The organism is Candidatus Hydrogenedentota bacterium (assembly GCA_016791475.1).
In the GTDB taxonomy this organism is placed as follows: domain Bacteria; phylum Hydrogenedentota; class Hydrogenedentia; order Hydrogenedentales; family JAEUWI01; genus JAEUWI01.
On record JAEUWI010000015.1, the window covers coordinates 57,672 to 115,342 of the forward strand.

General features: G+C 60.8%; 43 protein-coding genes (1 of these 43 only partly in view). 22 read left to right on the plus strand and 21 right to left on the minus strand.

Features of this window, described 5'->3' with window-relative positions; all coding sequences use genetic code 11:
* From rplT to JNK74_10130, 4 genes are all read right to left on the minus strand, one after another.
* Window positions 1-83, minus strand: partial view of a 50S ribosomal protein L20 gene (gene rplT / locus JNK74_10115; GenBank protein ID MBL7646530.1) — the 5' portion only. The gene continues 283 nt to the left of window position 1, outside the view; 83 of the gene's 366 nt are visible here — the first part of the coding sequence; its start codon is at window positions 81-83; the stop codon falls past the left edge of the window.
* Between the two features lie 146 nt (window positions 84-229).
* Window positions 230-427 carry a 50S ribosomal protein L35 gene (rpmI, locus tag JNK74_10120; GenBank protein ID MBL7646531.1) on the minus strand — a complete coding sequence of 66 codons (198 nt, stop codon included), beginning with the start codon at window positions 425-427 and terminating at the stop codon, window positions 230-232.
* 179 nt (window positions 428-606) lie between these two features.
* A complete protein-coding gene (locus JNK74_10125) occupies window positions 607-1,290 on the minus strand; it encodes a translation initiation factor IF-3 (GenBank protein MBL7646532.1) in 684 nt (227 codons plus the stop codon).
* Window positions 1,291-1,453: 163 nt separating this feature from the next.
* Complete coding sequence (locus JNK74_10130; GenBank protein ID MBL7646533.1) at window positions 1,454-2,842, minus strand: hypothetical protein; 1,389 nt, start codon at window positions 2,840-2,842, stop codon at window positions 1,454-1,456.
* Between the two features lie 419 nt (window positions 2,843-3,261).
* Between JNK74_10130 and JNK74_10135 the strand changes: the two genes are divergently transcribed.
* Window positions 3,262-4,221 (plus strand): tRNA glutamyl-Q(34) synthetase GluQRS, encoded by a 960-nt coding sequence (locus JNK74_10135; GenBank protein ID MBL7646534.1) that lies wholly within the window; start codon window positions 3,262-3,264, stop codon window positions 4,219-4,221.
* Window positions 4,222-4,224: 3 nt separating this feature from the next.
* Complete coding sequence (locus JNK74_10140) at window positions 4,225-4,701, plus strand: ribosomal protein L7/L12 (GenBank protein ID MBL7646535.1); 477 nt, start codon at window positions 4,225-4,227, stop codon at window positions 4,699-4,701.
* 495 nt (window positions 4,702-5,196) lie between these two features.
* On the opposite strand, the gene JNK74_10145 is transcribed toward JNK74_10140, so the two are convergent.
* Both JNK74_10145 and JNK74_10150 read right to left on the minus strand, forming a co-directional pair.
* A complete protein-coding gene (locus tag JNK74_10145; protein MBL7646536.1) occupies window positions 5,197-7,836 on the minus strand; it encodes a von Willebrand factor type A domain-containing protein in 2,640 nt (879 codons plus the stop codon).
* Between the two features lie 12 nt (window positions 7,837-7,848).
* Window positions 7,849-8,382: a sigma-70 family RNA polymerase sigma factor gene (locus JNK74_10150; protein MBL7646537.1), complete on the minus strand. Its 534-nt coding sequence runs from the start codon at window positions 8,380-8,382 to the stop codon at window positions 7,849-7,851.
* 467 nt (window positions 8,383-8,849) lie between these two features.
* Between JNK74_10150 and JNK74_10155 the strand changes: the two genes are divergently transcribed.
* The 5 genes from JNK74_10155 to JNK74_10175 all read left to right on the plus strand — a co-directional run bounded on the left by JNK74_10155 (window position 8,850) and on the right by JNK74_10175 (window position 17,871).
* Window positions 8,850-11,174: a metallophosphoesterase family protein gene (locus JNK74_10155; protein ID MBL7646538.1), complete on the plus strand. Its 2,325-nt coding sequence runs from the start codon at window positions 8,850-8,852 to the stop codon at window positions 11,172-11,174.
* 179 nt (window positions 11,175-11,353) lie between these two features.
* Window positions 11,354-12,304, plus strand: a complete 951-nt coding sequence (locus JNK74_10160) for a carbohydrate kinase family protein (protein ID MBL7646539.1) — start codon at window positions 11,354-11,356, stop codon at window positions 12,302-12,304.
* Entirely contained in the window at window positions 12,286-12,654 is a 369-nt protein-coding gene (locus JNK74_10165; protein ID MBL7646540.1) for a hypothetical protein, read from the plus strand. Before JNK74_10160 ends, JNK74_10165 begins: the two co-directional genes overlap by 19 nt.
* Window positions 12,655-12,658: 4 nt before the next feature.
* Window positions 12,659-16,324 (plus strand): hypothetical protein, encoded by a 3,666-nt coding sequence (locus JNK74_10170; protein MBL7646541.1) that lies wholly within the window; start codon window positions 12,659-12,661, stop codon window positions 16,322-16,324.
* Window positions 16,325-16,686: 362 nt separating this feature from the next.
* Complete coding sequence (locus JNK74_10175; protein ID MBL7646542.1) at window positions 16,687-17,871, plus strand: amidohydrolase; 1,185 nt, start codon at window positions 16,687-16,689, stop codon at window positions 17,869-17,871.
* A 312-nt stretch (window positions 17,872-18,183) separates the two neighbouring features.
* Here the strand turns inward: JNK74_10175 and JNK74_10180 are convergent, their stop codons facing one another.
* The 3 genes from JNK74_10180 to JNK74_10190 form a co-directional block, all read right to left on the minus strand.
* A complete protein-coding gene (locus JNK74_10180; protein ID MBL7646543.1) occupies window positions 18,184-19,536 on the minus strand; it encodes a hypothetical protein in 1,353 nt (450 codons plus the stop codon).
* A gap of 62 nt (window positions 19,537-19,598) precedes the next feature.
* Complete coding sequence (locus JNK74_10185) at window positions 19,599-20,222, minus strand: hypothetical protein (protein ID MBL7646544.1); 624 nt, start codon at window positions 20,220-20,222, stop codon at window positions 19,599-19,601.
* Window positions 20,223-20,404: 182 nt separating this feature from the next.
* Window positions 20,405-21,514: a hypothetical protein gene (locus JNK74_10190; GenBank protein ID MBL7646545.1), complete on the minus strand. Its 1,110-nt coding sequence runs from the start codon at window positions 21,512-21,514 to the stop codon at window positions 20,405-20,407.
* Window positions 21,515-21,885: 371 nt separating this feature from the next.
* On the opposite strand from JNK74_10190, the gene JNK74_10195 reads away from it, so the two are divergent.
* Both JNK74_10195 and JNK74_10200 read left to right on the plus strand, forming a co-directional pair.
* The gene (locus JNK74_10195; GenBank protein MBL7646546.1) at window positions 21,886-22,827 is read left to right on the plus strand and encodes a hypothetical protein; all 942 of its coding nucleotides are present in this window, start codon (window positions 21,886-21,888) and stop codon (window positions 22,825-22,827) included.
* Window positions 22,817-23,497, plus strand: coding sequence for a class II aldolase/adducin family protein (locus JNK74_10200; protein MBL7646547.1), 681 nt, complete (start codon window positions 22,817-22,819; stop codon window positions 23,495-23,497). Before JNK74_10195 ends, JNK74_10200 begins: the two co-directional genes overlap by 11 nt.
* A 4-nt stretch (window positions 23,498-23,501) precedes the next feature.
* Here JNK74_10200 and JNK74_10205 read toward each other — a convergent pair whose 3' ends face one another.
* From JNK74_10205 to JNK74_10215, 3 genes are all read right to left on the minus strand, one after another.
* A complete protein-coding gene (locus tag JNK74_10205; protein MBL7646548.1) occupies window positions 23,502-23,786 on the minus strand; it encodes a hypothetical protein in 285 nt (94 codons plus the stop codon).
* A 27-nt stretch (window positions 23,787-23,813) separates the two neighbouring features.
* Entirely contained in the window at window positions 23,814-24,743 is a 930-nt protein-coding gene (locus JNK74_10210) for a branched-chain amino acid transaminase (GenBank protein ID MBL7646549.1), read from the minus strand.
* Window positions 24,744-25,166: 423 nt separating this feature from the next.
* Window positions 25,167-25,658, minus strand: a complete 492-nt coding sequence (locus JNK74_10215) for a CBS domain-containing protein (protein ID MBL7646550.1) — start codon at window positions 25,656-25,658, stop codon at window positions 25,167-25,169.
* Between the two features lie 218 nt (window positions 25,659-25,876).
* Here JNK74_10215 and JNK74_10220 point away from each other — a divergent pair, with 218 nt between their 5' ends.
* From JNK74_10220 to JNK74_10240, 5 genes are all read left to right on the plus strand, one after another.
* Window positions 25,877-27,013, plus strand: a complete 1,137-nt coding sequence (locus tag JNK74_10220; GenBank protein ID MBL7646551.1) for a DegT/DnrJ/EryC1/StrS family aminotransferase — start codon at window positions 25,877-25,879, stop codon at window positions 27,011-27,013.
* Between the two features lie 167 nt (window positions 27,014-27,180).
* A complete protein-coding gene (locus JNK74_10225; protein MBL7646552.1) occupies window positions 27,181-28,278 on the plus strand; it encodes a type IV pilus twitching motility protein PilT in 1,098 nt (365 codons plus the stop codon).
* Window positions 28,279-28,524: 246 nt separating this feature from the next.
* A complete protein-coding gene (locus JNK74_10230) occupies window positions 28,525-31,533 on the plus strand; it encodes a YncE family protein (protein MBL7646553.1) in 3,009 nt (1,002 codons plus the stop codon).
* Between the two features lie 501 nt (window positions 31,534-32,034).
* Entirely contained in the window at window positions 32,035-32,670 is a 636-nt protein-coding gene (locus JNK74_10235; GenBank protein ID MBL7646554.1) for a hypothetical protein, read from the plus strand.
* Entirely contained in the window at window positions 32,667-33,530 is an 864-nt protein-coding gene (locus tag JNK74_10240) for a nucleotidyl transferase AbiEii/AbiGii toxin family protein (protein ID MBL7646555.1), read from the plus strand. Before JNK74_10235 ends, JNK74_10240 begins: the two co-directional genes overlap by 4 nt.
* A gap of 32 nt (window positions 33,531-33,562) precedes the next feature.
* On the opposite strand, the gene JNK74_10245 is transcribed toward JNK74_10240, so the two are convergent.
* The 3 genes from JNK74_10245 to JNK74_10255 form a co-directional block, all read right to left on the minus strand.
* On the minus strand, window positions 33,563-34,180 hold the full coding sequence (locus tag JNK74_10245) for a PH domain-containing protein (protein MBL7646556.1): 618 nt from the start codon (window positions 34,178-34,180) through the stop codon (window positions 33,563-33,565).
* Window positions 34,167-34,649 (minus strand): LURP-one-related family protein, encoded by a 483-nt coding sequence (locus JNK74_10250; GenBank protein ID MBL7646557.1) that lies wholly within the window; start codon window positions 34,647-34,649, stop codon window positions 34,167-34,169. Before JNK74_10250 ends, JNK74_10245 begins: the two co-directional genes overlap by 14 nt.
* 190 nt (window positions 34,650-34,839) lie before the next feature.
* Window positions 34,840-38,067 carry a PD40 domain-containing protein gene (locus tag JNK74_10255; GenBank protein MBL7646558.1) on the minus strand — a complete coding sequence of 1,076 codons (3,228 nt, stop codon included), beginning with the start codon at window positions 38,065-38,067 and terminating at the stop codon, window positions 34,840-34,842.
* A gap of 480 nt (window positions 38,068-38,547) precedes the next feature.
* On the opposite strand from JNK74_10255, the gene JNK74_10260 reads away from it, so the two are divergent.
* A complete protein-coding gene (locus JNK74_10260) occupies window positions 38,548-41,493 on the plus strand; it encodes a PSD1 domain-containing protein (GenBank protein ID MBL7646559.1) in 2,946 nt (981 codons plus the stop codon).
* Between the two features lie 32 nt (window positions 41,494-41,525).
* The gene (locus JNK74_10265) at window positions 41,526-42,962 is read left to right on the plus strand and encodes a DUF1501 domain-containing protein (protein ID MBL7646560.1); all 1,437 of its coding nucleotides are present in this window, start codon (window positions 41,526-41,528) and stop codon (window positions 42,960-42,962) included.
* A 283-nt stretch (window positions 42,963-43,245) separates the two neighbouring features.
* On the opposite strand, the gene JNK74_10270 is transcribed toward JNK74_10265, so the two are convergent.
* Window positions 43,246-43,434: a hypothetical protein gene (locus JNK74_10270; GenBank protein MBL7646561.1), complete on the minus strand. Its 189-nt coding sequence runs from the start codon at window positions 43,432-43,434 to the stop codon at window positions 43,246-43,248.
* Between the two features lie 218 nt (window positions 43,435-43,652).
* Complete coding sequence (rsgA, locus tag JNK74_10275) at window positions 43,653-44,759, minus strand: ribosome small subunit-dependent GTPase A (protein ID MBL7646562.1); 1,107 nt, start codon at window positions 44,757-44,759, stop codon at window positions 43,653-43,655.
* Window positions 44,760-45,081: 322 nt separating this feature from the next.
* Here rsgA and JNK74_10280 point away from each other — a divergent pair, with 322 nt between their 5' ends.
* Window positions 45,082-45,597 carry a hypothetical protein gene (locus tag JNK74_10280; GenBank protein MBL7646563.1) on the plus strand — a complete coding sequence of 172 codons (516 nt, stop codon included), beginning with the start codon at window positions 45,082-45,084 and terminating at the stop codon, window positions 45,595-45,597.
* Between the two features lie 39 nt (window positions 45,598-45,636).
* Here the strand turns inward: JNK74_10280 and JNK74_10285 are convergent, their stop codons facing one another.
* Window positions 45,637-45,849, minus strand: coding sequence for a hypothetical protein (locus tag JNK74_10285; protein ID MBL7646564.1), 213 nt, complete (start codon window positions 45,847-45,849; stop codon window positions 45,637-45,639).
* A 110-nt stretch (window positions 45,850-45,959) separates the two neighbouring features.
* Window positions 45,960-47,258: a glycine--tRNA ligase gene (locus JNK74_10290; protein ID MBL7646565.1), complete on the minus strand. Its 1,299-nt coding sequence runs from the start codon at window positions 47,256-47,258 to the stop codon at window positions 45,960-45,962.
* Between the two features lie 198 nt (window positions 47,259-47,456).
* Here JNK74_10290 and JNK74_10295 point away from each other — a divergent pair, with 198 nt between their 5' ends.
* Window positions 47,457-48,272, plus strand: coding sequence for a hypothetical protein (locus tag JNK74_10295; GenBank protein MBL7646566.1), 816 nt, complete (start codon window positions 47,457-47,459; stop codon window positions 48,270-48,272).
* A gap of 97 nt (window positions 48,273-48,369) precedes the next feature.
* Window positions 48,370-49,467, plus strand: a complete 1,098-nt coding sequence (locus tag JNK74_10300; GenBank protein ID MBL7646567.1) for an AI-2E family transporter — start codon at window positions 48,370-48,372, stop codon at window positions 49,465-49,467.
* Between the two features lie 16 nt (window positions 49,468-49,483).
* On the opposite strand, the gene JNK74_10305 is transcribed toward JNK74_10300, so the two are convergent.
* Together JNK74_10305 and JNK74_10310 are read right to left on the minus strand one after the other, a co-directional pair.
* Complete coding sequence (locus tag JNK74_10305) at window positions 49,484-50,518, minus strand: hypothetical protein (protein MBL7646568.1); 1,035 nt, start codon at window positions 50,516-50,518, stop codon at window positions 49,484-49,486.
* Window positions 50,487-51,932, minus strand: a complete 1,446-nt coding sequence (locus JNK74_10310; GenBank protein ID MBL7646569.1) for an MBOAT family protein — start codon at window positions 51,930-51,932, stop codon at window positions 50,487-50,489. The genes JNK74_10305 and JNK74_10310 overlap by 32 nt, the downstream gene beginning before the upstream one ends.
* A 274-nt stretch (window positions 51,933-52,206) precedes the next feature.
* Between JNK74_10310 and JNK74_10315 the strand changes: the two genes are divergently transcribed.
* The 3 genes from JNK74_10315 to JNK74_10325 all read left to right on the plus strand — a co-directional run bounded on the left by JNK74_10315 (window position 52,207) and on the right by JNK74_10325 (window position 57,498).
* Entirely contained in the window at window positions 52,207-52,551 is a 345-nt protein-coding gene (locus JNK74_10315; GenBank protein MBL7646570.1) for a DUF805 domain-containing protein, read from the plus strand.
* A gap of 277 nt (window positions 52,552-52,828) precedes the next feature.
* Window positions 52,829-55,831 carry a DUF1549 domain-containing protein gene (locus JNK74_10320; protein MBL7646571.1) on the plus strand — a complete coding sequence of 1,001 codons (3,003 nt, stop codon included), beginning with the start codon at window positions 52,829-52,831 and terminating at the stop codon, window positions 55,829-55,831.
* 197 nt (window positions 55,832-56,028) lie between these two features.
* A complete protein-coding gene (locus JNK74_10325; GenBank protein MBL7646572.1) occupies window positions 56,029-57,498 on the plus strand; it encodes a DUF1501 domain-containing protein in 1,470 nt (489 codons plus the stop codon).
* The last annotated feature ends 173 nt before the right edge of the window (window positions 57,499-57,671 follow it).

Below are 57,671 nucleotides of genomic sequence, written 5' to 3' on the forward strand. Positions count from 1 at the left end.
TGACTTCCGCGGTAGCCGGAGGCTTCCTGTAATACTTTCTTGCGGCGCTGGCGGGATGCGGGACCGTTTGTAGATCTTGGCATGGTAAGTTCCTTTCTCTAAACACGCGCCCGGCGCATAGCGGAAGGGGCATGTTTTTCAATCTTTTGGCTCGACCCGCACGCACGGAGGCGTTCTATCGCGGCGGCGCGGTTCTGGGTGACGACTGATTCTGGCCTGCAATCCCTGCTTAGAGGTAGGGGAGCATCGCCTTGACGCGCTTCAATTCGGTGGAAGCGACCTCGGTGATCTTCCGCAGCGCGCGGCGAACCTTGGCGGACTTCCCGTTCATCAGGTGACGCGCGCCCTGCTTGTGGGATACAATCTTGCCGTTCTTCGTCTTCTTGAAACGCTTGGCGGCGGCGCGGTTGGTCTTAATCTTGGGCATTGACTTTCCCTCCATAAGGGGTAACGAAAAAGTTGATACTCACAGCCGATGCCGGGGTTGAATCACACCGACATCCTGCTTTCGGGCGCCTCGGGGCCGCCTGAACAAAACAAGGGAAACGCGCCATCCGGAGAAATACTTCCCAGGACTTCGCCTGTTCCCAAAACCACGCTTCCCGTCTACTTCGCAGCCTTGGAGGGCTGCAGCACGATGCTCATGTTGCGCCCCTCGAGGCGGGTTGCCGCCGGGTTGTATTCCCCGGTGCACAAATCCGCCGTCTCTTCCACGACCTTGACGAGAATTTCACGGCCAAACTCGGGGTGGGCCATCTCGCGTCCGCGAAACATCACCGTGATCTTCACTTTGTTCCCCTCTTCGAGGAACTCGCGCACGTGCTGTTTCTTGTACTCAAAATCGTGCTTGTCGATTTTGGGCCGGAACTTGATTTCCTTCACCGTGACCGTGTGCTGGTTCTTGCGTGATTCGCGCGCGCGCCGCTTCTGCTCGTACCGGAACTTACCGTAGTCCATAATCCGGCAAACGGGCGGCACCGCGAGCGGGGCGACTTCCACCAGATCCAGTTCCCTGGTCACGGCCTCCCGAAGCGCGTCCGGCGACGACATGATGCCGAGCTGGTTGCCTTCGTCGTCCACCACGCGCACCTGGCGGGCGCGAATCTGTTCATTAATGCGGACCTTATCTTCTTCTCGCTTGATTGGCGGCCTGGCTATGAGTATAACCTCCTCTGGGACGTGCCCCGGGTTACGTTGGGCCTGAATCCGGCATCGGACCCCGGCTCCGGGGGCCACACAATAAAAAATCGGCAAAGGAGCCAGTCCTTTGCCGATTTGGAACGTACCCATTTCGGGCAGCATCAATTCTTGCTGCATACTAACCCGGCTGGCTGGCATACGCCGCCGCGAGGTGAGGGACCGGCGTCCCTACTTGGATAACCCGTACACCGGGTTACAACAGCCGGTAGTGTAGCAGATGCGCGGCGGCCAGTCAAACCGACCACCGCCCTTTTCAGAGCGGAATCTCGTCGTCCGGCGCATGATGCGCGGCCGTCCCCACCAGCAGCACCGTGGCGGCGATACCGATGAGCATGCCGACCCACGGATTGAAGATTGCCAGCGCCACGGCGGTAAACAACACCACCCCCCGCTCTATGGTCGTCCGGGGTATCGCCATGGCCACAAAGGCACAGGCAAAACCGGTCAACACCAGGGTCAGCGACAGGGCCACACCCATCAACGGTTTCAATGCGGTCACCATGGGCAGAAAAAACCAGAGAATCGGCACGCCAAAGACGTAGTAGGAGTGAATGCCGCTGAAAATGGAGTCCATGGACTTGCGGCCATCGGCCCAGCGCTGAACGATAACCACCTGCACCCCCGTCCACAGGGCACCCTGATACGGGAAGAAGGGCGCGGTAAGCGACTGGAGGGCGTTGCGAATGGCGATGGAGATATGGCTGCGGTTCGTGTTGATGTCGATCTTCTCGTCCGGCCGGGCCTTCTCCGCCGCAAGAATGATCTCCGTGCCGGTTATAATATCGCCAAACAAAATCACGTAGCTCATCAGGGCCAGGGGCAGCGCCTGAAGAAACACCGCGGGCTCGGGAAAACCGATGGAGAAGGGCGACATCTTCGCAAACATATCTCCAAAGGGCAGCGCGAGAAAGCCCCACTGGATATCGTAAACAATTTCCGCCGGACCCTCCGGAAACAAACCCGTCAGCGGCCCGATGATGGCCGCCGTCAGGAAGCCGGGAAGCAGCCCCAGACTCGCCAGCAGGGCCACCCAGCGAAATTTCTTCTTGTAGCCCTGGAGTGGCTCCGAAAAAATCAGCAGCATACAGACCACCAGCGCGGCAATGGTGGTGACCGGTTGCACGAAGAGATACTTCTCGGCGTCGTCCAGAAACACGCGCTTGAGCGCGGCGATGGCCGCACCTAGAATAATGCCGCCCTTCAGGGCATCCGGAATCCACGCGATAAAGCGGCTCCCCAGCCCCGTGATACCCAGGACAAACAGGATCACCGAAAGGTTCATCGCCGCCGCCGTCATGAAATGAATACGCTGCTCCGGCGTCATGTCGGGGCTGCCGATGGCCAGCAGCATCAAGGGCAGTGCCGGCGTGATCATGCCCGGCGCGTAGGGCTCGCCAAACAAAATCGGCGCGGTGCAAAGGAGCAGCGACTGAATAAACATGCACGCGACCGCCTCCTCAAAGGTCAGCCCCATGAAATTCGTCAGGATCGGCACCGTGGCCAGGCCCGTCGCTCCGGCGACAAAGATTCCCTGAAGGAGATCGGGCCACTCCACGCGCGTGTGGATAAACGGAATCCGCGCCGTGAAGGGCCCCCATTGAATACCCGGATGTACCGCTCCCGCTTCCCGAATGCTCGCCATACACAACTCTCCCATCTTGGACCCACCACGTGCCGGGTCTCGACCTCTTGCCTCCGCGCCGAAGCGCGCCACTGCGCTCACACAAGCCCCTAACAATACCAGTACCGGTCACGAATTGCCACCGCTTGCGGCGGAGGAGAAAGCGCTGTAGAGTAGAGGGGGCAGATTGACCTCCCAAAGGAACATCGGCCCACTGAATTACAAAGGAATCGCGCAAGTTGGGAGCGCTGGCATCCCCGCCGGCAATGGGCCGTAGGTGCGATTTAGACTGGCGGGCATCAAAAAAGTGCCCCATAGCGCGACTGGAGCCAAGGCAGCTTGAAAACTTGGATACAAAATGCCGGCAGGGATGCCGACGCTCCCAGCCTGCGCGTGCCCTTTCAATCAGCGGTCGTGTGCCCCATTCAGAAAGCGAGTGAGTGACACGATATTTGCCAGATCACAATGAAGCTCCTGCCCCGTGGGTCACGCGCTTCGCCCCGAGCCCGACGGGATACCTTCACCTCGGCCATCTGGTCAACGCCATCTATGTCTGGGGCCTTGCTCGCGCCCTGGACGGTCGCGTTATCCTCCGCCTGGAGGACCACGACCGGGGACGCTGCCGACCCGCCTATGAAGCCGCCATCCACGACGATCTCGCCTGGCTGGGCCTCACGCCGGATGGTGATAGCCTCGATTCGCTACAGCGACGCCCCTCGTCCTATCGCCAGTCGGATAACGTCGCACGCTACCAGACCGCCCTCGAGTCACTCGCGGCCCGAGGCCTGGTTTACACCTGTACCTGCTCCCGCGCGGCCATCCTCGCACGCACCGGCCCCCAGGGGGCCGAGCTATGCTACGATGGACATTGCCGCGACGCCGGATACCGACCGGATGTGGAGGGTGGAACACGTCTGCGGCTGGACGATGAAACCGTCGTCGTAGAGGATGTCCGCATGGGCGCCCTGCGACAGACGCCGTCCCGCCAGTGCGGCGATCTACTCTTGAAAGATCGCCATGGCTGCTGGACCTATCACTTTGCGGTGGTGGTTGACGATTTGGAGCACGGCGTCAATCTGGTGATCCGCGGCGAAGACCTGCTCGACTCCACGGGGCGTCAGGTGCTGCTGGGCGGATTGCTGGGCCGTGAGGCGCCGCCGGCATTTCTGCACCACCCCCTCATCACCGCGCCCGACGGAGCCAAGCTGAGCAAGCGGGACTTCGCGAAAGGCCTTCGAGACTATCGCGCCGAAGGCCGAAGCGCCGCCAGTGTGCTCGGCGAAGCCGCCTGGCGCGTGGGCCTGCTGCCGGAAGGCGAAACGCTGAGCGCGGACAGGATTCCCGCGCTGTTTGAAGATGATAGGATGGTGCAGACATTGCTCAAACGTGAACGGAGTTAACCGATGAACGAACTATCGCATGAAGAGACCGGCAGGTTGACGGACCTGATTCTCGCGGGGCAAAAAATCGAGGCGATCAAACACTACAAAGAAATCACAGGCATGGGGCTCAGGGAATCAAAAGAGTTCATCGACGACCTGGAAGCGCAATTGCGTCGGGATTATCCAGACTTCCCCCAGAATCCCGCCACTTCCCCAAAGTCACACCGGCCATCAATGGGCAATATGCCCGAGGAAGACGCGAAGAAGATGACGGATTTCATCTTCGCCGGGCAAAAGATTGCGGCGATCAAGATGTATAAGGAAGCGACGGGGCTGGGGCTGAAGGAGTCGAAGGACGTCATCGACGCGCTGGAAAAGCAGTTGCGCGAGGAATGCCCGGAAGAATTCGCGCACGCGGCGAAGACGGGGTGCAGTGTAGTGTTGGTGGGCGGGATTCTTGCATTTGCGGCGGCGACTGGGATTCTTGGCTGGGCGTGACGTGGGGACGTACCGCCGCAAGGGCCCCAAACAGTCGCGCCAAAAGCCCGACGACATCCTCACCACCCAACCGACCGAAGCCCACACCAACGCGGCGGCATGTCCCTGGGGAACCTGGAATCGCGACAGGATGCAGCATCGGATCACCCCACACATCCCCTGGGACAGGCACGCGCGTTAGCAATTCCGTCGCGACGGTGAGTGGAGTGATGCGACTTTATGGGACTTATGGGACTTATGAGTCGTATGAGTCGTATGAGTCGTATGAGTCGTATGAGTCGTATGAATCCGCCCAGTGCACCGCCGACATATCCTTGGCCCCATAAGACCCATAAGACCCATAAGACCCATAAGACCCATAAGACCCATAAGACCCATAAGACCCATAAGCCCCATAAGACCCATGGTCCCATCCCCGCCCCCCCCCCCCACACACAATCAAAAATCCGGCGGGCGCTTTCGCACCCGCCGGAATGCCCCCTCCCCGCCGCAGCCTTATTGATTCTGCGTGCTCAACGTCTTCGCCGTGATAACCAAATCCACAAAAGCCTCTCGATCCGCGTCGCCGTTGGCCGCGCCGCGCGCCAGCTCGATGATCCGGTCGAAGTTCGTGCTGTGTCGGTAGCCGCTGTTGCGCAATACCTGACCGAAGGCCGCCACGGCGGAGGCGAAGCGGAAGTCCGCATCGACCTCGCGCAGGTCGCCGTTCATGGCGAGGAGGGGCACATCGATCTTCGTGCTTTCGTTGCCATCGGGCTGCTTATAGCGCATTTTCACCGTGAGCCATTCTCCCGCGGGTACCGGGATGGGAACGGGCATCGGCTCCGGCGCGAAGCGCTCTTCACCGCCAAATCCTGGCTTGGCAGGCTCCACCACATCGGTGCCGGGCGCGGGAACGCCGGTCTGATATTTCAGCGCATCGACACTGGGTACCCCCGGCTGTACTTCCACCGGTGCACTCGGCTCGGTGCTCTGGTATTTCAGCGCGTCCACACCGGTCATCGGCCGGACACCCGCCGGGATGATCTCGTAGAGCGCCGTCACGGTATGGCCCGCGCCGATCTCGCCCGCGTCCTTCGTGTCATCGTTAAAGTCCTGATTCGCCAGAGCGCGGTTTTCATAGCCCAGCAGGCGGTAGTGGGACACCTTCGCGGGGTTGAATTCCACCTGGATCTTCACGTCCTTCGCGATGGTCTGGAGGGTGCCCGAGAGCTGGTCGACCAGAGCCTTCCGCGCCTCGGCGTGGTTGTCGATGTAGGCATAGTTGCCGTTACCGCGATTGGCCAGTTGCTCCAGCGTGGAGTCCTTCAGGTTGCCCATCCCGAAACCGAGGGTCGTCAGGAACACCCCCGACTTCGCCCGCGATTCGATGAGGCCCATGAGGTCGCCATGCTCCGTCGTGCCCACATTGAAGTCGCCGTCCGTCGCCATGACAACGCGGTTGATGCCTTCCTTGATGAAGTTGCTCTGGGCCAGGTCATAGGCCATCTGGATGCCACCGCCGCCGTTGGTGCTGCCGCCGGAGTTGAGGCTTTCGATGGCCTGCGTGATCGCCGCGCCTTCGCTGCACGGCGTCGAGCCGAGCACCTGCCGCGCATCGCCCGCATAGGTCACGATGCCCACGCGATCCTGAGGCCGAAGCTGGCTGAGGAGCGTCTTCATGGACTCCTTCACCAGGGGCAGCTTGTTCGCGTCACCCATGGAGCCGGAGACATCCAGCAGGAAGACCAGGTTCGCCGGGGGCCGCTCGCTGGCGGGCACTTCCTTGCCCTTCACGCCGATGCGCACCAATTGCCGCTCCGGTGCCCAGGGCGCGGGCGCGCCATGGACCGCCACCGCGAAGGGACGTCCGTCCGTCGGCTGGGGATAGCTGTAGGCGAAGTAGTTGATCATTTCCTCGATGCGCACCGCGTCCGCCGGGGGCAACTGGCCCTGGCTCAGAAAGCGCCGCACATTACTGTAGGCCGCCGTGTCCACGTCGATGCTGAAGGTGGACAGGGGTTCGTCCTTCACCGCCACAAAGGGCTTCACACCCGCGACCTTGACGTAGGTCTCCGTGCCGGGACCACTCACGATTTCCGTGGGCTTGTCGGTGGGGGTGTTCCACTGCCAGAGATTGTCGTTTTGCGGCTCGCGAATCTTAAACTCGAGCGCTTCTTCGTGATTCGAGGCCACGATGGTTGGGAGCTCGGACTGGCCCGTCAGGTTGCCGACGTTGTACTCGGCCCATTGTTCTTCTGGGGCTAGCTCTTTGGGCTTTGGCTCCTCTCTAGGCTTCTCTTTGGATTTGCTATCTGCGCCTGTCGGATTGGGTGCGTATTGATCCGTGCGATCCGAACTATTTTCATAGCTTAGGCTCAAGCCATCCTGCAGATTGGCTTTCATTTTGAGACGGTTTCGGGCCTCGACGATGGCGGGGTCCTCAGGGGTGCTGCCCTCAGACTCAGAAAGTCGACCATACCCATAATATTCATCCTTGGATGGCTGAGTTTCAAGCCCGGTGCGCGGGTCGAAACCACCGCTGCCCGGCGTGCCCAAGGGGTCGCCGCCGATGTCGGTCATTACTACGTTGGGTTCCTGTGGAGGAATGGGTTCAGCTTCGTATGTGCTGTAGGAACGGGTCAGGTCGTGTACTTCCACACCAGCTCGAATTGGCCTGGGCTCCTGTTTCTTCTCCGGTTCCGGGCTTAGTGCGATGCCTTCGGGCTCAGCCAATCTAGCGAGCTGACTCTCAATGCGGTCGGCCTCCGCGCCTGCCGCAGATTCGTGGACTCGTAACGCCAAGGGCTTAGGGTGCATCCCATACGTCGGAACGGCAACCCGCACCAGGAAGCCCAAAAACACGAGAGCGGCAACGCCCGCAAGTATTTTGAGCACTCGCTTGCGAAATGGCACCACCTCCCCCACCGTCCCCACAATCGCGGCGCGTTGCTCATCGCTCAGCGCCACGCCCGCATCCTCCTCGTGCAGGATTCGCCGCGTCATTTCGGTGACGCCGCGCAGTTCTTCCACGAGTTCGCGGGCTTCCTTGTTTTCTTCTTGTTCCAGTGCGGCGGCCACCGTGAGGGCTTCGCCGTCTTCCAATTCGCCGAGGACGTAGTCCATCAGGCGAGGATCATCGAGTTCGAGTCGCATTTGGGGACTCCTTTACTGGCCCACGGCCGGGTTGAGGCGGCCCTGGAGTTGTTGGCGGAGGGTCTTGAGGGTCGTGTGGATCACGTAGCGGATGTTGTTCAGGTCGTGCCCGGTGACCTCGCTGATTTCCTGATAGGAGAGTTCATTCTGAAATTTGAGGCGGAATATCTCCTGGTTTTTCGCCGGGAGTCCCGCCAGCACGGCGTGGACCAGGGCCTCGGTCTCGTGACCCTCGGCCACGGCGCCGGGGGCCGGTTTGGTATCGGGGCGGGATTCCGCCTGTCCTTCTGCCAGGGCTTGCATGCGGTTTTCCTTCTTGAGGACATCGAGGGCGCGATTGCGGCAGACCCGGTAGAGCCACGGGGCGAGGTAGGCTTCGATTTGATCCCACTCCGCCGTACACAGCTTTAAAAAGGTGTCCTGCACGATGTCCCGCGCCAGCTCGCTGTTGCCGGTTAGGCGCGTTGCGTAACGCAATAAGGGGGCCTCGTATCGATCCAGGGCCTCCCGCACGCGGTCCGCGCGGCGTTGCTCTTCCTTGCTCATCCACTCTGCTCCGGAACCTGGGTTAAACCGTCCGTGGCGCGGCGAGTGTTACTCAGGCAAACCCCGCGATGGCTAAGGACTTAAGGGACTGAAAAGACTTGAAGGACCCATGGCCTCAATACCACCGACTCCGCCGCTGTCCTTTAAGTCCTTTCCGTCCTTTAGGTCCTTCCTCCCTGCCGGGCATCCTCGAACAACTACCTGCCTTGCTATTGCTTATAACGCCCACGGAGGAAATGTGTTTGAAGTAATTTCACGCTCATGCTACAGGGTATGAACCCGAAAAGGGGAATAGGTTCGGAAAGACGGGAGCACGGGTTTTCTTACCCGTGTACGCGCCGACGGCGCACGCGCGGGTAGGAATACCCGCGCTCCCGCTACACGGGTAGGAAAACCCGTGCTCCCGTCTATATACTACCCCCGGCTCCACCGAGCCCCGACGCTTAGCCCCCCAAGGAGTACCCCCCGTGAAGCGCCTTTCCCTGCTCTTGACCTTGGCCACCTTTTCCGTTTTCCACGCCCGTGCCGAATGGGATTTCGATTCCACCGTCCAGCTTCTGGTCCAGGACTGGCGCTATGTCGCCACGAAGACAGTCTTTCCGGCGCCGCCCGAGGTCTCCCCGAAGGAACTACCCATCGTCACCTTGCCGTGGGCTGTCGAGCGTCCACGGGCCGGGGCCTGGTTCACGGCGGAAGTGACCATCCCCGAGGCATGGGGCGAAAAGCAGGTGGTGCTGACGCTGGAGGCCGAAGGCCCCGTGACGGTCATGGCCAACGGCAAGCTCGTGCGGGACATCCCCGGCACAGGCACAAATGAACTTTCCTTGCTGCTTCCGCCCGATATCCAGGGTGGCGATCACCTCGTGCTCGCGCTGGGCATGCGCCATGGCGATAAACCCGCGCAATTGACCAAAGTGAAGCTCCAGGGCGAACCCCGGGGACTCACGGGGGCCATGAGCGCCGCCAATGCCGCCTTTGACGGCCTGAAGGATTATGCGGAGCCGCTGGGACCGTGGAAACGCATGGTGAAAGGGCCCGACGACAGCGCCTTCAAGCCCGAATTCGACGACACAACGTGGGAAGTGGTGAAGGTGAATGATCCCTGGGAAGGCGATCAGGTCCCCGCGTGGTACCGCGCCCGCTTAACGGTGCCCACGACCATTGCGGGCATGAACACGGTCCAATTTGCGCCATTGCTCGCGCTGGACTTCGACGATCCGGGCGAGTGCTACCTGAATGGCGTGAAGATCGAGCCGGTAAGCAAAGACACGCGCGGCAGTATCTTCGCCATGCCCGAAGGCGTGAAGCCGGGCGACGAAATCTTTGTCGCGGCGCGGATCCTGAACCGCTGGGGCTCGGGCAAGCTGCGCCAGGCCGCGTGGCGCGTTGCGGATATCGACGCGGGCTATCAGATCAAACTGGAAATACAGGAAGAGCTCAACCGCCTCGCCACGTGGATCCGAAGCAACGACCAGCCGCGCACGGAATGGGTGGCGGCGATCGAGGCCCTGACGGCCCCCCTGACGACCGCCAACGCGGACATGACAAAGTTCACCGGGACCTTGCAAAGCGCCCAGACTGCCGTAGCGGCGCTGAAGGCCGAGGTGCAGTCCGATCCCGTCCTGTTGCTCCAGCCCTATCTCCAGGATCTTCGGCCCGACCAGATTACGGTGGTTTTTGAGACCAGCGCGCCCCTCCCATCCACCGTGCGCTATGGCGTGGACACGTTGAACAAACAGGTTACCGAGGGAAGCAGCGTCAGCACGATCCACAAGGTCGTGCTCAGCGATCTGAAGCCCGCCACGACGTATCAATATCAGGTGGTAGCCGGACGTCAGGAGACGAAGACCTATAGCTTCACCACGGCCCCCGACGGCCCCGCGCCCTTCAATTTCATCGTGTGGGCCGATCATCAGGGGGGCTACCGCATGACCGAGCGCGTGGCCCGTGCCATCGGTCGCGACTCGGCCAGCTTCGTCATCAGCGTGGGCGACGTGGTGAATCGGGGCATCAACTGGGACGAGTGGTCCTACCAGTACCTCATCCCCGCGCGCTACTTCCAGCACAAGTTCCCCAGCTACATCGCCATGGGCAACCACGAGTACGGTGGCTTCGACGGCAACCCGGATATCCCCGCCTTCGACCACTACTTCAAGCACCCGGACACCTCGGAGGGCAGCACGAACTATTACTATTCCTTCGCCCACGCCAACGCCCACTTCATCATCCTGGAGCCCCTGAAGATCAAGCAACGCCTCCACGCGGACCCGGCGCTGGGCAACACAGTCGATCCGAGCGACCCGCAGATGGTCTGGCTGGAAAAAGAACTGAAAGACAATCAGGGTCAATACGACTGGACCTTCGTGTTCTTTCACGAGCCCGCCTTCTCCGAGACCTGGAGCGGCGGCTACTATGACGGCGAAGATTTCATCCGCAACGGCATCACGCCCATGCTGGAACAGTACGACGTGGACTTCACCTTCAGCGGCCACACCCACGCCTACGAGCGCGGCTTCCCCCATCCCGCCGACGGCCCGAACAACGTGATCCACATTATCAACGGCGGCGGTGGCGGCAGCCTGGATAACCACAAGTACAAAGAGTGGGATCAGGTCGACCTGCCCGATCACCCCGCCCGCCCCGATAGCGACGAACCCGACGAAGGGGCCTATTACCGCCACCACTACCTCAAGATCGCCATCGACGGAAAGAAGCTCGACTTCAAGGCCCAGGAAGTATTGCCCAACGGGCGATTGGGCGACCTGATGGACGATTTCCGGCTGGAGAAGTAACGTCGAATCTACAATGCTGACCAATCAGACGGATTAGACTGATCTAATCGATTTAACCCCGATCCGTCTGATCCGTCTGATCAGTCCGATTGCCCGCCCGCAACATTGCGCCCCGATCCTCAACTTGCTATACTCCAAGTGCTGCAAAACAAACCATTTTCTATTGAAGGGCGCATTGCATGGCGTTTGATCTTGTTACCATCGGTTGTGTATGTGCCGATGTGAAAGCACAACCCGTAGACCAGCTCCCCGCACGGGGCACCCTCGGCCTCATTCCCTCGCTGGAAATGACCATGGGAGGCCTCGCCGGCGTCACCGCCGCCGTTTTTAGTCGCCTCGGCGGCAAGGCGGCCTTTGCCGGTTGCCTCGGCAGCGATCCCTTCGGGAATTTCCTCATCGAAGCCTTCCAGGAAGCCGGGGTAAACACCCAGGGCATCCGCCGGGTGGACGACTGCGGGTCGGCCGCAACAGTCGTGCTTATCGGCAGCGATGGCGAGCGCACCTTCCTTCACCATGTCGGTACCGTTGGCATCCTGTCGGAGGACGATATCGATTTCGACATGTGCCAGCGCACGAAGGTCTTCCATTGGGGCGGTCCCGGCCTGACCCCGAAGCTCCATGGCGAGCCCATCGGGCGGGTCTTTAAGCGCATCCAGTCTTTTGGCGTCCGTACCTCCATCGACACCTGCTTCGACGGTTCCGGCACCTGGCTGCCCTTGATGGAAGCGGCCCTGCCCCACACGAATATCCTCTGCACGAGCATGAGCGAAGCCCCCCACTATTCCGGTAAGACCGAGCCTGGCGAAATCTTGGATTTCTTCGCGGGTTTCGGCATCGAGCACATCCTGCTGAAAATGGGAGGCGACGGACTGCTGGTGCGCGACAACAACGAGACCATCGCGTTCAAAGCCCACGACGTCAAGGTGGTGGATGGCACGGGTGCGGGCGATGCGGCCTGCGCCGGCTTCATCTATGGCCTGACGAAAAAATGGCCCCTGGCGCGCTGCGGCGCCCTGGCCAATGCCATCGGCGCATTGACCGTGCAAACCACGGGCAGCGCAGGCCCCAACATCAATCTGGATGCCGCCACCCATCTGATGGAGAAGCAACCATGTCAAGTTACTTCCTAGCCGCGATGATCGCCGGTGTGGCTCTGATTCACGGTGCCGAGCCGGCCGCCGATGCTCCGGTCACGCAGGAAGCCGCCCCGGTGGAAACGCCTGCGCCGCCTGCCGCCGAGCCCGGCGCGCTGCCCAACATCGATCTGCCCGCGCAAACGACCCAGGGCGAGCCCGCCCCTCCCCAAACCCTGGGGGAGCCAAAGGCGGAAACACCCACCGGAACGACGCCAACCACCACCACGGTCAGCGAAGTACCCGCGACCGAAGCGCCCCTCGAAGAATTGGTTCGCCCCACGGAAAAGAAGGATCGGAGCGGCAAGAAAGTTGCCGCGTTCTGGTTCATCACAACGGGAAAGTAAATCTGTGACACTGCGCAAACGCGTTTTAACCGCCCTGGCGGCCGCCACGTTCGCCCTCCTCGCAGGGGCTCCCCTGTCCTTCGGCCAGTCCACCCCGGAGCCGCTCAAGGCTCAGGGGCAATTCCGCGACGCCGCCGTCAACCCGGCACGAGGCCAGTTGTTCCTTTCTGTCTATGATCGCGACGCGGTCTGGACGATCAATCCGGCCACCGGTGATATCGCCGCCCGGATCACAGTGGGCGACGGTCCCGGCGCCCTCGCTCTGGATGGCGAGTACCTCGCCGTGGCCAACCGGCTGGGCAATTCGGTAACCCTCATCCGGCTGGACACGCTGGAAGTCAGCGGCACGCTGTCCACCGGCGAAAGCCCCAGCGCGATCGTGTCGCTGGGCGGCGGACGTTTCGTCACGGCGAACACCTTTTCCGACTCCCTTTCGGTAATCAACGCCTCGACCAACAGCGTGGAAACCATCACCGATTGCCCCAGCGTACCCGTCGATCTGGCCGTAGCCGGCCAGCATCTGGCCGTGGTCGGTCGCGCCGAAGCCCGCGCACAACTCTATGATCGCGATTCCCTCGCGCCGGGCAGTTCCGTCACCCTGAGCGCCATGGCCACCCGCGTCGTGGCCCACACGGGCGACACCTTCGTCCTGGCAAGCACCGACAAGCTCTTCGTCGTCGATCCGACAAGTGCCGCCGTCTCCGCAACCCGAAATATGGCCGTGGACGACCTGAGCAGTGACGATGGAATGCTCTATACGCTTAAGTCGGGCACCGTCGAGACGCTTGATGCCGGACTTCAGACCACCAACACAACAAGCCTCTCGCTGCCGGCCAGCGCCATCGCGGCGGGCGGCGGCGTCGTCGCATTTCTCGATCCCAAGTCGTCCCGTGCGCAAGCCGAGAATTTGAGCAGCCTTGCGCGTGCCGTCCCGGTTCAGGTTGCGGCGCAGCCCGAGGCCCCGCTGCCTGCCCCCGAACCCGAGCGGAAAGGGAAGCGACAAAAAGACGGAGACCTGGTCATTGTCGAGGCCGCACCGGTCGAAACCGCCAACGTTTCGGAACCCGCGCCAGCGCCGGTAATCGAGCCCACACCGGATGCAACACCCGCCCCCGAAGTAACAACCGAGGCGCAACCGGAGCCCAGACCCGAGGCGGAAGTCACGCCGGCACCCGAAGCCTCACCCACGGTGGAAGCCACGCCCGCGCAGGAACCCGTCAAGGTGGCCGCTGAACCCGTGTCCGAACCCTCCCCGGTGGCGAAACGCCCCTCAGGCGCCACGCCGCCCTCGTCCGCCTCGGTGCGCCGCAACCCCATCGTCACGGAGAGCGTCCGCGCGCCTTCCACCGGACGGCCGTCGGCGTCTCCCATGCAGCAGCTTGATCGCAGGACCATCACCGACGCGCTGGTCCAGCCGACCGAGTTCGGCTCCACCACGGGCGGTTTCCAGGCCCCCGACCTGAGCAAGGATCTGGAGAACGTAACCGCGACCAGCATTTCCAGTGCGGGCCGCGGCGCGCCCACGATTTTCAACGGCTTCCGCGCCGAATTGGGGGATATGACCATGTCGGCGGACGAGCTTACACACGTCCAGGAGCCGGTCGATCTCCATGCCAAAGGCAATGTGGAGATCACCCAGCAGTCCTCCACCATTACGGCCGACGAAATCCACTTCCGACTGGATCCCGAAGACGAAACAACCCCCGAAACCCCCAAAGTCATCCAAGGTGCGGAAGAGGAAGGCCCCTCTCTCGACAAGGGCCACCTGACACTCCACAACGCCCACGTGGTTGAGCCGACCCGCGAAATGACCGCGGATTACATGGACTACGACTTCAAGTCGGGCCAGGGCGAGCTCAATAACGCAACCGGTCAGGCCGGAATCTACTATTTCTCCGCCGAAAAGCTCCACCTCCACGGCCCCCAGACCCTGAGCGGCGAAAACGTGTGGGTCACCACCTGCGACCGGCCCCACCCCCACTACAAGATTCGCCTGAGCGAGCTCGAGATGGTGGACGGCCAGCCCGTCGCGGGCTCCAATGCCCGCCTCCAGTTGGGCAAAGCCGACACGCCCCTCTATCTCCCCCGCTGGCGTCGCGGCAGCGTGGGTGGTTCGCCCTGGACCCTCGACTTTGACAGCGGGCGGCAGGCCGATATCGGCTACTTCGTCAATGTGGGGCAGGCCTATGAAATCAATCCCGATGTAACCCTCGGGCCGAGGCTTTTTGTAACCGAGAAGGAAGGGGTGGGCTTTGGCGCCGACCTCACCTACGACTTCATGGACAACCCGGCTTCCCGCTTCTATCGCACCCAGGGTGAGGCCCACGCCCTGTACACGACCGAGGACCGGGGCTACGTTCACTGGTACCACCGCTACGAGTACAGCAATGACCTCGTAGTCCGCGCCCAGGTGGAGCATTGGGGCGATGAGGAGTTCTACAAGGACTTCTACTACGATATGTTCCGCAGCCGCTCGCAACCGCGGACCTTTGCCAACATCACCTACCGCCAGCCGAATTACATCGCCACGGGCACGGTTCGGGCCCAGACCCACAGTTGGTTCAGCGAGACGGAGCAGACGCCCGAAGCGACCTTCCACTACCTGGAACGGCCCCTCGTGGAGAATCTGTATTTCAGCTTTGACACGGCGAACGGCTACTACAACCGCGAGCCCTACGGCGTGGATGGCGCCCGCACGGCCAACACCGCGCGTCTGACCTATAGCTGGGATCCCATGCCCGGCCTCGCCATCACGCCCTTCGTGGAAGCGGACGGCTACTTCTACTCCCGCGAGCGCCAGAGCGACACATCGGCCGGTCTCTTGTCCACCAACGTCGGGGTAACCGCCCAGACCCGGCTGCACCGCACCTATGCCGGACGCTGGGGCTTCTCCGCTTTCAAGCACATGATCGTGCCCTCCATTACCTATTCCTATCGGCCCGACACCAGCGTGGATCCCCTGGAGATTCCCCAGTACGACCCGCTGGACAGCATCTTCGGTCGCAGCCGCATTGAGACCAAGCTCTCGAATGTATTCTATGGCCGCGACGCCGAAACCGGCGAAGTGTGGCAGGTGGGTCGCCTCACCCTCTATCAAGGCAACGACCTTCGCAATGAACGGAGCAAGACGGAAGACTACGAAGTCGAGCTGGACGTGCGCCCCCGCCCCTGGTGGGGACTCCAAGTCGTGGGCGAGCGCCAGAAGACCTCCGACGAGGATCAGGGCCTCAGCCGCGATACCATCGCCCGCAATTTCCCACGCTTCTATCAGGAGGTCCTCGGCGAGGCCTTCGGTTTCGATGATGCCCAGGACTACAGCGGGCGTTTCGGCGATTACAATCGCATGCTCGCCCAGTTGTACTACGACGGTGAGCCCCGGGGTGAAAAGGTCAGCGGGCGCGTCGGCTTCGCCTACACCAAGACCCAGGATGAAGTGTTCAACCGCGAAGCCCTCTACGGCCTTGGCTACAAGTTCAGCGACAAGTGGGGCTTCGGCTTCGAGCATACCTATGACTTCGAAGAACACGACCTCCGTTCGCAGACCTATGAACTCCGGCGCAGCCTCCACTGCTGGGAAACGGCCATCCGATTCCGGGATCGCGAATCGGGCTTCGACATCAACCTCGAATTCAACATCAAAGCATTCCCAGGCAGCCGCCTGAAACTGTAACAGCGCCGAAGCATCGGCCGTGGAAAGAATAAGAAGTTTAACCACGAATGGACACGAATCCACACGAATAAGACGAACTAGAACTTGCTTTCAACCCTATGCCGCATTGGCGATGTGGAAGGGCAAGCTGAATTCATTCCATCCGTGCCCATCCTTGTAATCCGTGGTCAGAAAAAAAGAGCATTGGCCACGGATTACACGGATGGGCACGGATAAGTTCTACCGAAGACACGGACTTAAAAAATTGGATGGGAGTTTGGACATTCTTCAGGCCCTTCCAGTTCTTATTCGTGTAAATTCGTGTGCATTCGTGGTTGGCATCTTTGGGTCAAATGGCTGAAGTATTACCAATACAGGAAATTATGTCTGTCACGCGTTCCGAGATTAACAAGCTTGTACCGACAATCACCGAACTTCGACATGAACTGCATCAGCAGCCCGAAATCCGATTCGAAGAGCGATGGACCTCGGATCGCATCGCGCGCTTCCTGAGCGAATCCGGAATTCCCTTCACCCGGGGCCACGCCAAGGGCACGGGAATTATGGCAACCATCGCGGGCGAAGGTGACCGGTGCGTCGCATTGCGCGCCGACATGGACGCGCTGGAAATCCAGGAAGAGACCGGGCTCCCGTATTCCTCTCGCATACCCAACCGGATGCACGCCTGCGGACACGACGGCCATAGCGCCATCCTCTGCGGCGTGGCGAAAACCCTCTGGAATCTGCGAAGTGAATTGAAGGGCACCGTCAAGTGCATCTTCCAACCTGCGGAAGAAATCGCCGCCGGCGGGCGCTTCATCGTGGAAGAGGGCCTGCTGGACGACGTCGGCGCGGCTTTCGCCCTCCACTGCTGGCCCGGCCTCCCCTGCGGCAGCGTCGCCATCGGCACCGGCCCGGTCATGGCCAGTGCGGACTTCTTCCGCATCGTGGTCAAAGGCAAAGGCGGCCATGGCGCCAACCCCGGCGGGGCCATCGATCCCATCGTCGTGGCGGCCCACATCCTCACCGCCCTCCAGAGCATCGTCAGCCGCGAGACCGATCCGTGGGATTCCGTGGTGGTGAGCGTCGCGCGCATCGAAGCCGGCTTCGCCTCCAACATCATCCCCGAGACGGCCATCATGGAAGGCACCTACCGCGCCCTGAATCCCGAGTCGCGCGCACGCACCGCCGAGGCCATCGAACGCATTGCATCCCAGATCGCCAAAGCTTTCCGCGCCGAAGCCGTCATGGAAACCGAAGGCGCGGGCTATCCCCCCCTCAGCAACGACATCGCCATGGGCACATTCGCCCAGGAATGCGCCCGCAACCAATTCGGCGATGATCGCGTCATCCCCGTCACCCACCCCTACATGACCGCCGAAGATTTCGCCTACTACCTTCGCGCGGTGCCGGGCGCTTTTATCTTCCTCGGCAACGACACGCCGGATGCGGTCGATCCCCCCTCCCTCCACAGCCCACGCTTCATCTTCAACGACAACGCCATTCCCGTCGGCATCGAGACGATGGCCAGCATTGCGATTAACTACTTGGATCGGTCGCCGGCGTAGGGCAACGCGCCAACGTGGCTTAGCCTTCCAGGCTGAGACAAGGCACGACTTGGGTACAAGCTGGCTCTTGTAGCTCGTGCACCGTCGCAGATTTCTCGCTGAATAAGCCTCTACTTAAGCTATGGGAACGATGGGGCTCTGCCCACCGGGATCACTTCCTGAATTCGCCGTTCACCCAGACCAACCGGGCACCTTTTGTCTCAGCCTGGAAGGCTAAGCCACGTTGGTGCGCCTTCTTGCTTCAAAGTGCATGGAGCTAGCCCAGGTCTACTTCGTTTTGATCGAAAGCGGTGGCCTCAAAATCCGTAACCGCTATTTCGCAGCCACCCCCGCCGACAGGTCGATATACGGCGCACCGAAGATCCAGCGGCAGGTCCACTCGTGGCACGCGCCCCAGGGTGCCCAATAGCATTCCCAGGCGCTGTACATCGACACCGCCATCAGTACCGCGACGACAGACCAGGCCCAGGCTCCCCGCACGCGATTGAAGGCCGGGATGCCCATGAGGATCAGGATGGGCATGGCCCCCATGCCCCAGCGGAAGCCGTAGGCCGCGCCGCCGTAGTTGTTGGTGCCGGAGACGTAGTAGTAGCCTAGCGCGGCGAAGCAGGCCAATCCGGCAAGATAATAGTTCCGCCACTCCCGCATTCCATCCCGCCAGGCGAAATAAATACCTGCAAAGCCCATCAGGAGGATGGGGTACAGCAGAAAGATGCCGAAGCGGCCGAAGGTCATGTGGAAGAAATAGGTCCCCTTAGGCTCGTTCAGCGCGTCGATCTGGCCCGGGTGCCGCCAGGCGCTGGATTCGAAAAGATACAATTCCCGGTGTGACTGGACCGGCAGCAGACTGCCCGTAACCTGATAGTTCGCGCCAAAATGGATGACGAGAGGGCCGATCAAGCCAAGGCCCCCCCACAACACCGCTGGCTTTGGATGTTTCCACAACAGACCGCAGCCGGCCGCGGCCACGAAGATCGTCAGTGGCATATCCAATGTAAAGACCAGCGCCCCCGCCAGACCATACGCTGCGAAGCGCCAGGGCGCCGGGGCCAGCTTACCCGAGGTCACGCCGATGGCGAAATAGAGCGCCGCGAGCAAGGCGCCGATGGCCGGGCTGTGATTGTTCAATTCAGTGGCGAAGCCGGGCAGTTGGGTGGCGAATGCGAGGGCAAAGAGGGGGAGCAGTCGTTGCCATGGGTTTTCGATCAACAATCGCAAGAGCATAAAAAAGAAGATAATACCGATGGCGTGGGGAACCATGACGAGTGTCAGAATCATGGTTCGCATGATCTGGCGAAGTTCGTCGCGAACCTCAAGGTCCCAGCCGAAGATCTTTCGCAGGCCCACGTATTCCGCCGTCATCGCGAGGGGAAGGAGCGGCGGCTTGGTCGACAGGAGGCGCCCGTTCAGCTCAATCTTGTCGATGGTTCCTTGTTCGAAGGGATTGGGGGCCTGATCCAGAGGGCGATCAATGTACCAGCTACCCTCGTGCACGAGACTGTACACCGTGGCAAGGCGGCTGTTCGATGAATCCCCCGTTTCCACGGAGTGAAGGCCAAGCAGCACGACGGCGAACGACAGCAACATGAGCGCCCAGGCCGCCAGCCGCGCCAGGCCTTCCCTGGGTCCTCGCGCTCCCATATCCCCTTCAACCGTGTCAGCCATGCTGGATCCTGAAAACCGGGCTGCCCACGCAGGCGCGCGGGCAGCCTCGGAAAGTAACGCTATCAATCCCGACCGGTAATCGCAGACATCGTCCGGCTGAACCAGCCCTTCTGGGGCTCTTCGGCCTGAACCGTTCGCTCCACCACACGCTGCACGGGCGTCCACTGACCATTAACTTCTTCTTCGGTCAACTCCGACAGAAAAAAGCTCCCCACGCGCACCCAGCGCCCGTTGCGCAGCTCGTAGGTGAGCGTTTCAGTGCCGGTGTCGCGCAGGTAATTGTCGTCGATCTGGGCCTCGTCCCGACTCCGGTGGAGCCGGGTGGCGTAGCGCGTGCGATCCAGCTTCACATCGGCGATAAACGGCGAAGTGCGCGAATCCGTCTCGGTCAAGGTCACATCCGCATCGCGCGCGCCTGTGGCGTAGTCGCTGTACTCCTTGTAGAAATACGGGCGTTTGCGAATCACCCGGTCTTCATCGCTCCGGCCTTTCGCTTCGGTCTGGTCAATGTGAAGCTGAACCTGCCGAAGCAATTCGGCCCGGGATTCGGACTCGGTCGCCGTAACGGCCAGCGCCTCCTCCACCACCGGCTCACCTCCAGCATCCGCCTTGTCCCCACCGCGAAGACTCGCGCAGGAACTCAGCAAAACCAACCCAAGAATTGACACTCCCTTAGCGATATGCATGCACCGGATCCTTCTTCCATCAAAAAAAGCCTTGCGCATCCGTGCCTCCAAGCATCGTCCAGGGTTTTCCCCGGCCCGCTCCCCTGCTCGATTCGCACGGATGTCCAACACAACTCGAAAATTCCGAGCATCATAGCACAAACGCACATGCCGACGCGCCACAGGCTGGGAGCGGCGCGCCTTTAATACGCCGAACGCACGCCCTCGTTGATTCCAATCGCCAGGCGGCGACCGCTCACGCGATCATCATTCAGGTGGACCTCGCTGCTGGATATGGCGGCAACGATAAAGCGATCCATGATGCGATCCGACTGGCCCACCGTCACCTCCTGCTCGTAATCCGGGTTATTCAGGCGAAACGTGGCCTTCTTTCCATCGGAGTCCACCGATTTCAGCACAAACTTGAACTGGCCGATCTCCCGCGCCACGGACTCGTACTTCGTCCGAATTTCCGGCGCGGAATCCACCTTCATCGCCCGCTGCATCATTTCGTAGGCCTTATCCTGATCCGCGCGGCGCCAGGGATTGGCCGCCATGAGCGAATCCACATCTTTCAATAGAACCGAACGGACATCGGCGGCGATCTGACGGTTGGCGTCGGTGTCGTTGACCCGTAGCGCCGTCATCGCCTCTTCAAAAGCAACTATCGAGTCTTCTTGCGCCGCCAGCATCTCCAGCGCCCGATTCGTATAGACAACCTGATTGGCCCGGTTTCGGGCGTCGATAAATTCACTAATCTTGCCCCAGGCGAAGTTCCCGCCAAAATACAGCAGCACCAGCGCGCCGATCACCATGACAATGGGCCTGATTCGGCCCGCAAGCCCGGCGCTGGACGATTGGGGCAACTGGGCGCGGGAAATGCTCACCGATGATGAAGACGGCATATCGTCCAGCAGCGACGCGGCCAGGTTGCGACTGTACTCGTCCAGATCCTGCGCGACGTGTGCGCTGCGTTTCGGGGGCGGGGGCGGGGGCGTACGCCCGAGGAGCCGATCCAGAAAACTCACCTTGCGGCGGCTCGCAAGCATCGCCTCTACCGACGACGCCTCCTCCACGCGAAAGGATTCCAGCGCACCCGTTACATTGCCGGAAGGCGCATAACTGGTCTTGGATTCCCCACCCAGATCCTTCAGGGTGAGCTTCATTTCCTCGCGGCGCGGTCGCCCCACCTCTTCCCCGCAATGGTGGCACTTGGTCGCCCAGACGCTCACCTTCATACGGCACGTCGGGCAAAGCCGCATTTCTTCCTGCGGTTCGCCATAACTGCCCTTGTTATTCTGATCCTGGGACACGACTCCGACTCCTTTCATGTACCTGTCTGCCGTCATCCGAATTGGAGGACCCCTTCACGCTGCGGGAATCTCCGCCCCATTCGGACTTTATTCTGTTTTCATCCGGACTGCTGGCTGCGCCACTCGGACTATCGTACCTTTATTACCTTTCCACAATAAAGAGGTGATCTCAGTAAATCAAGCTTATGCCTTCGGGCCGACCAATTTCCATGGACCACGGGAATCGCCACGGGTATTCCAAATCTGCTACCATGCGCCCCGTTCAAACGAGAATGTAAGGGGACCGCACGGCCCACGTGTCCGCAGCAACTTCCGAAACCGGCGTTCAGGCCCGTTCAAGCGTACCACACCATGAAATCCAAAACCCGACTATGACGACCAGTACCATACCCCTGCGAGAGCGCGTCGGGGCAACCGGGTGCTACCTGGGACTCCTGCCCTTGCCGTACCTCGTTCCTCAGGGCGATAACCGCCCCTATGGACGCCATCACTACCGTCAGGCCGCCATTCTATTCGGCGCGCTTCTGGCCCTGTTGGGCCTTCTGGCCGCCGCCTTGCTGATCTTATCATATCTGCTGGTCTATCATCGCGAATTCTACGAAAGTACCCGCATCGAGGTTCATGTATTCGGGATCATTCGCAAACTCTTTCTGGCCTGGGGCGTCTTCTGGGCCTTCGCCCTCGGCATGGCCCTGCTGGGGAAGGCACGCCCCATGCCCCTGGTCCACCGAATGGCCACCCGCGACTGGGCCGTTCGAATGGCCCGCCTCGGGCTTGCCGCCGTCTATCTTTTCGTCCTGACTCTTATCCCTTTTGCCGTCCACGCATCCCTCCTGGTGCCCGCCAACCGAGAATCCGGCGCGGTGTACATGGTCTATGAGGACAACGGCATCTTCCCCCGCTGGCTCTTTGCCCTCGCCTTTTACCCCATGGCCCGAGCGGCCGAAAGCACCTACGGAAAGGACAGCGCGGTCCTGATCAAGATATCACGGGCAACCGTGGCCAGGGCGCTCGCGGAGGGGCATGTGGTGTTCGTCGGTTCCCATGGCACCCGGAAGGGGCTGATGCTGCACAACGACTGGCTGCTCCCGAAGGACATCGCGGCGCTCCCGAAGAATAAATCGCTTAAGTTTGTCTATCTGACCGGCTGTGACAGCGGCGACCAGCGGGAGGCGTGGACCGCCGCTTTCGCCCCCGCCGACGTGGTCACCTATGACCGGCTCAGCGCCTCCCTGGAGCACGCCTGGTGGCTGTGGTTCAGTGGACCTGAAAAAGTGCGTGCCATGTACGCGGAGGAATCCCATGTCGGATGAGCAGAAGCTGCGCGAGACCATTTGTGAACTTGGGCGGCGCATGTACGCGCGCAATCTGGTGGGCGGGACCGACGGCAACCTGAGTGTGCGCCTGCCCGATGGCCACTTCCTGTGCACACCCAGTGGCGTCTCCAAAGGCTACATGAAGCCCGAAGATCTCATCGTGGCCGATGGCGCGGGAAACAAGGTTCGCGGCGAGGGCAAGGTCACCTCGGAGTTCTTTACCCACCTGGCCTGCTTCGAAGAGCGCCCGGATATTGCCGCCGTAGTCCACGCCCATCCGCCCATCGCCACCGCCTTTACCCTGGCGGGGGTGTCTCTCGCAGAACCCGTGCTCCCCGAACTGGTGGCCGCCCTGGGCGGCATCCCGGTCACCGCCTACGCCACCCCCGGCACGCCCGAGGGGAATGAAGTGATCCGTCCCCTCATTCGCCTCTGCGACGGCCTCATGCTGGACCGCCACGGCTCGGTCACCGTGGGCGCAACGCTCGAAAGCGCCTACTTCAAGCTGGAAAAGATCGAGCATTCGGCCACGGTATTGCTCGCCGCGCGCCAGTTGGGCGGGGCTTCCCGGCTGGGTGCGGCCGAAGTGGATCGCGTGCTGGCGACCCGCGCACCCTATGGCGCCACCGGACCGGTATACACGGCCGAGCTGTACACGGATCATTAGTAAGTTACACGGCGACTTTGGACCGCCAGATGATCCGTGCCAGCGCATAGGAGATGGTCAACCCCACGACGAGATGGAGCGCCACCACAGCGACGATCAGCGGTTTCGGATCCAGAAACAGGAACGCATAAATCACGTGCAGCGGCTCCCAGGCCGCAACACCCGCAGAATCTACGATCTGCATAGGGAGTATGGGCAGGCATGACGATGCCACAAGGACAACTATAACAATCTGCCAGAATTTATCCCGAAAAATAAGTCGGGTTGGCGGCTGGATGCGTTTCGTCATGGGAATGCTCCCTCGCGCGGCATGCGCTCAATAAACCGGCGTGCACCAGTGGCGGTAGGCGTCCACCTTGCCCGTGACAACCTTGAAATAGATGTCCTGCAGACTGCGGGTCACCGGACCAGGTTTACCCGCGCCCACGGGACGTCGGTCGACCGAGCGGATGGGAGCCACCTGGGCGCCTGTGCCGCAGAAGAAGGCCTCATCGCTGATGTAAAGCTCGGTGCGCGCGATGGGCCGTTCAACGACCTTGATGCCCAACTGCTCCTGCGCGAGCTGGATGATCGTATTACGGGTAATCCCCACCAGAATGTCGGCATTGGCCGGCGGCGTGATGAGGGTGTCGCCCTGCAGCACGAAAATATTCATCGCGCTGCCTTCGGCCACCGTGCCGTCTTCCCGGAGAAAAATGGCTTCGTGGAATCCGGACTGCTTGGCTTCCGAAGCCGCCAGGGACGAGTTGATGTAGCTGCCGGTGGTCTTGGCGCGTGTGGGAATGGCGTTGTCCGAAAGGCGGCGCCAGGAGGACACGGCCACGTCCAGCCCCTCGCTCGTGTCCACGTAGTCGCCAAGCTTGATGAGATAGCAGCAAAGCGCGCTGGAAACGCCGCGCACGGCGGGCCCGAGGGACAGCTCGCTCTTGTAACAAAGCGGACGGAGATAGATGTCCTCGCGCAGGGCGCAACGCCGCGACACTTCCAGGCAGATCTCGGTAATCTGACCCGCGTCTTCAGGGATATCCATGCACAAGATGTTGAAGTTCCGCACAAAACGATCAATGTGCTCGTGGAGGCGGAAGATGAAGAGATTGTCTTCGTCTTTGCTGTAGTAGCCGCGGATCCCTTCAAAGAGTGCCGTGCCGTAGTTGAAGGCATGGGTCATCACGCTGAGTTTCGCGTCGGCGGAATTCATGTACGCGCCTTCAAAGTACGCCGTCGATCCTGGATGCATTGTTGCCATGTATTCTCTCTCCAACCACCAGCCTTTCCTGGTGGATACCATGTTCAATTTACATCTTGCCTTCCCGCCATGCATACCCTGATATCAAGGGATCGCAACGAATTGGATGTCGGGACGGGCCTGACCGGGATGCGGAAAACCGGCTGCGCGGCACATCCGCAAGGGAAAACACGAAGCGAGGCCCGGTCCCGAGGCGCTGTGGCGCACCGTTTCAGCGAAAGGCTCACCAGCATTGATGGGTGGGCGTAGTATCGCCGTTCCCGTGCGGTTTTTGCAAACTATGCCCCGAACGGACACGTCGCGTCCACCCGGCCAGGTGTCTCAAATCCCCCCTCGATCTCCGAAGCCCGACACCGGACAACAAAGAAAAATCCCCCCGCCTGGGCAGGGGGAACGGCGCCTGAATTCTCCGGGACCCGGAGGCTACTGGGGCGTATATTGCTCGATGATTACCCGATTGGAAGACATGCGCCAGCGCGCACGATACGCCTTTTCGTAATAGGCGTCGTTCAGCCGCTCGATAAGTTCCGAGCTTTCCGCCATGTCCGCCTCAATTAAATCGCGCATCGAGATCAACCCTTTGTAGACACCGCCATTGCCAACGACGACCAGATGGCGCACGCCGCACTTGAACATCACCGACTTGGCATGGCGCATCTCGTCGTCCAGTCGAACGGAAATGGGATCGGCGGTCATCACCTGGCGCACCCGTACCACGTCGATGTCCAGCGACGCGTTGACCACCCGGTGCATCAGATCCCGTTCGGAGAAGATGCCCACCACATGTTCCCCCTCTTTCACCGCTACGGCCCCCGTCTTCCGTTCGCATAGATAATGCACTGCATCTCGGACCGAGTCATCGGCGCTCACCCAGTAAATATCGCGAGGCTTGATGACATCACTGATCATTTGCATGGACCCTACCTCCTTCTGTGGCGAAGGCTGCGAATCGCCACGGCTGCCTGGCTGGAACGGCTGCAAACGCGCCCGGAGCGGGCGTGATGCGGAAACAAAATTCGGTTGCACTCTCCTCTTCGTATTGATTAGTCTAGCACAGGGTCGTCCATTCGGATACCCCTTTTTGCGTCCCCAATACGGCACTTTTCTCAGTTTACACACCAAAGGCCCGCCCCATGACCTTCGATTTTGCCTGGCCCGTTTTCGATAGTTCCGACCAGGAAGCCCTCATGCGCGTCCTTCAACGTAGGAAATGGTTCAATGGCGAAGAAACCGTGGCTTTTGAGAAAGCCTATGCGGCTTTTCAGGGAGCCCGCCATGGTGTCGCCTGCACCAGTGGCACAACAGGCCTCGAAGTGGTCCTCGAAGCCCTCGAAATCGGGCCCGGCGATGAAGTTATCGTCCCCCCCTACACCTTCGTAGCCACCGCGACCGCCGTATTGCGCGTGGGCGCCACACCGATTTTTGTCGACGTGGACGAAACCTGGTGTATGAACCCCGAGGCCGCAGCGGCGGCCATCACGCCGCGGACCAGGGCCATCATGCCCGTATATTTCGGTGGCTCCATGGCCCACTGCGCCGAACTGGCCGCGCTGGCGGAAAAACACGGAATCAAGCTGATTGAGGACGCGTGCCACGCCTGGGGAAGCGCCTGGGAGGGGAAGGGCGCGGGAACGATCGGGTGCGCCGGTGTGTTCAGCTTCCAGGAGTCCAAGAACCTTACGGCGGGCGAAGGAGGCGTCATTGTAACGGATGACACGTCCCTCGCCGAACGCTGCCGCAGTATTGTCAACTGCGGACGGGAAGAAGGGGCCGCCTGGTATCACCACATCAACCTCGGCACGAACGCCCGAATCACGGAATTTGGCGCCGCCATACTCCAGGCGCAACTGGACCGATATCCCGAACAACTTGAGCGCCGTTGCGCCAACGCCGCCCTGCTGGACGCCGGACTCACGGGAATTCCCGGCATTACCCCTCAACCCGTGGCCCCCGGCATGACGCGACGCTCCTATCACCTCTACTGCCTCCGCCTGGACAGTGCCGCCTATGGCATGAGTCGGGCGGACTTCCTCGCCGCCGCCAGAGAGCGGGGCCTTCCCTTCGTCGCCGGCTACCCCCTGCCGCTCTACGAGCAACCCCTCTTCAAGAAATTCAAGGACCGCTTCGACTACAGCACCTGCCACTGCCCCGTGACCGAAGCCCTGTGCGCCAGCGAGGGCGTCTGGCTCACCCAGCACATGCTGCTGCTGACGGAAGCCCATATGGCGGAACTGATCAAAGGCGTGCGCGAAATCGGCGGACACGGGTGAGTTGACAGTTAATCCGCCGCAGGCGGAACAATTGACAATTGACAAAGAAATATTCCAGGCAAACCTTCAACCTTCAACCTTCAACCTTCAACCTTCAGACTTATACTCTCTTCTGCTATACTCGCACTTGGCGAGCTGCTCGCTTTGGGAACAACCGGGAGTGCGGCATGATCGAACTGAACAAGATTCTGAGTTACGCGGTAAAAAACGGAGCGTCGGACATCCACCTGACGGTGGCCAGCCCGCCCGCGGTCCGAATTGACGGCAAGATCCGATTTCTGGAGACGGAGCCCCTGACCCCCTCGGACACGCTGGAGTTTGCAACCGAGATCATGAATGAAAAAGAGCTCGCGGCCTTCCATGACAAGGGCGACGCGGACTTGGCTTACGGTGTGGCCGGCCTCGGACGCTTTCGTGTCAACGTGTTGAAACAGCGGGGCTCCGTGGGTATTGTCATGCGCCACGTGAAGGGCAAGATCCTCGAGTTCACGGAGCTGAATCTACCCCCCGCTCTGACCAAGATCGCCGAACTTCATCGGGGGCTGGTACTGGTCACCGGCACGACGGGCAGCGGCAAGTCCACCACCCTGGCCTCCATCATCGACTATATCAACCAACGCAACCGATTCCACATCGTGACCCTGGAAGACCCTATCGAGTTCCTCCATCACAATAAGAAGAGCATTGTTACCCAGCGGGAAATCAACATCGACACGAAGGACTTCTACTCCGCCCTGCGCGCCGCCATGCGCGAGGACCCGGACGTAATTCTCATCGGCGAAATGCGCGACGCGGAAACATTCCAGGCCGCCATCTCGGCCGCGGAAACGGGGCACCTCGTCTTCAGCACGCTCCACACCACCAACGTGATGCTCACGATTGACCGCATCATGGATATGTTCCCCTCCAATATGCACGACCAGATTCGTTCGCAGATCTCCATGCAGCTCAGGGCCTGCGTATCGCAGCGCCTGTTGCCCGCCGCCGACGGAAAGGGACGGGTGCCGGCCATCGAGTTGATGTTCAACAATCCTGGTATTGCCTCGTTGATCCGGGAAAACAACATCAAGCAGATCCCCACGGCGATTGTTGGCGGGAAGGAAGACGGCATGCAGACCTTCAACATGAGTCTGGCCGCCCTCATCAAGTCGGGACTTATCAAGGAAGAACACGCCTACGCCTTCTCGGACAATCCCGAAGAGCTCCGGATGAACCTCCAGGGAATCTTCATCAGTAGCGGTCGGGGCGGCATCCTGAAGAAATAATCCGTTGTAAATTCTACGTAATTCCAGTATCCTAACACGACGCTTGGCGCCCAATTGAGAGCCTGCCGGACGGGCAACTTCAATTGGGCGTGTCATTTGTGCGTAACGGCCCCGCGACAGCAGGCGGAGCCACCGGGAGGATCTTCAATCGTGCGTCAACCTTGGCCCTTCGCAATGTCCACTCTTGCGGTCGCCCTCGTCTTGTTTGCATTCGCCTCGGGCGTTCGGGCGCAGGAGGAGAGTTTTGTGAACTTTGAGACGGCCCCGGTTCATCCCGTGGATTTAAGTCCCTCGGCTCAGTTCCTGGCGGTGGCGCACCTGGCGGACAACCGCGTTCTGATCTTTGACCTGACGGAGGGCTCTCCCGTCCTGAGCCGCGCCATTCCGGTGGGCATTGACCCCGTCTCCGCACGATTCCGCACCGATACGGAACTGTGGGTCGTGAACCATATCTCGGACACCATCACCATCGTGGATGCCTCCAATGGTGCCGTCACGGGCTTGATCCAGACCCTCGACGAGCCGGCGGATGTCGTATTCGCCGGTAATCCGGTGCGGGCCTTTGTCACCTGCTCGCAGGTCAACACCATTCAGGTATTTGATACCACAACACACGGCGTGGTTGAGGAAATGGTCCTGGATGCGGAGGATCCCCGCGCCCTGGCCGTCAGCCCCGACGGCAACACGGTCTATGCCGCGATCTTCGAGTCCGGCAACCGAAGCACCCTGCTGGGCGGCGGTTCCGTGGGACCAGGCACCATCAGCTTCCCCCCCAATGTCGTGGACGATGCGAATGCGCCCCACGGCGTGGTCAATCCCGCCCCGAACAACGGGGCCCAGTTTTCCCCACCCAAGAATCCGGCAAACGGCACGCCCCCCCCGGTGGGCCTTATCGTCAAGCAGGACAGCGAGGGGCTCTGGCGCGATGACACCGGAGCGAACTGGACCGAGTTGGTCAGCGGGAATCTGGCCGCCCAGTCCGGTCGCCCCGTAGGCTGGGAGTTGCTCGATCATGATATCGCGATTATTGATGCCAACGATTTGTCCGTGGATTACATCGACCACCTGATGAACATTGGCATGGCGCTCGCCGTGAATCCCGGCACCGGCGCGGTGACGCTCGTGGGCACCGACGCCACCAACGAAATCCGGTTTGAGCCCGTGGTCAACGGCACCTTTCTACGGGTCCTGTATGCCGCCGCCGACCCCGATACGGGGCAATCCACGACCATAGCGGACCTGAACGCCGCCCATGTCAACGGCTATGCGACCCGACGCATTCCCCAGGCGCAGCGCAACCGCTCCATCGGCGATCCGCGGGGCATCGTGTGGAACAGCGCCGGCACCACGGCCTACGTAACCGGCATGGGCTCCAACAACCTCGTGGTCATCAACACCCAGGGCGTCCGCGCGGGCCAGGCGGACACCATAGAGCTGGGCGAAGGACCTACCGGCCTGGCCCTGGATGAAGAGCGTCAGCAACTCTACGTCTGGAACCGATTCGCGGCGTCTCTATCCGTCATCAGCACGGAGTCAGAGACTGAGCTCAGCCGTCTGAGCGTCTTCGATCCCACCCCGGCGGCCATCCGCACCGGGCGCAAACACCTGTACGACACCCACAAGACTTCCGGCCTCGGCCAAATCGCCTGTGCTTCCTGCCATGTGGATGCCCGCATGGATCGACTCGCCTGGGATCTCGGCGACCCCGCCGGTGATCTCCTCCAATTGACCAACCGTAATCTCGGCGGAGATATCCCCGGCTTGAATGAGGATTTCCAGCCCTTCCACCCCATGAAGGGGCCCATGAGCACCCAGACCTTCCAGGGCATCATCGGTCAGGAGCCCTTCCACTGGCGCGGCGACCGCCTCGGACTGGAAGATTTCAATCCCGCATTCAAGGGCCTTCAGGCTGACGACACCGAACTGACACCTACGGAGATGCAGGAATACGAGGATTTCCTCGCGACTATCCACTTTCCGCCGAATCCCTATCGCAATCTGGACAATACCCTGCCCACGAGCCTTCCCCTGCCCGATCACTTCGTCCCACACCAGATGGACGTTCCGGCGGGCACGCCCCTGCCCAATGGCAACGCACGGGATGGTCTGGATCTCTATCGCGATCACGTAAGGCGGATTGACGGCGACACCATGGCCTGCGTCACCTGCCACAGCTTGCCAAGCGGGAATGGCCCGAATGCCCGATTCAACGGAACATCCATCGAGACCATTCCGGATGGCCCACGGGACGAAAAGCACCTCATGCTCGTCAGCATCGATGGTTCCACCAATCGCTCCCTCAAAGTGGCCCAGCTTCGCAACCTCTACGACAAAGTGGGCATGACCATGCTCAACAGCCCGAGTCGTGCGGGCTTCGGCTTCCTCCACGACGGCAGCGTGGACACCCTGGAGCGCTTTCTCTCCGAAAACGCCTTCAATACGGCAACGGCCCAGGAACTGGCCAACCTCGTCGCCCTGATGCTGGCTTTCTCCGGCTCAGACTTTGAACCCGATGCCACCCCGCCCGCGATCCCCTTCCTCGACATCCCCGGGGAACCCAGCAAGGACGTCCACGCCGCCGTGGGCCAGCAGACGGAAGTAGACCCCGCCGCAAAGGATCTCGGCGAGCTGGCCCAGTTTGTCAATATCGTCGAGACCTCGAACCGCGTTGAGCTCGTGGCCCATTTCCCGGTGAATGGCATCCAGCGCGGCGCGCGCTACCAGGGCAACGATTCCTTCGAGCGCGACGCTGCAGGTTCTACCATCACGACCGATGCGCTGCTGGCTTCCGTGGACGATGGTGGAACCGCCATTTTTACGATTGTGGCCGCAGGCACCGCCAACCGGATCGCCCTCGATCGGGATCAGGACAGCTACTACGACTATGACGAAGTACTCGCCGGCTCCGACCCGGCCGACCCCGAAAGCTTCGGGGGCGGTGGCGAGGGAGAAGGCGAGGGCGAGCTGCTCTACCACTCGGCCGATACCAACGAGGACTATGCCATCTCCCTCTCCGAACTCCTGCGCATCGTCCAGTTCTACAACAGCGACCGACTGGGCTGCCAGGATGGCACAGAAGACGGCTTCCAGCCCAACGGCACCAGCGAAACCTGTGCGCCCCACAAGAGCGACTACGCACCCCAGGACTGGCGCCTGAACCTCAACGAGGTACTCCGCCTCATCCAGGTCTACAACATCGGTGGCTACGAGCTGTGCGAAGGCAGCGAGGACGGCATTTGCCCCGTGGCGCCATAAGGAAACGATAGAAACGTACCGCCGCAAAGGCCCCCATGCACGCCGCAATCGCCAAAGCCTGACGACGACCCCGTCGTGCAACGCCCACACCAAGGCGGCGGCACGCCACGGCGCGTCTCCGACATGTCCCTGCGGATGTAAGACGACGACCTGAACGAACGCAAAAAGCCACTACCCTTCCCAGTAGAGGCGCCCCAAAAGAAAGCAGACAACCACGGGTGCCACCTCAATCGAGCAACGCTCGTTTGGGTGCCTTGAGCAGTGCCAGCGCCGCATCATACCGGCGCGAAGTTTTGCGGCGAGTGGGAAAAAGCGACCGCAATGAAGCCATATCCCCTTCTAGACGTTTCGCTCATTCCCGGTGCTGCCCGTTCCTGCCGCCCGGCGCGGTTTTTGAAAAAAACCGCACTGGTGTCCCGTCTGTCTGGAGATCCGAGACGGTCATCGCATATTATTTACCAGAAACTGTCATTTTTTGACAGTTTCTGGTAAAACAATGACATGAACAGCATCACCGAACATTTTCTAAATGCGCCCATGGGCGTCTTTACTCATTCCGATGTCGCCGTGGCGTTTCAAGGCTCGGATGACAGCCGCCACGGCAAGGTGAAGCGCGCCCTGGCCAGCAATGAGATTCAGGTCGTTCGGCGCGGTCTCTACTGCCTGGCCAGACCCTATCGCCGACATCCCATCAATGTCTATGCCCTTGCGCAGCGCGTGTACGGCCCGAGCTACGTCAGTATGGAATCGGCGTTGAGCTATCATGGCTGGATTCCCGAGGCCGTTCGCGTATGCACGAACGTCTGCCTCGGAAACCCAAAGGAATTTCGGACACCCTTCGGCGTATTCTCCTTCGAACGGGTCCCGCAGCGGGTTTTCTATGCGGGGGTGGAACGCCTGGACGACGGCGATCACGGCGTAGCATTCATGGCGACGCCGGCCAAAGCACTCGCCGACTACTATTATGTCCGCCACCCGAGTTGGACAACCATTCGCGACGCTGCGGGCAGTCTGCGGATAGAGCCGGAAGACTTGAGCCAGGTATCGGCGGCGGATATCGACGAACTGGCAGCGAACTACCGGAACCGCCGCGTGCTTGCGTTCCTGGCGGACTGGAAGGCAGCGCTGCAACCATGAGCATTCAAATCATTCAAGACCGTCTGAACGGGCAACTCTGGGAGACGCATCTCGAAGAACAACAGGTCCTCCGCGAGATTACCCAGGAGATCGTTCTGGCCGCATTGGGGCGGGGCGATTTTTTCAAACACGCCGCGTTTCAAGGCGGGACCTGTCTTCGAATCTTCCACGGGCTGGAGCGCTTTTCGGAAGATCTGGATTTCATCCTCCGGAAACCGAACCCGGATTTTGACTGGAGTGATTACGTAATCCAAATCAAACGCGAAGTCGAAGCCTTTGGCCTGAACTTCACCGCCAAAGACAAGAGCGAATTGAACGCGGCCGTGAAAAAGGTGTTCCTCAAAGAGGACTCCCTCGGTAAGGTGCTCGCCCTGCAGTATGCACCCAAAACGGGTCCTGCCAGGAAAATCCGCATCAAGCTCGAAGTAGATACCAACCCGCCATCGGGCAGCGGATGTGAAGTCAAGCACTTGGAGTTTCCTTTTCATGCATCCGTCACCGTGCAGGACCTTCCGAGCCTCTTCGCGGGAAAGATTCACGCCCTGCCGTGCCGTGACTATATAAAAGGCCGGGATTGGTACGACTTCCTTTGGTATACAAGTCGAGGCACTCCCATCAACTACCGATTCCTGACATCGGCCCTCAGTCAACTGGGGCCTTGGAAATCCGCTGGCGTAGTGGCGGACGAAGCTTGGTTGGTCAAAGAGTTGGGCAGTAGAATCGCCTCCCTGAACTGGAAGCAGGCCGCAGACGACGTGCGAAGATTTGTCCCGGCCCGCGATCAGAAATCTCTCGATCAGTGGAGCGAGGCACTATTCCAAGCGCTGCTTAGGCGCTGGCAGAGTACACAACGGGGTTGATTGTTGGGTTCTGGTTCTCCGCCCCGCCAATCTCAGAGTTTCGGAACTCTGGTCTCCCCACCCCATCTTAGGTATGCAATATGGCAGACGAACCTGTGCGTCCAGGGCCCCGTCGCTTCAATCCTGCCTTGCAAAAAAGCGCCGTCAAGAAATTCCACAACGGCGCTACGCGTTGCGCAGTCCGGAATTCTTTTCAGCACAAACTTCACGACAAGGTCAGGTTCCACGAAAGAATTCGGCACAGAAACTCGTCGACCACCGGTCTCAAGTATCAGCGCATCCAAGATTACATTATAGCGCACCCCCGTCACCTGCTCCCATGGCAGATGGCGCCTTCTTCCAAGCATATCGACAAAACCACAGCCAGATTCATCAATCGCTAGGCGTTCAAACCTGGAGGTCTGCCAGCGCCAGAACAGTGATGGGGCTGAAATCGAGAACACGAAGAGGAATATGATCAAGGACTGCAGGAACAAGGCTGAGATCGGCGCGGGCTGGGCATCATCAATCAAGTAAATGACGATGAATGGGCAAAGCACCAAAACCAGTCCCAAAGTTGAATATAGTGCCAGAGCCGCATCATACCAGCGCGAAGTTTTGCGAGTGGGAAAAACTGATCGCCCAGCCAGCGCCCCGTCACTTTTTCTCATCGTGCAACACCTGGTCAATCACGATACACGTTGCCAGAATCGAGACGGCGTCTTCGCCCTCCAGTATCTCCACGCTGTACGTGTGGGTCAACGAAAATAGACGGCGCGTGACAATCGCGACGTTTCGACCCCCGCGAATGAACACATATTCATGGTCCCAGAAACTGCCTTCGATCGTGTAGTCGTTCGGACCCGGAACGTCCAGCGTAAACGCCTTGTGGAACCAGGAGAACTCCTTCGCGACTTCGGCGAAGAGCTGGCCGTTGCGATAGATACCGTACCGGGGCATGAAGGAGAGGAGTTCCTGGTCTATGCAGGCCAGCTCCCTTCCCTGCATGTCCTGAAAAGAGAGTTTGTCCCCCCACGAAAAAGCCGCGCCGTCGATGTGAAAGACCGGTCGCTGACTTTCGTCCAGAATATTGAAGTCATCGCCGAGCGCCCAGAATTCCTCCCTGATGAGATAGTGCATGGTCCGGCCATCCTTTCGTGTTAGCTGCCGCAGCGTTTACATCGCCGTAAAATACACCTTAGATGGCGAACTATTCGCCTCACACCAGAAAGCCAAATCCCTGCAGAATCCGCACCTTCGCGTCGCAGGGGAAGTACCGCCGATCCGCTCCCCTGCAGGAACCTGGATCTTGCCGCAACACCGTTGATATCTACAAGTCACTCAGAAGGCGCTTGATAGCCGCCTCCAATTGAAGATCGCGTCCGGCGGCCACATCCTCCGGCGTGTTGTACACCAGAATATCCGGTACGGTCTCGCTGTTCTCATACCACCCCGTCTCGCGGTCTTTCGCACCCAATTGGGGAATGCCATATTTGATGTTCGCATTCAACAGTTCCATCCACCACACGGCCGTGCCGGTACCCGGAACGCGTGCCCCGACGATGGGGCCGATCTTCAGGCGCTGATAAAGGTGGGGGAAAATGCTGCCGTCCGAGTAGCTCGAAGCATTGGTAATCAAAATGCTGGGTTTGCCCCAGCGGTCCTTTGGGATTCGGCTGGTGTGGTAGCCATCTCGCGAGTAGAAGTCGGCCGTTACTTCCCCCGTGAACAAGGTGACCAACTGGTCGTGAAGATTCCCGCCTCGGTTATAGCGGATATCGACCACCAGAGCCTCCTTGTCGCGGCCTTCGCCAAAGACGTAATCCACGGCACGCTGGTAATTCTCCCCGTCCATCTCAGAAATGTAGAGATAGCCCAGCCGCCCGCCGGACAGCTTATCCGTCATGGCCTCGCGGCGCGCCACCCAATAGTCTACAGCCAGCTCCTTCTCTGCTTTCGCGCTGACCGGCACGACAACAAAGCGAGACGGGGCCGCCCCCGCACCATCGCTCACGGTCAACTCCACGGGTGTGCCGGCCTTCCGGTTGAGCAGGGTGCTCAGGTGCTCGTTGTGGTGGACCGGGACGCCGTCGATCTCGGAAATAATGCCCCCCTGCGGAATGGGCTGCATGGCGAGGTCGCACGGACCGCCAGCGAGGATCGCTTTCACTTTTACCCCGGGTCCCGAATAGTCGCTGTCTTCGTAGATACCCAGCGCGGCCGTGTCGTCCGCCAGGCCCGGAACATAATTCCAGAAGCAACCCATATGGGAGGCGTTCAGTTCACCGGCCATTTCGCCCATCAGATCGCAGAAATCTTCCCACTGCTGAAGATCGGGAAGGTACCGGGCGTAGTCGGCGCGCAGCGCCTCCCAGTCGCGGCCATGCATGTCGGGCTGATAAAACTTGAGTCTGGTCATCTGCCAGCAGTGCTGGAAAATCCACGCCATTTCCCCCCGCGGATCGTAGTCCAGTTGCGCTTCAAAGGGAATCGGGCTCGAAGTGCCGTCGGCCAGCGAGATGCGAACCATACCCGCGGGGCCGACGCCGTAGAGGGCGTCACCGCCCGGCGCCAGGCTGAGAGCGGCGACGGAAGGCTGCATGGCAAAGATCTGCTCGAAGGACTCACGGGCGAGACCAACGCGATACCCCACCAACTGCGACGCGTTGTTCACGCCGACCAGCAACAGGTCCTGGCCGCCAGGCAAGGCCTTTGTGTAGACAATCGAGGCGAGCGACACCGGCGTGAGGCGGGTGATGCGATGCTGGATACCTTCGGTCTGCGGTGCCCAGGATCCGTCGCTTTTGGCCGCATCGCCCGCATTCGCCTTGACCGCCTGGTCGGCCCCCGATCGGGCCAGCTTGAATGCGTCATAGGCCTCCTGGGTCAAGTGCGCGATGTATAGATCCATCTGCCCTTCGGAACCGTCCGGACTCCGAAATCCCTGCCGGTCACCGGACCACAGTATGGCCTGCCCGTCCGGTAGAATGGTGGGAAGGCTGTTGGAATAGCCGCTCCGCGATAGATTCACCGGTGGTGTCTGGCCCGTGGTGTCACAGAGCGCAATATCCAGGTCCCCGGCCAGGGAGCCCACGGTGGACGCAATAAAGCGTCCATCAGGCGACCAATCGAAGCTCAGATCCCCGTCGATATAACTGTACACCTGTCCGGGAGGAAGCGCGGTGGCGGTGGTGTTCTTTTCGCGATCCCATACCTTGATGCTGTTCCGGTTCTCGAAATAGGCGATGCGCCCGCCATCCGGTGAGTAAGCCGGGAAGAGCAGATCGACCTCGCTCGCGATGACTCTGCTTTCCTCCAGCCCGCCGGGCGCGGTAAATCCTGCCCGTCCTTCCGGCAAGGCCAACTCGTAGATCTCGGAAACGCCTTCGCGCTCGCTGCAGAAGAGCAGACGGCGACCGTCTGGGCTGAAACTGACATGCTGCTCAAAGGCCGGCGTACTGGTTACCCGGCGTGACCGCCCACTTGCGGTGGAAACAACAAAAATTTCCCCTCGGGCAACCACGGCGACTTCAGAACCGTCGGGCCGGGTCACGATTTCGGATACGTAGGCATTGGCGCTCGTGGAAAAGGCCCCGGAGACCAGCGGCGCCTGGTGGATGTTCAATGCAAGGGGTCGCGCCTCACCGCCCGCGGCCTCCCGACGCCAGATCGCGCCGTCATAGCCATAGACCAACGTGCCGTCCCGGGCGACGCTCACGAAGCGTACCGGGCGTCCCTCGTGGCGGGTGATCGCCTGGGGCTCAGCGCCGTCCTCCAGCCCGACCTGCCAAACATTGAAGCTTCCACCGGTCCCTTCGCTTATATAGAAAATGCTCCGACCGTCGGGCGCAAAGACACCGTCGCGATCTTCGCCCCGGTTGTCCGTCAGTTGACGGTGCTTTCCGCTGGCAAGGTCGTGGAGCCAGAGATCGTGGGTGCCATCGGATACAGCCCCCTTGCGCCACTCGTTTTCAAACACCGGACAATTGTCGTAAACCAGCGCCTTGCCATCCGGGCTGACCGCCGCATCCAGGGCGGGCGTAGGCAGCACCAGGTCTACCGCACCGCCCGTCGTGGGCACGGCATAAAGCTGGGTACTGTCGTTGTATGCCCCCACCAGTTCTGTTTCAGGGCTGCCGATCCGGGTCGAGCTGAAATAGACCGTAGCACCGTCGGTGGAGAACGCATAGGGCAGATCATTGGCCGAGTGAAAGGTCAGCCGTTGGGGAGTCTCGCCTTCGAGCCCGACAACAAACACGTCGAAGTTCCCATTGCGCTTGCACGCAAAGGCAATACTTTTCCCGTCAGGCGACCATACAGGGCGTGTCGAATAAAACTCACCGCTGGTCAGCGGCGTGGCGTCACCGCCCTTCGCGTCCACCAGCCAAAGCTGGCCACCCATGGCAAAGGCGATCAAGTGCCCGTCCGGGGAAATCGCAGGGTATCGAATCCAACGCGGCGACAAGTTCTCTGATTCGGCCATCGCCTGGGGCGTTGCGCCCGCTAGAGAGATTGCGCCCAGTAGTAGACATACGCAGGCACCTGTAAGTTTACGCACGATTCCTCCTGTCTGCGGGAAATCCGGCCCCGACCATCACCGTAACAAGGCCGAAGCGGGTCAGTTGCGGGATTCTATCGAAATTCAGGGTTCATCCCACCGCTATCAATAATAGATTGGCACCATTCCGAGTTCAAGTGCCGCAACCCAATGCGCTGAACGTCGAATATTCGTAGACGCTCGCAAACCAAGTGAAAAGGAAGCGAAAGTAACTTGAACTGCGAACGAATGCGAAGTTCCGCTCTGCGTTTACAAGTTCGGTCATCGCATAGCGTGTTGAATAGGTTCATTTCTATGAATTCCCGTGCCCTTCCGTGGTCAATCACGGCCCCAACCGGAACGGGCGTTTACGGGCCTTCGCGCGCAGCGCATTGCCGTTGGGCAGCCTCGCGCCGCTTTTGCAATTTTGCCGCCCTTGGTGTAGTCTGGAGCCGCCGGGGACCAAGTGTGCCGTACCCCGCTCAGTGAGGTATTCTTGTCATGTCGTATCAATTTCGTTGTCTCATTGTCGCCTCCCTTGCGGTGGGAATGTCTCTCCCCGCGCTGGCCGCCCCCCTCTCTTACGGTCGCGACATCCGACCTATCCTGGCAAGCAAGTGCTTCAAATGCCACGGCCCGGACGAACTGACACGCCAAAGCGGCCTGCGACTGGACACCTTTGAAGGCGCGACGGCGGAATACAAGGCCGGGTTGAAGGCCATCGTGCCCGGTGATGCGACCCAGGGCGAATTAATGAAACGGGTCCTGACCCACGACGAAGACGACCGGATGCCCCCGCCCGAGATGGGCCCGGCGCTGGACGAAGCCGCGGTGGCAAAGCTACAGCAGTGGATTGCCGAGGGCGCAATCTACGAGCCCCACTGGGCTTTCGTAAAGCCGGCCAAGGCCCCCCTGCCCCCTTCCTCCCAGCAGACCTGGCTCCGCAACGCCATCGACTTTTTTATCGCGAAGGGACTGGACGACGCTGGCCTGGCGCCCACGGCCGAAGCCGACAAGTATACGTTGATTCGCCGGGTCTACCTGGACCTCACGGGCCTCCCGCCCACTCCAGCGGAAGTAGAAGCCTTTGCCGCCGACACAAGCCCCGTGGCCTATGAAAAGCTGGTGGAAAAGCTTCTGGCCTCGCCGCGCTATGGCGAGCGCTGGGCCCGGGTCTGGCTCGACCTCGCGCGATACGCGGACACCAAGGGCTACGAAGCCGATCGTCACCGGGACATGTGGCGGTACCGTGACTGGGTCATCGACGCATTCAATCAGGACAAACCATTCAATCAGTTCACCATCGAGCAGATCGCGGGCGACATGCTGCCAAACCCGACGATGGAACAGCAACTCGCCACGGCCTTTCACCGCAACACCATGACCAACGACGAGGGTGGCACGGACAACGAGGAATTCCGCACGGCGGCGATCATTGACCGGGTCGACACGACCATGTCCGCGTGGATGGGCCTTACGATGGGCTGCGCCCAGTGCCACACCCACAAGTACGATCCCCTGACGAACAAAGAGTTCTACCAGTTCTACGCCTTCTTCAACCAGACGCAGGATGCGGACCTCTACCCGGAAGAATCCCCCGTGCTGCCCGCGCCCACGCCCGAGCAGCAGCAGGAACTGAGCTTCCTCAATGCGCGGCTCCAGCAGGTCGGCGCACTCCTCCAGACGGCCCTGCCAAGCCGCGGCGCGGCTCAGGAAGCCTGGGAGCATAAACTTGCGACGGAAGGCAACGGCGCCCAGTCGGTCTCTGCGTGGGAATCCCTGGGACCGATTCCACAGGAAAACTTCGAGGTGGCCTATGACGCCACCGGCGGTCTGGATCCGGCCTCAAAGGACTTGGTCGCACCCGAAGGCTATGCCTGGCAGCCGCGTCCTGAGTGGGCCGATGGCGCCATCCACAAACTGGAGAGCGGCCCGGCCATCACCTACCTGCGCCGCACGATTCACACTGAATCGGCCCTCCCCTATCCCATCAAGGTCGGCAGCAACGACGCCATCATGATCTGGCTGAACGGCGTGCTGGTACACGGCAACAAGATTGCCCGCGCCATCACCCAGGGCTCGGATGCGGTTCAGTTGAGCCTGCAACCAGGCGACAACCTGCTCCTGATGAAGGTGGTGAATGCCGGCGGCGAGTATGCCTTTTCCTATGAGAGCCCCTTTCAGGGACTACCCGAGAATATCGTAAACCTTGCGAAGCTGCCCGTTGAACAGCGCACACCGGAGCAAACCACGGAGTTGCTCAACTACTACCGGGATAACATCGCGCCGGAGCTCGCTCCGTTTCGCGAGCAGATTGCCCAGGTCAAGGCGGAAATTGATCGCGTGAATACCGCCGTACCGAAAATCCCCGTATTGCGCGAACTGAGCCCGACCGAACAACGCGTTACGCGCATGTTCGAGAAGGGCAGTTTCCTGAACCCGGGTGCGGAAGTTCTACCCGGCACCCCCGCCGCACTGCACCCGATGCCGTACGACGCCCCCCGCAACCGACTGGGCCTGGCGCAGTGGCTGGTGGATGAGAACAATCCCCTGGCCGCCCGCGTGCTCGTGAATCGCTTTTGGACGCAGTTTTTCGGGGTTGGTCTGGTGGAAACCGCCGAAGACTTTGGTACCCAGGGCGAAATGCCCTCCAATCAGGCCCTCCTCGACTGGCTCGCCGTCGACTTCATGGAGCAGGGCTGGTCCATGAAGAATCTCTGCCGCACCATCGTCACCTCGGCGACCTATCGCCAGGCCCCCACGGTTACACCGGACCGCCTCGAGAAGGACCCCAACAATCGTCTCCTCGCCAGAGGACCTCGCTTCCGTCTGGAAGCCGAAATGGTTCGGGATCAGTCGCTCGCGTCCGCCGGATTGCTGAGCGCGAAGCTCCACGGTCCCTCGGTGATGCCGCCCCAGCCCGAGGGGATCTGGCAGGTGGTCTACAGCGGCGACACGTGGAAGGAGAGCACCGGCGAAGACAAGTACCGCCGCGCCCTCTACACCTATTGGCGGCGCACCATGCCCTACCCCTCCATGGTTGCCTTTGACGCGCCCTCGCGCGAAGTCTGTACCGTTCGTCGCGTCCGCACGAATACCCCCCTGCAGGCGCTCGTCACGCTGAACGACCCGGCCTATATTGAAGCCGCGCAGGCCATGGCCCGCCGCGTGCTCCGCGAGGCGCCCGCGCCCGATTTGGACAGCCGGATTCGCTACGCCTACCTCCTCGCTGCGTCCCGTCCGCCGGAAGCCGCCGAAGTGGAATCCGTCAAAGCACTGTATAATGACGGTGTGGCCCAGTTCTCCGCCGACAGCGAAATCGCCCTGGCCATGGCCACAAACCCGCTCGGGCCGCCCACGGGAAACGCCGACAACGCCGAGCTGGCCTCGTGGACCCTCGTGAGCAATGTGTTGTTGAATCTGGATGAAGTCTTGACCAAACGATAGCCGCGCAGGCCAAATATAAAGAGAAAAGCCCTATGAATCCCTACATGGAACATATGCACGCCCTGACCCGCCGCCACTTTCTGCAACGCGCCGGCGCGGGGATCGGCGCGACCGCCCTGAGCTATCTGATGGGCCAGAATCCCGCCGCGGCGGCGAATACCGAGGGGCCCCGCGGCGCACAGTTCACCCCCCGCGCGAAGCGAGTCATCTGCCTCCACATGGCCGGGTCGCCCTCTCAGCTTGACCTCTTCGACTACAAGCCGAAGCTCAACGAGTTGAATGGCCAGAAATGCCCCGACGAGTTCCTGGCGAATGAACGCTTCGCCTTTATCAAGGGCCACCCCACCATGCTGGGCACCCCCCACAAGTTTGCTCAACACGGACAGAGCGGCACGTGGATCTCGGAACTGCTGCCACACATCTCCGGTGTGGCCGACGAATTGTGCATGGTCCGTTCCATGAAAACCGATCAGTTCAACCACGCCCCGGCGCAGCTCTTTCTCTACACCGGCGCGCCACGGCCGGGCCGCCCCTCCATGGGCTCGTGGCTCACCTACGGGCTCGGCTCGGAGAACCAGAACCTGCCCGGCTTCGTGGTGCTCGTTTCCGGCGACAAGACGCCCGACGCGGGCCAGAGCGTGTGGGGTAGCGGCTTCCTTCCGACCGTGCATCAGGGCGTTCAATGCCGCACCAGCGGCGACCCCGTGCTCTATGTTTCCGACCCCAAGGGTATCTCGCGAGACACGCGCCGTCGTTCGCTGGATACGCTCAACCAATTGAACGAACTCCACTTCTCGAAGGATGCGGATCCCGAAACGATGACCCGCATCTCCCAGTTCGAACTGGCCTACCGCATGCAGCTTTCCGTCCCTGAAGTGATGGACATCGGCGCGGAGCCAGACTACATCCATGAGATGTACGGCACCAAACCGGGCACAACCTCTTTTGCCAATAATTGCCTGCTGGCGCGACGGCTGGTTGAGAAGGGCGTGCGCTTCGTACAGCTCTTTGACTGGGGCTGGGACACCCACGGCGCTGGCCCCGGCAATGATATCGTCGAGTACCTCCCCCAGAAATGTAAACTGACCGACCAGGCGGCGGGCGCGCTCATCCGCGACCTGAAGCAACGCGGCCTGCTGGAAGACACCCTCGTCATCTGGACCGGCGAGTTCGGTCGCACGGCGATGAACGAGGCCCGTGGCGGCTCCACCTACCTCGGCCGGGACCACCACCCCCACGCCTTCACAATCTTCATGGCGGGCGGCGGATGCAACGCCGGTGCCCAGATCGGCCAGACGGACGAACTCGGCTACCGCATCGCGGAGAACCCGGTTCACATTCACGATCTCCAGGCCACCATCATGCACCTCATGGGCTTTGAGCACGACAAGCTGACCTTCTACTACCAGGGTCGGGACTACCGACTGACGGACGTCCATGGCATGGTCCGGCCCGAGTTGATGGCCTGAGGTCTCAGCACGGCGGAAATTGGGACGTTTTCAGCGTTTCGGCATTATTACGCTGCCTGATGCCCCTTGGGTGCCGGACATACGTGTACACTGCGAAGATTCCGCTTGCCCGAAGCCGTCGTTTCTGAAATCCCCTGTAAAGCACAAAACACTCCCCGGGGGTTTAGCGGGGAGTGTTGTGCTGCAGGACCTTGGCGTCGCACGGAGTGCCACGATTCAGTCTTGCAGTAGTGTGCGAAGATTTTTGACGCTCCAGCCGCGTGGCGGTCTGGATGCGGATCGTTCAGTTAACGTCGGCACTCCATTGCTTGAAAAATGCCTGAATTCCGCGGATGGGCTTCAATTTAATATTCGTATAGTGAAGCCGCATCAACTTGTCGAAGGCGTCCAACTTGTCCCGAGCGATTATCGTCCCTTGCGCCTTGTCTTCCAGACTGTCCGCCGACTTGGCGGAGAATTCAAACACGGCCATGTTGCGCTGTCTCCGAAGTACCCAGAATCCGACTACTCTCGAAGCCTCACTCTCGACTTCTGCCTATATAGTCGTATTTTCGGACAGAAAATGCAGAGATGGGTCCATATTGGAACAGTTATACTTAAAGGATGTTCGCAGGAGGTTATCGCTGGATAAGTATCCCTGCCACAAGCCCGTGCGCGGGGTTCTCAAGGCCCTGAACGGCGACGAAACCCTCAATAGTCCGCCGCTTTGTTGCTGTACCTGTCGCCGAATGGGCCATTCTGCGCGTCTTCCATGCTCATCCGAATACGCAGGTAGGATTCGTAGCGCCAGGGCAGCAATTCCCCGGAATTCACAGCCTTCTCAACCGCACAATCGGGCTCGTGGGTGTGGCTGCAGTCGCGAAAGCGGCATTGCGTGCCCAGCGCGGCCAGATCGGGGTAGAACCAGGCGACTTCTTCGGGGGAGACGCCCCAGACACCGAGCGCGCGGATGCCGGGCGTGTCGATAATACGCACATCGCCCTCCAGTTCATAGAGCCGCGAGGCCGTGGTGGTGTGGCGGCCCCGCTGTGAGACGACACTGACTTGCTGGGTATGCACCTCGAGTTCGGGATCCAGGGCGTTCAGCAGGGAGGATTTTCCCACGCCACTGTGGCCGGAGAGGATGCTGAGCTTGCCCGCGAGCAGCGCGCGAAGCTCATCCAGCCCGCGCCCAGTCTCGCAACTGGTGCGGACCACGCGAAAGCCGAGCCGCTCATAGTCCACGAGCTCCGGCGGCTCCTCCTCCCCCACCAGGTCCATCTTGTTTACGCAGATGACGCAGTCCACCCCGCCAACCTCGGCGGCTATCAGATAACGATCCACCAGGCCGGGACGGAACGGCGGATTGGCCGCGGCGGTCACGATGACGAGGAGATCGATGTTGGCGGCGAAGACTTGTTCGTCCAGGCGGTCGTGCTCGTGGCCGGGACGGCTCAAACGCGTCCGGCGCGGGGCCACACCGCGGACGATGAGCTTTTCCTCCTCCTGCTCCACCAGCACATTGTCTCCCGGCGCGATAAGGGTGGCGCCGCCCTCTTTCAGGCGTTCGTCAATAAGGCAGAGCTCTTCCTCGCCGTCCATGAGCACAAAGGCCCACTTCTTGGAGTGCGAAATGACGAGGGCGTTCGGCTCGAAATCCGTCGGCAGGGATTGAAGCTCCAGCGCCACATCGGATATGGCCGACTGGGCGCGGCGGTGCCGCACGCGGTCGTGGCTGAACGCGGTCTCGTGAGCCTGGTCCCAGTTGCGCGTGCGGACCTGGGAGCGTTTTTTCTTTTTGACGAGTTTTTTTTTCAAGTATTCCTGCGTATCACTATCAAGCAGCAACTCAATTGATCTGGATCTTTTTGGCCGTGTATCGTCGTGACGCGATGGTAGTATAACCGCTGAAATGCATCATACAGGTAGTGAGGCTGTCTGCTTCGAAAAAAAACTCCGCGCTCGTTCCCACGGTCCGCCGTGGGAATGCATGCCGTTCCGCTCTGCGGAGCGGACACGCGAAATGAACTGAGTTCATTTTCATCGTTATGCGTGAGGGAAAGCCTCATGGACGACCGCTCTTGAATGCCATATCAGTTTTGATCGTAGCTCAGGTAGCATCTTTGGAAAGGAAACTTTCATGAATATCACGTTCAGCATCTGCGACGACGATGGTTTGCTGGGTATCGTGAACAACGAGTTATATGACGCATTCATAGGAGAAGATTGGGAGTTCGACGATGTAAAAGATCGGATCATCCAGGAATCAAACAAGGGGCATCTGCTCTTCTGGGGCACGGGCTGCGAAAACTTCTGGCCTGTTATTGTATCTGATTCACCAATATCTTCAACGGACTTTAGAAGTTTCTCCGGTCGCATACGCGTTACCAACGGGGACCTTTACTTGATCAGCTATACCGACCTGACAATGGCGGCGCAGTTTGAGGATCAAACGCTGCCCTCGAACACGGGCGGAGTCTCCCGAATCGAACTTGAGAACGGCCTCTACGAGATTATGGTCCGTCAACTCGTCGATCCGAGCAATGTCGAAGAGGATGTTGCGACTCTTGGATTTGAGCTTATAGTTCGTGCAATCCCCCCCGTGGATAAAGAGATACTTAATAATTTCGACAGTATCACTTGGCTTCACGCCTGATTCGTCGATGCCAAAGCGAATCGAAAGCCATTGAGGCGCCTAGAAGCGATCCTCCCGTTCCTCACTGATGTCGTCGCTCCAGCAGGATTTGTCGTGGCTAGTCATTTCCCAGACTTCTTCAATCGTTGGCACCCGCCGCGAATCCGGCTCGCAATTCAATGGCAGTAAAGTCTTGATGCGTTCTTGTACTAACAGCAATCCTTCGTCATCCAGCTGCTCGATCATCCCGTGCACGATTTCTCTAAGTGTCATGTCGAATGCTCCTAAGTGCCAATTGATACTCAAGGCGGCAATCCAACCGATTACCACCCCGATGAGCACACTCGACTATGCACACTTAGATCCGGCGAAGGCTTTTCGCATTACGCCTCGTGGTCAAACGAAACCTTCGGCGCGATGTAGTTCGCCACTTCGTCAATCGGGATGCGGATCTGCTCCATGCTGTCCCGCTCGCGGATGGTGACGGTGTTGTCTTCCTTCGTGTCGTAGTCCACGCAGATGCAGAAGGGCGTGCCGATTTCGTCCTGACGGCGATAGCGGCGGCCGATGGCGCCCGCCTGATCGTAGTAGGTGTTGAACTTGCGCCGGAGCTTCTTTTCCAGGTTCTCGGCGATTTCCGCGAGGCCGTCCTTCTTCACGAGAGGCAGGATCGCCGCCTTGATGGGGGCCAGCTTCGGGGCAAGACGCATGACCACGCGCTGTTCGCCATCCACCTCGTCCTCGTGGTAGGCCGAGCAGAGCACGGCCAGGGTGGTGCGGTCGGCGCCGGCGGAGGGTTCCAGCACGGTGGGCACGAAGCGCTCGTTCTTCACCTGATCGAAGAAGGACAGGTCCTTGCCGGAGTGCTTGGAGTGAGCGTTCAGGTCGAAGGTGCCGCGATTCGCGAGCCCCTGAAGCTCGCCCCAGCCGAAGGGGAACTCAAATTCCACGTCAACGGTGCGCTTGGAGTAGTGGGCCAGGCTTTCCTTGGGGTGCTCATACCAGCGGAGCTTGTCCTCGGGAATGCCCAGGCGCAGGTACCAGCTCCAGATGGCCTCCTGCCACTTTTCAAACCAGATTTCTTCCTCTTCTTCCTTGCAGAAGAACTCAATTTCCATCTGCTCGAATTCACGGCTGCGGAAGATGAAATTGCGGGGATTTACTTCGTTGCGGAAGCTCTTGCCCACCTGCGCAATGCCGAAGGGAATCTGGCAGCGGGTGGAGGAGTAGACCTCTTTGAAGTCCACGAAAATCGACTGGCAGGTCTCGGGACGCAGGTAGGTGTTGACCGCCGTGTCCTCGCTCACGCCGAGCTGAGTGCGCAGCATGCTGTTGAACTTCTTCGGCTCGGTCAACTCGCCGCCGCAATCGGGACACTTCTTCGACTCGAGGTGGTCTTCGCGGAAGCGGTGCTTGCACTCTTTGCAGTCCACCACCACATCGTGGAAGGCTTCCACGTGGCCGGAAGCGACCCAGACTTCGGGGTGCATGATGATGCTCGCATCAAGGCCAACAATATCATCGCGGGTCTGGACAAAGTTGTACCACCAGTCATCCTTCAGGTTGCGCTTGAGCTCAACACCCAGGGGGCCGAAATCCCAGCAGCCATTGACGCCGCCGTAGATTCCGCTCGATTGAAAGATAAATCCCTTACGCTTGCAAAGGCTGACCAGCTTGTCCACGATAAACTCCTGTTCTTACTCAAAGGATGAAATGGCGCGCGGCCCAGGGAGAGGGTGCGGCACAAGCGGGTATTGTATCGGTTGAAGTCCTTTAATTTCAATTGTTTGGCGGCACAGAAGCGGTTTACGAGTGACCGTTCGACCGCCACGGGTGGCATCAGGCGAGGGGGTCACGCTACACTCTCGTGTCGAATACGAATGGGAAGAATTCAGAAAGCCTTTGCCATGGCGCGCAAACCCACGCGAAGCGCGGCGGATGAGTCGTCGACTTCGGAACATCTACAGCTCGATCTACTTGATCCTGCCGATCTCCATTCCGGTCCACTTCCGGCCCGGAAAAGTTTTGCGGGTCCCGTGACCGCGCCCGCACGGCGCGAGGTGACCCAGCCCGAATCGGTCGTGCTCGTCGATATGGAGAATACTCAACCCGACAAATTGGAGATCCTGGTGGATTTTCCCTTTCGCTTGATTCTGTTTACAGGGGAGAACCAGTCCAAGATTCCGCTTAGTACGGCAGCCGCTATGCAGCGAATGGGTGCCCGCGCGGAATATGTGCGTATGACGGGAAAAGGTCCCAATGCTCTCGATTTTCTTATCGCCTTTTATGCGGGCGAGCTGTCGCGCACGATGCCCGGGGCCCAGTTCTACATCGTCACGCAAGATCGGGGCTTCGACCCCCTCATCAACCAACTGAATGAACGTCACGAGCGCCCCGTGAAGATGAAGCGGATTCGCGATCTGACGGAAATTCCCGGACTCCCGATTTACACACCAGATCGAATGAGTGCGTTGGTGGACGCGGCTATTGAGAAGCTTGTTCGGCATCGCGGCGCGAAGCCGCAACGATTGAAGACCCTGACCCGTTCCATCGCGAGCGCCTTCTCGAATCAGCTTGAGTCGGGGCAGGCAAAGGCCATCGTGGCCGAACTGGTGGCACGGGGTATCGTGATTGCGGAGGAAAACCGCGTGAGTTACGCCCTGCCCTCGGAAACAAGCGAAATCAAATCGAACTGAGCTTCTTCGTACTATATACTACGCGGGAATTTCCGAGTGCCGGGACGACAGATATCCCGAAAGCGCGTCACAACGAACAAGAGGATCGCCAGCAACTATGAGCAAGAAAGGCGAATACGAAGCGCGCATCCAGACCGTATGTCTGGCGACACTTACCATCATGGCCGTTGCGGTTGCACTCCACCTCCTTCGGATCGTGCTTGTCCCCTTCATACTTGCCGCTTTTCTTTCGCTCCTCCTGATACCGGTCGTAGAATTCATGATGCGGAAACTGCGTATCAACCGGCCCATTGCGCTGCTGCTGACCTTTCTCGGCGGCAGCCTCATCGTAATTGCCATAGCCGCTTTTGTCTCCGTGTCCGTGGGGCAATTCGCCAACAGCGCGAGCATCTACGAAGCCCAGATCTCGCGCCTGCTTAACGATGCGGAGAACTCCGGCCCGTTCAAGGCCCTGCTTTACCTGGCCGGTGCGCCCGTGCCAACCCGGCCCATTCAGGTGGATGGCATCTCCGGCGCGGGAGAACCCACCGGCACCTTTCACGCCTCCCAGTTGCTCCCGGAGGGCACAATCAACGGCCTGGCCCGCCGCCTGTCCTCGGGCGTCCTGTCTCTCCTGTCGAATGGCTTCCTGGTTCTTCTCTTCGCCGCCTTTCTCCTGATGGGAAGCACGACGCAACATCACTCCACAAGAGGCGTCATCGGCGAAATTGAAAAGCGCGTGCAGAAATACATCGTCATCAAGCTCCTTTCTTCGATGCTCACCGGCTTTCTTGTGTATCTCGTGCTCCAGTTTCTCGGGGTGCGCTTTGCCATGTCCTTCGGGGCCTTCGCCTTTATCCTGAATTTCATCCCCAACCTGGGGTCGGTCGTCGCCACCCTGCTCCCACTGCCATTCGTGCTCCTCACGCCCGATGTCAGCATGGTTACGGTGGCCCTCGCGCTTCTCCTGCCCCTTATGATTCAGTTCACCATCGGCAGCGTCCTCGAACCCAAGATCATGGGCGATACCCTCGGGCTCCACCCTGTCGTCGTGCTCATGTCCCTCATTTTCTGGGGCATACTCTGGGGCTTCGCCGGCATGCTCCTCGCCATCCCCATGACCGCCAGCGCCAAAATCATCTTTGGCCGCATCGACGTGACCCGGCCCATCGTCGCCGTGCTGGAAGGACGTCTGGAAGCCCTCGATGAGATGTGAGTTTCGCCCCGCCCCGCTACTTCGCCAATAGCCCATCCACCTCGGGCTTGAGGTCCGCCCAGAGCCGCTCCCGGCCCGCCGTTGTCAAGTGCTCATTGGGCGCGCCGCCGTGATCCAGAAAGTCCTCCGTCGGGACTCCGTCCGCCCGATCCAGCAGCCGCAGACCCTGATCGGCCGCGAGTGCATCCGATATCACCCCTTTCACTACCCCCCGATTCTGATCGATGGCCGACGCCATCCCTGGGCCGAACTCCGCCGCACCGCGTTCCCGGTCCAGCGGCGTGATGTACAGCAGCACCTTTACGCCATCGGCCCGCATTTCATTCGCCAGGCCCGCCATGGCGCGCAACAGGGGATGTTCCTCCGGTATGGGCAGGCCGTAGGAGAGGTAGTAAGACGCACGCGCACTGAGTTTTTCGTCGGCCGCGCTCGAGGCGGCTCCGCCATCCAGCCCAAAGTCCACCGGCGCATCGCTGAGGTGCCTGCGCAGCATGCGGTAGTATTCGTCGATTTTCAGCGCCTTTTTGTTCAACACATCAAACTCCACCAGGGGACGATAGAGCGCGCGTACGAAACGGGAGTCCCACGTCAACTGATGGAGCACCTTCTCGGTATAGCTGTCCGGGCGTTCGTACCACGTGGGAGAAAAGGACCGGAGGTTCACCACCACGACCGCCACACGCGGTGCGGCGCCTCGCGCGCGGAGATAGCGCCAGCTTGCCTCCATCATGTCCAGCGTGAGGGCCGCTTCGGAAATGGAACTTACTTTCAACTCCGGATAGGTCGCCGCAATGGCGTCCTCCAGGCTGAGGGACTCCTTCTCCGCGGGACCGCGCCAGAACAGGGTGCTGTCCCCCATGAGCAGCAGGTCCGGCCGCGCTTCCGCCGCCCGATCCAGCACGCCAAGAAATGGTTCGGGCTCCGCGAGCCCCATCGTCAGAGCAAATGCGACCCACAGCCCGGTGACAAGTCCCACCAGCACCGCAAGCCTGGCCCCGATGCGCAGGGGCACGACCCACTCAGAACTGGAAGTAAATGAAAGGAATTTCATGGTACCCTCCCAGTGCAAAGATGAGAAACAGAGTGACGGCGTAGGTGGACCAGCGCACAAATCCATGGGGACTCTGAAACGGACGCGGGGCCTGGTTCGCCGCCTGCGAGCCTTCCAGCACGAGCATACCCGCGAGCGCGCCCAGCCCGAGCAGCAAACTGGACACCGGATTGGCCAGGGTGAACGCTTCCCACTGCTCCGCCACCAATACCGGATCAAGCCAGCCCCTGGGCAATGCGGTCACGAGGTCCATTGCATGCTCCAGCGATGTGGCCCGGAAGAAAATCCATGCAAAACAGACAAGACCAAAAATAGTCACGCGATTCACCAGCGCCCGCACTGCGCCGGGCTCTCCCGGCCCCCGCAATCTGGCAATCGCTTCTCCCGCGAAATAGTACAACGCGTGGAGCGCGCCCCAGCACACAAAGGTCCATTCGGCGCCGTGCCAGAGACCACTGAGGAGAAAGACCACCGCAATATTGCGCACCCACCGCAGGCCCGATACACGACCGCCCCCGAGCGGCATGTAGACATAGTCGCGAAACCAGATGGACAAGGAAATATGCCAGCGTCGCCAGAAATCGCGGATGGACTGGGCGGCATAGGGCCGGTTGAAGTTGAGCATGAGATCGATGCCGAGTACCCGCGCCGAGCCCACGGCAATATCGGAATAGGCACTGAAATCGCAGTAGATCTGAAAGGCGAAGGCCACGGTGCCGATGACCACAAAAATGCCCGCCGGCGCTTCGGCCTCGCCATAAACGCTCCCCGCAATGAGGGCCATGCGATCGGCCACCACCATCTTCTTGAAAAGCCCCCACAGTACCAGGCGCAGACCCGACACCGTGCGCGCGTAGTCCCAGCGGTGTCGCTCGCGGAACTGGGGCAGCAGATGGGCGGCGCGCTCAATGGGGCCCGCCACAAGCTGGGGGAAAAAGGCCACATAGAGCGCGAAGCGTCCCAAGTGCTTCTCCGGTGGGCAGTCCCGCCGGTAGACGTCAATCGTATAGGCCAGGGTCTGAAACGTATAAAACGAGATGCCCGCGGGCAGGAGCACATCCAGGTGATAGGGCAGTACCTCGCGATTGCCTATCACTCCCGTGAGATGAGCGAAGGATTCGCTGAAGAAATTGAAATACTTGAAGGTAAAGAGCAATCCCAGATTGAGCGCCAGGCTGCACAGCAGCATTGCGGTTCGCGCCGTCGGACGTTGTACCCTGCCCAGCGCCAGGCCCACGCTGTAGTCCACCACCGTCGAGGCCAGCAGCAACAGAAGATAGACCGGATTCCAACACCCGTAGAAGTAGTAGCTCGCCGCCAGCAGCCAGGCCCACCGCCACCACTGAGGGAGGGCAAAATAGCCCAGCGCAACGAGGGGAAAGAACAAGATGTAATGGAGGGAATTGAATTGCACAGGCTCTGATCCGCGAACAAGACCGACCGCCGACGCGCACGCTCCCGGACGCGGCGCCTGCGGCGGGCGCAGTCTAACACAAGACGCTCCCACCGGCAACCGCTCCACAGCGCGGTCTTGCAATAACGGAGCCCTATTCCCTACTCTAGCAATTGACCCGACTAACTGCGGGTTCTGACCCGCGCCTCGGGTCGGAGAGCAGGGACACTAGACGGCGGCTTACCCCTTGCCAACGTCTGACGCAAACCACAGGGGAATGAGGAGAGTTGCGGCTATGCATTGGTATCTGGACGTTTTGAAGAACTACACGGGTTTCACCGGTCGCGCGCGACGAACTGAACTGTGGATGTTCTGGCTTGTCAACCTTGGTATTGTCATTGCGCTGTCCATCGTTGAAGGCATCATCGGTATGCCGGGCATCCTGAGCGGACTGTACAATCTGGCGGTTCTGCTGCCTACTATCGCAGTGGGCATGCGCCGCCTTCACGACACGGACCGCAGTGGCTGGTGGCTGCTAATTGCATTTATACCCTTTCTCGGCGGCATCGTGCTCTTGATCTTCTTCTGCCTTGAAGGCACCAAGGGCGACAACCAGTACGGGCCCGATCCCAAGGCCTGACACGATCCCCAATAGAAATTCCAACGCAGGCGGGCGAGCAATCGCCCGCCTGTTGCATTTCCAGCGGACGGGCTCACGCGCGGTAGTTTCATTGCCAGGGCCCCGACAGAATTCTGCACCCATCCAACCGCGCCTGATCAACTTTGGAAGACCTTCTGGATGACCGCTTCCGTGAGTTTCCGTGCCCTTCCGTGGTCAAGAACATCTCCCCCAAAAAGGGACGAGGTCTTACCCACCCAGCTACCATTTCTCGCCCTCTTCGTGGATAATGATACCTATGATTTTGCTGCTTCCACATAAAGCGTCGCGCCGAACCAGCGACCTCGTGCTGGCTCTCTGCTTCGTCACCCTGTCGCACGCCGCCAACGCCGACACCTTCTCCGACCACGTCGCGCCCCTGCTCCAGGCCCATTGTCTGGAATGTCATCAGCCCAACATCCTCAAGGGCGACCTGTCTCTGGCAACGCAAGCCGAGCTCCTCGCCAGCGGCACCATCACGCCCGGTGACCCCGCCGCCAGCCGCCTCTTGGAAGTCATCATGCCCGGTCCGAATGGCGACGTACCCGAAATGCCGAAGAAAGGCGCGCCGCTGACCGCGGAACAGGTGGAACATATCCGCCAGTGGATCGCCGAGGGCGCGCCCTGGCCCGACGGCGTTGTTTTGAAAGAGCCGTCGAAGGCCGACACCTCCTGGTGGTCCCTCCAGCCCCTGGCGGACATCGCGCCGCCCGAGGTGCCCGGAGCACCCGAGGCGTGGCAGGCGAACCCCATCGACCGCTTTCTTTTCGCGAAGCTGGCGGAGAAAGATATCGCACCCGCGCCGGAGGCGGACCGGCGCACCCAGATCCGCCGCCTCTACTTCGATCTCTTGGGCCTTCCGCCCTCCATCGAGGCCATCGAGGCCTTCGCCGCCGACACGCGACCCGATGCCTATGCGCGCCTTGTGGATGAACTTCTCGCCTCACCCCACTACGGCGAGCGCTGGGCCCGCCACTGGCTCGACATCGCCCATTACGCCGACACCCACGGCTTCGAGCGCGACCGCCCACGGGAAAACGCGTGGCGCTACCGCGATCATGTCATCCGCGCCTTCAATGAAGACAAGCCCTACGATCAGTTCCTGCGCGACCAAATCGCGGGCGATGTGCTCCATCCGGAATCGCCCGAGGCCGTCATCGCCACGGGCTTCCTCGCGGCGGGCCCCTGGGACATGGTGGGGCAGGACGAGACCGTGAACGCCTCCCTCAAGCGCATGGCCCGGGCGGACGATCTGGACGACATGGTTACCACGACCATCACGGCCACCATGGGCCTCACGGCGAATTGCGCGCGTTGTCATGATCATAAGCTGGATCCCATCCCCCAGAAGGACTACTACCGGCTGTCGGCCGTCTTCGCGGGCACGGCCCGGGGCGAACGCACCGTGGCCCCGGCGTGGGACGCCGCCCAGGTGCGCGTGGCCGCGATCCAGCGCGAACTGGATGCCCTGGGCGCAAAGCCCATCGATCTCTCCGACCTGGTCGCCGGAGGCGACGGCTACGGCACGGGCAGGCCTTACCCCGCCGGTATCAACACCCGGACGGGTGCCGCGATCGCGGCCATGGCGCAGGGGGTAGAGTCCACGCCCAACTCCTACCTGCCCGTGCCGGAAATCGCGGCTGTGGACGGTGTCTTCGTGCCCGATGGCGGCGCGGGGCAATCCGTTACCATAACTTCCACGGGCATCCAGATCCACGATCTGCCCGACACCACCGCGTTGACCTGGGACTACATCCTCAACGGAAAAGTAAGTCTCCAGGCTTCCAGCACGCTGGGTGAAACGGACTACGCGATTGCACCCAACACCCTCCTGGGTTTCCACGCGAACAAGGGCATCACCTTCGATCTCGACGCAATCCGCGCGGACGGCCACAGCGGTGTGTTTCGCTTCCGCGCCGTCGCGGGCTATGGCGGCGGGCCGGTCGCCACGAAGGCGGACTTCTTCCTCTACATCGACGGCGCGTTGCGCGCCGTGCGACGCGGCTTCGGCACGAAGGACGGCCCGATCCCCATCGAGTTCGATATTGCTCCCGCCGAACGTTTCCTCACCCTCATCGCGACCGACGGTGGCGACGGACTGAGTTCGGATCAGGTGTTCTTCGGCAATCCACGCCTCATCCCCATCGGGGACGACGCGCAACTGAGCCCAGAGCAACGGACGCAGCGCGCGGCCCTCCAGGAAGAGCGCACCCGGCTGCTCGCGATGTATCCGCCCGACGCCAAGCCCGATCGCGTCTATGCGACCCTGGCCAAAGAGCTGCCCCCCACCCACGTGCTCCTGCGCGGCAGCGCCGAATCGCCCGGCGACGCGGTCACGCCCGGAGCCCTTTCCTGCCTGCCCATGCTCACCCCGGATCTCGGTGACGACACATTGAGCGAGGGCGAGCGGCGCGTGCGCCTCGCGCAATGGATCACCCATCCGGACAATCCCCTCACGCCCCGGGTCTGGGTCAATCGCCTCTGGCATTACCACTTCGGCAAAGGCATCGTGGATACGCCCAGCGACTTCGGCTTTGGCGGCGGACGCCCGACCCACCCCGAGCTGCTCGACTGGCTGGCGAAGCATCTGCAGGCTGAAGACTGGTCCACCAAGGCCATGCATCGCCTTATCCTCACCAGCCAGGCCTATCGCCAGGAAAGTCGCATGAGCGAGAGCTATCTCGCCGGCGTCGTCGACCCGCGCGAGGTAGACGCGGACAACCGACTCTTGTGGCGCATGAACCCGCGACGCCTCCCCGCAGAGGCCCTGCGCGACGCCGTCCTCGCCACGGCGGGCACCTTGAACCCCGCGCAATTCGGCCCCGGCTACCGCGATTTCACCATGGAAGAAGACTACGCGCCGAAGTACACCTACATCACCGCCGACGCGCCGGAGCTGTGGCGCAGGAGCGTCTATCGCTTCGTGGTGCGGAGTTCGCCCGAGCCCTTCATGACCACGCTGGATTGTCCGAACCCGGCCGTCCTCACCCCCGCACGCATGACCACCACCACGGCGCTGCAATCGCTGTCCTTATTGAACAACGAATTCATGCTCAAGCAGGCGGGTTATTTTGCGGAGCGAGTGAAGCGCGAGGCTGGGGCGGATGTATCAGCCCAGGTGCAGCACGCCTTTCGCATCGCTTTCGGGCGCGAACCAGTCGACAGTGAGTCCGCTGCATTACAAACATTGGCGGAGAAGCAGGGGCTGCCAGCCCTTTGCCGCGTGCTGTTTAATGCGAATGAGTTCGTACATATTGACTGAAGAGAAAATTCAACCACGAATACACACGAATGCACACAAATGGAAGAGAAAAGGCAGAGGAACCACAGAGAACGCAAAGAGCACAAAGAATATAGGATGCTTTGTGCTCTTTGCGTTCTTTGTGGTTTCGTCCTCTCTTCCATTCGTATAAATTCGTGTCCATTCGGGGTTAAAAAAACCATAACTTGAGAATTCCGATGCCCAATACCAATCGTTGCCCCGGCCACCAAATCCATTACGGCACCCGCCGCGAATTCCTCTGGAAACTCGGCGGCGGCCTGGGCGGTGTTGCGCTGGCCTCATTGCTCAACGACGGCGGCTACCTCAGCGCCGCGCCCGCTGATCCCCTCGGAGCGCGCCCGCCCCACTATGCCCCGAAGGCGAAAGCCGTCATCCAGATCTTCTGCCCCGGCGGTCTGAGCCAGGTGGACACCTGGGACTACAAGCCCGAGCTGGAGCGGCGCACCGGCCAGCCCTTCGACCCCACGGGGAAACTGGAATTCTTCGCGTCAAAGCCCGGCAACTGCCAGGGAAGCTATTGGAAATTCCGCCAGCATGGCGAGTGCGGCAAGTGGATGAGCGACCTCTTCCCCCGCCTCGCCGGTTGCGTGGACGACATGGCCTTCATCCATTCCATGATCAGCAAGACCGCGCTCCACGGCCCCGCGTGCTTCATGATGAACACCGGCTACACCCTGCCCGGCTTCCCCTCCATGGGCGCGTGGGTGACCTACGGCCTCGGCTCCGAATCGCGCAACCTGCCCTCTTTCGTGGTACTGCCCGACGTGCGCGGCCTGCCGCCCGGCGGCCCCATCAACTGGGGCGCGGGCTTCCTCCCCGCCGTCCACCAGGCCACCACCCTCAGCAGCGATCCGAGCCGCCCCGTCATCGCGGACCTTTTCCCGCCCGAGGGCTACGCCGCAACGCCCGAGGGCGAACGCCAGTCTCTGGAAACGCTCGCGCTCTTGAACCAGCGCCACGCCGAAGCCCGCGCCGAGTACTCCGAACTCGAAGCACGAATCACGGCCTACGAACTCGCCGCGCGCCTCCAGCTCAGCGCCCCGGAGGTCACCGACATCGCCTCGGAGAGTGAGGCCATCCGCAGGCTCTACGCGCTGGACCACCAGGACATCGGCTCCTTCGGCCGCCAATGCCTCCTCGCCCGCCGACTCGTACAGCGCGGCGTCCGTTTCGTGCAGATCTACTGCGGCGCGGAAAACACCCAGTCCAAGGCCATCCGCCCCAACTGGGACAGCCACGAAGACCTGCCCCGCGACCACGGCTACTGGGGCCCGATCCTCGACACCGGCGCGGCCGCGCTCTTGCGCGATCTGAAGAGCCAGGGCATGCTCGACGACACCCTCGTCATCTGCACCACGGAATTTGGACGCCAGCCCGGCGCACAAGCAGGCATCGGCCGCGATCACAACCCCGGTGCCTTCACCGCCTGGATGGCCGGCGGCGGCATCCGCGGCGGCATAAGCTACGGCCAGAGCGACGAATTAGGATTCAAAGTCGCCGAGAACCCCGCCTACTGCTACGACCTCCACGCCACCGCGCTGCATTTGCTGGGCATGGATCACGAACGCTTGAGCTACTACCACAATGGCATCGAGCGCAGGCTGACGGATGTGCATGGGCACGTGATTCGGGAGTTGTTGGTGTGAAGGTGCCGGGGCCTATGCCGCCCCGCTGGGGCTTGACTGGGGTGGGCCCGTGATACCCAGGACTCGCTTCGCTCGCCGCTGGGCTACGATATACCGCCGCTTCGCGACTAATTCATGCGCGATGGATTGTGCACAGAGATATCGATATCCACGTAGATCTTTGATTTATCCCT

Bases quoted from the DNA above. Each gene is read 5' to 3' on its own strand.
- rpmI (MBL7646531.1), bottom strand. From the start codon at position 427: ATGCCCAAGATTAAGACCAACCGCGCCGCCGCCAAGCGTTTCAAGAAG.
- JNK74_10125 (MBL7646532.1), bottom strand. From the start codon at position 1,290: ATGGGTACGTTCCAAATCGGCAAAGGACTGGCTCCTTTGCCGATTTTT.
- JNK74_10130 (MBL7646533.1), bottom strand. From the start codon at position 2,842: ATGGCGAGCATTCGGGAAGCGGGAGCGGTACATCCGGGTATTCAATGG.
- JNK74_10140 (MBL7646535.1), top strand. From the start codon at position 4,225: ATGAACGAACTATCGCATGAAGAGACCGGCAGGTTGACGGACCTGATT.
- JNK74_10145 (MBL7646536.1), bottom strand. From the start codon at position 7,836: ATGCGACTCGAACTCGATGATCCTCGCCTGATGGACTACGTCCTCGGC.
- JNK74_10150 (MBL7646537.1), bottom strand. From the start codon at position 8,382: ATGAGCAAGGAAGAGCAACGCCGCGCGGACCGCGTGCGGGAGGCCCTG.
- JNK74_10160 (MBL7646539.1), top strand. From the start codon at position 11,354: ATGGCGTTTGATCTTGTTACCATCGGTTGTGTATGTGCCGATGTGAAA.
- JNK74_10165 (MBL7646540.1), top strand. From the start codon at position 12,286: ATGTCAAGTTACTTCCTAGCCGCGATGATCGCCGGTGTGGCTCTGATT.
- JNK74_10175 (MBL7646542.1), top strand. From the start codon at position 16,687: ATGTCTGTCACGCGTTCCGAGATTAACAAGCTTGTACCGACAATCACC.
- JNK74_10180 (MBL7646543.1), bottom strand. From the start codon at position 19,536: ATGGCTGACACGGTTGAAGGGGATATGGGAGCGCGAGGACCCAGGGAA.
- JNK74_10185 (MBL7646544.1), bottom strand. From the start codon at position 20,222: ATGCATATCGCTAAGGGAGTGTCAATTCTTGGGTTGGTTTTGCTGAGT.
- JNK74_10195 (MBL7646546.1), top strand. From the start codon at position 21,886: ATGACGACCAGTACCATACCCCTGCGAGAGCGCGTCGGGGCAACCGGG.
- JNK74_10200 (MBL7646547.1), top strand. From the start codon at position 22,817: ATGTCGGATGAGCAGAAGCTGCGCGAGACCATTTGTGAACTTGGGCGG.
- JNK74_10205 (MBL7646548.1), bottom strand. From the start codon at position 23,786: ATGACGAAACGCATCCAGCCGCCAACCCGACTTATTTTTCGGGATAAA.
- JNK74_10210 (MBL7646549.1), bottom strand. From the start codon at position 24,743: ATGGCAACAATGCATCCAGGATCGACGGCGTACTTTGAAGGCGCGTAC.
- JNK74_10215 (MBL7646550.1), bottom strand. From the start codon at position 25,658: ATGCAAATGATCAGTGATGTCATCAAGCCTCGCGATATTTACTGGGTG.
- JNK74_10220 (MBL7646551.1), top strand. From the start codon at position 25,877: ATGACCTTCGATTTTGCCTGGCCCGTTTTCGATAGTTCCGACCAGGAA.
- JNK74_10225 (MBL7646552.1), top strand. From the start codon at position 27,181: ATGATCGAACTGAACAAGATTCTGAGTTACGCGGTAAAAAACGGAGCG.
- JNK74_10235 (MBL7646554.1), top strand. From the start codon at position 32,035: ATGAACAGCATCACCGAACATTTTCTAAATGCGCCCATGGGCGTCTTT.
- JNK74_10240 (MBL7646555.1), top strand. From the start codon at position 32,667: ATGAGCATTCAAATCATTCAAGACCGTCTGAACGGGCAACTCTGGGAG.
- JNK74_10245 (MBL7646556.1), bottom strand. From the start codon at position 34,180: ATGAGAAAAAGTGACGGGGCGCTGGCTGGGCGATCAGTTTTTCCCACT.
- JNK74_10250 (MBL7646557.1), bottom strand. From the start codon at position 34,649: ATGCACTATCTCATCAGGGAGGAATTCTGGGCGCTCGGCGATGACTTC.
- JNK74_10260 (MBL7646559.1), top strand. From the start codon at position 38,548: ATGTCGTATCAATTTCGTTGTCTCATTGTCGCCTCCCTTGCGGTGGGA.
- JNK74_10265 (MBL7646560.1), top strand. From the start codon at position 41,526: ATGAATCCCTACATGGAACATATGCACGCCCTGACCCGCCGCCACTTT.
- JNK74_10270 (MBL7646561.1), bottom strand. From the start codon at position 43,434: ATGGCCGTGTTTGAATTCTCCGCCAAGTCGGCGGACAGTCTGGAAGAC.
- JNK74_10280 (MBL7646563.1), top strand. From the start codon at position 45,082: ATGAATATCACGTTCAGCATCTGCGACGACGATGGTTTGCTGGGTATC.
- JNK74_10285 (MBL7646564.1), bottom strand. From the start codon at position 45,849: ATGACACTTAGAGAAATCGTGCACGGGATGATCGAGCAGCTGGATGAC.
- JNK74_10295 (MBL7646566.1), top strand. From the start codon at position 47,457: ATGGGAAGAATTCAGAAAGCCTTTGCCATGGCGCGCAAACCCACGCGA.
- JNK74_10300 (MBL7646567.1), top strand. From the start codon at position 48,370: ATGAGCAAGAAAGGCGAATACGAAGCGCGCATCCAGACCGTATGTCTG.
- JNK74_10305 (MBL7646568.1), bottom strand. From the start codon at position 50,518: ATGAAATTCCTTTCATTTACTTCCAGTTCTGAGTGGGTCGTGCCCCTG.
- JNK74_10315 (MBL7646570.1), top strand. From the start codon at position 52,207: ATGCATTGGTATCTGGACGTTTTGAAGAACTACACGGGTTTCACCGGT.
- JNK74_10320 (MBL7646571.1), top strand. From the start codon at position 52,829: ATGATTTTGCTGCTTCCACATAAAGCGTCGCGCCGAACCAGCGACCTC.
- JNK74_10325 (MBL7646572.1), top strand. From the start codon at position 56,029: ATGCCCAATACCAATCGTTGCCCCGGCCACCAAATCCATTACGGCACC.